General features: G+C 55.0%; 55 protein-coding genes (2 of these 55 running past the window's edge). 45 read left to right on the forward strand and 10 right to left on the reverse strand.

The annotated features are described in order from the left end of the window. Positions 1 to 532: the 3' end of a conjugal transfer mating pair stabilization protein TraN gene (traN, locus tag PCA10_RS28750; protein WP_047882719.1), read on the forward strand. The gene continues 2,090 nt to the left of window position 1, outside the view; 532 of the gene's 2,622 nt are visible here — the last part of the coding sequence; the start codon falls outside the window, past its left edge; its stop codon occupies positions 530 to 532. Between the two features lie 50 nt (positions 533 to 582). Here the strand turns inward: traN and PCA10_RS28755 are convergent, their stop codons facing one another. The 5 genes from PCA10_RS28755 to PCA10_RS28775 form a co-directional block, all read right to left on the reverse strand. After that, a complete protein-coding gene (locus PCA10_RS28755; protein WP_011077969.1) occupies positions 583 to 1,419 on the reverse strand; it encodes a hypothetical protein in 837 nt (278 codons plus the stop codon). 81 nt (positions 1,420 to 1,500) lie between these two features. After that, on the reverse strand, positions 1,501 to 1,674 hold the full coding sequence (gene csrA / locus PCA10_RS28760) for a carbon storage regulator CsrA (RefSeq protein WP_016502343.1): 174 nt from the start codon (positions 1,672 to 1,674) through the stop codon (positions 1,501 to 1,503). Positions 1,675 to 1,684: 10 nt separating this feature from the next. Next, entirely contained in the window at positions 1,685 to 2,593 is a 909-nt protein-coding gene (locus PCA10_RS28765) for a ParB/RepB/Spo0J family partition protein (RefSeq protein ID WP_011077970.1), read from the reverse strand. Positions 2,594 to 3,002: 409 nt separating this feature from the next. Next, complete coding sequence (locus tag PCA10_RS28770; protein ID WP_011077972.1) at positions 3,003 to 3,851, reverse strand: DsbA family protein; 849 nt, start codon at positions 3,849 to 3,851, stop codon at positions 3,003 to 3,005. 6 nt (positions 3,852 to 3,857) lie between these two features. Then, positions 3,858 to 4,415, reverse strand: a complete 558-nt coding sequence (locus tag PCA10_RS28775) for a hypothetical protein (RefSeq protein ID WP_011077973.1) — start codon at positions 4,413 to 4,415, stop codon at positions 3,858 to 3,860. A 422-nt stretch (positions 4,416 to 4,837) separates the two neighbouring features. On the opposite strand from PCA10_RS28775, the gene PCA10_RS30010 reads away from it, so the two are divergent. The 32 genes from PCA10_RS30010 (at position 4,838) to PCA10_RS28930 (ending at position 40,948) form a co-directional block, all read left to right on the forward strand. Then, positions 4,838 to 5,350 (forward strand): single-stranded DNA-binding protein, encoded by a 513-nt coding sequence (locus PCA10_RS30010; protein ID WP_011077974.1) that lies wholly within the window; start codon positions 4,838 to 4,840, stop codon positions 5,348 to 5,350. 67 nt (positions 5,351 to 5,417) lie between these two features. Next, positions 5,418 to 6,509, forward strand: a complete 1,092-nt coding sequence (locus PCA10_RS28785) for a RecT family recombinase (protein WP_016502344.1) — start codon at positions 5,418 to 5,420, stop codon at positions 6,507 to 6,509. Positions 6,510 to 6,591: 82 nt separating this feature from the next. After that, positions 6,592 to 7,572 carry an IS5-like element ISPre1 family transposase gene (locus tag PCA10_RS28790; protein ID WP_011077862.1) on the forward strand — a complete coding sequence of 327 codons (981 nt, stop codon included), beginning with the start codon at positions 6,592 to 6,594 and terminating at the stop codon, positions 7,570 to 7,572. A gap of 567 nt (positions 7,573 to 8,139) precedes the next feature. Further along, complete coding sequence (gene istA, locus PCA10_RS28795) at positions 8,140 to 9,654, forward strand: IS21-like element ISPre4 family transposase (protein ID WP_041771204.1); 1,515 nt, start codon at positions 8,140 to 8,142, stop codon at positions 9,652 to 9,654. 20 nt (positions 9,655 to 9,674) lie between these two features. Beyond that, positions 9,675 to 10,430: an IS21-like element ISPre4 family helper ATPase IstB gene (gene istB, locus PCA10_RS28800; protein ID WP_011077977.1), complete on the forward strand. Its 756-nt coding sequence runs from the start codon at positions 9,675 to 9,677 to the stop codon at positions 10,428 to 10,430. Between the two features lie 97 nt (positions 10,431 to 10,527). Beyond that, positions 10,528 to 10,731, forward strand: coding sequence for a hypothetical protein (locus PCA10_RS28805; protein WP_041771224.1), 204 nt, complete (start codon positions 10,528 to 10,530; stop codon positions 10,729 to 10,731). A 95-nt stretch (positions 10,732 to 10,826) separates the two neighbouring features. Then, the gene (locus PCA10_RS28810; RefSeq protein WP_016502346.1) at positions 10,827 to 11,006 is read left to right on the forward strand and encodes a hypothetical protein; all 180 of its coding nucleotides are present in this window, start codon (positions 10,827 to 10,829) and stop codon (positions 11,004 to 11,006) included. Next, positions 10,987 to 11,490, forward strand: coding sequence for a hypothetical protein (locus tag PCA10_RS28815; RefSeq protein ID WP_011077978.1), 504 nt, complete (start codon positions 10,987 to 10,989; stop codon positions 11,488 to 11,490). The genes PCA10_RS28810 and PCA10_RS28815 overlap by 20 nt, the downstream gene beginning before the upstream one ends. A gap of 184 nt (positions 11,491 to 11,674) precedes the next feature. Then, on the forward strand, positions 11,675 to 12,718 hold the full coding sequence (locus PCA10_RS28820; RefSeq protein ID WP_016502347.1) for a YqaJ viral recombinase family protein: 1,044 nt from the start codon (positions 11,675 to 11,677) through the stop codon (positions 12,716 to 12,718). A gap of 100 nt (positions 12,719 to 12,818) precedes the next feature. Next, a complete protein-coding gene (gene mobH, locus PCA10_RS28825; protein WP_016502348.1) occupies positions 12,819 to 15,371 on the forward strand; it encodes a MobH family relaxase in 2,553 nt (850 codons plus the stop codon). Further along, positions 15,368 to 17,197, forward strand: coding sequence for a conjugative transfer system coupling protein TraD (gene traD, locus PCA10_RS28830; protein ID WP_011077981.1), 1,830 nt, complete (start codon positions 15,368 to 15,370; stop codon positions 17,195 to 17,197). The genes mobH and traD overlap by 4 nt, the downstream gene beginning before the upstream one ends. Positions 17,198 to 17,211: 14 nt before the next feature. Next, complete coding sequence (locus PCA10_RS28835) at positions 17,212 to 17,568, forward strand: hypothetical protein (protein WP_011077982.1); 357 nt, start codon at positions 17,212 to 17,214, stop codon at positions 17,566 to 17,568. Continuing rightward, entirely contained in the window at positions 17,561 to 18,208 is a 648-nt protein-coding gene (locus PCA10_RS28840; protein WP_016502349.1) for a DUF4400 domain-containing protein, read from the forward strand. The genes PCA10_RS28835 and PCA10_RS28840 overlap by 8 nt, the downstream gene beginning before the upstream one ends. Positions 18,209 to 18,295: 87 nt before the next feature. Further along, a complete protein-coding gene (locus PCA10_RS28845) occupies positions 18,296 to 19,081 on the forward strand; it encodes a DsbA family protein (RefSeq protein ID WP_011077984.1) in 786 nt (261 codons plus the stop codon). Next, a complete protein-coding gene (gene traL / locus PCA10_RS28850; RefSeq protein ID WP_011077985.1) occupies positions 19,078 to 19,365 on the forward strand; it encodes a type IV conjugative transfer system protein TraL in 288 nt (95 codons plus the stop codon). The genes PCA10_RS28845 and traL overlap by 4 nt, the downstream gene beginning before the upstream one ends. After that, complete coding sequence (locus PCA10_RS28855; protein ID WP_011077986.1) at positions 19,365 to 20,003, forward strand: TraE/TraK family type IV conjugative transfer system protein; 639 nt, start codon at positions 19,365 to 19,367, stop codon at positions 20,001 to 20,003. Before traL ends, PCA10_RS28855 begins: the two co-directional genes overlap by 1 nt. A gap of 184 nt (positions 20,004 to 20,187) precedes the next feature. Then, positions 20,188 to 21,228 carry a type-F conjugative transfer system secretin TraK gene (locus tag PCA10_RS28860; protein WP_011077987.1) on the forward strand — a complete coding sequence of 347 codons (1,041 nt, stop codon included), beginning with the start codon at positions 20,188 to 20,190 and terminating at the stop codon, positions 21,226 to 21,228. 12 nt (positions 21,229 to 21,240) lie between these two features. Then, on the forward strand, positions 21,241 to 22,557 hold the full coding sequence (locus PCA10_RS28865) for a TraB/VirB10 family protein (RefSeq protein WP_011077988.1): 1,317 nt from the start codon (positions 21,241 to 21,243) through the stop codon (positions 22,555 to 22,557). A gap of 10 nt (positions 22,558 to 22,567) precedes the next feature. Continuing rightward, complete coding sequence (gene traV, locus PCA10_RS30025; protein ID WP_011077989.1) at positions 22,568 to 23,068, forward strand: type IV conjugative transfer system lipoprotein TraV; 501 nt, start codon at positions 22,568 to 22,570, stop codon at positions 23,066 to 23,068. A gap of 128 nt (positions 23,069 to 23,196) precedes the next feature. After that, positions 23,197 to 29,145, forward strand: coding sequence for a DUF4165 domain-containing protein (locus PCA10_RS28870; RefSeq protein WP_011077990.1), 5,949 nt, complete (start codon positions 23,197 to 23,199; stop codon positions 29,143 to 29,145). A gap of 132 nt (positions 29,146 to 29,277) precedes the next feature. After that, entirely contained in the window at positions 29,278 to 29,604 is a 327-nt protein-coding gene (gene tnpA / locus PCA10_RS28875; RefSeq protein WP_016502321.1) for an IS66-like element accessory protein TnpA, read from the forward strand. Then, positions 29,601 to 29,945 carry an IS66 family insertion sequence element accessory protein TnpB gene (gene tnpB / locus PCA10_RS28880; RefSeq protein WP_011077904.1) on the forward strand — a complete coding sequence of 115 codons (345 nt, stop codon included), beginning with the start codon at positions 29,601 to 29,603 and terminating at the stop codon, positions 29,943 to 29,945. The genes tnpA and tnpB overlap by 4 nt, the downstream gene beginning before the upstream one ends. 35 nt (positions 29,946 to 29,980) lie before the next feature. Then, entirely contained in the window at positions 29,981 to 31,489 is a 1,509-nt protein-coding gene (locus PCA10_RS28885; RefSeq protein ID WP_011077905.1) for an IS66-like element ISPre3 family transposase, read from the forward strand. A 3-nt stretch (positions 31,490 to 31,492) separates the two neighbouring features. Beyond that, on the forward strand, positions 31,493 to 32,086 hold the full coding sequence (locus PCA10_RS28890; RefSeq protein ID WP_011077906.1) for a plasmid pRiA4b ORF-3 family protein: 594 nt from the start codon (positions 31,493 to 31,495) through the stop codon (positions 32,084 to 32,086). A gap of 69 nt (positions 32,087 to 32,155) precedes the next feature. Continuing rightward, positions 32,156 to 33,556: a hypothetical protein gene (locus tag PCA10_RS28895; RefSeq protein WP_011077992.1), complete on the forward strand. Its 1,401-nt coding sequence runs from the start codon at positions 32,156 to 32,158 to the stop codon at positions 33,554 to 33,556. Positions 33,557 to 33,695: 139 nt separating this feature from the next. Beyond that, positions 33,696 to 34,040: a TraA family conjugative transfer protein gene (traA, locus tag PCA10_RS28900; RefSeq protein WP_011077993.1), complete on the forward strand. Its 345-nt coding sequence runs from the start codon at positions 33,696 to 33,698 to the stop codon at positions 34,038 to 34,040. A 118-nt stretch (positions 34,041 to 34,158) separates the two neighbouring features. Beyond that, positions 34,159 to 34,872 (forward strand): DsbC family protein, encoded by a 714-nt coding sequence (locus tag PCA10_RS28905; RefSeq protein ID WP_011077994.1) that lies wholly within the window; start codon positions 34,159 to 34,161, stop codon positions 34,870 to 34,872. An 11-nt stretch (positions 34,873 to 34,883) separates the two neighbouring features. Beyond that, positions 34,884 to 37,349: a type IV secretion system protein TraC gene (gene traC / locus PCA10_RS28910; protein WP_011077995.1), complete on the forward strand. Its 2,466-nt coding sequence runs from the start codon at positions 34,884 to 34,886 to the stop codon at positions 37,347 to 37,349. Next, the gene (locus PCA10_RS28915; protein ID WP_011077996.1) at positions 37,349 to 37,921 is read left to right on the forward strand and encodes a S26 family signal peptidase; all 573 of its coding nucleotides are present in this window, start codon (positions 37,349 to 37,351) and stop codon (positions 37,919 to 37,921) included. The genes traC and PCA10_RS28915 overlap by 1 nt, the downstream gene beginning before the upstream one ends. Then, positions 37,915 to 39,153: a TrbC family F-type conjugative pilus assembly protein gene (locus PCA10_RS28920; RefSeq protein ID WP_011077997.1), complete on the forward strand. Its 1,239-nt coding sequence runs from the start codon at positions 37,915 to 37,917 to the stop codon at positions 39,151 to 39,153. The genes PCA10_RS28915 and PCA10_RS28920 overlap by 7 nt, the downstream gene beginning before the upstream one ends. A gap of 22 nt (positions 39,154 to 39,175) precedes the next feature. Next, entirely contained in the window at positions 39,176 to 40,192 is a 1,017-nt protein-coding gene (locus PCA10_RS28925; protein ID WP_371264004.1) for a TraU family protein, read from the forward strand. 165 nt (positions 40,193 to 40,357) lie between these two features. Then, the gene (locus PCA10_RS28930) at positions 40,358 to 40,948 is read left to right on the forward strand and encodes a nuclease-related domain-containing protein (protein WP_231866720.1); all 591 of its coding nucleotides are present in this window, start codon (positions 40,358 to 40,360) and stop codon (positions 40,946 to 40,948) included. Positions 40,949 to 41,180: 232 nt separating this feature from the next. Here PCA10_RS28930 and PCA10_RS28935 read toward each other — a convergent pair whose 3' ends face one another. Beyond that, a complete protein-coding gene (locus tag PCA10_RS28935; RefSeq protein WP_011078000.1) occupies positions 41,181 to 41,867 on the reverse strand; it encodes a DUF1845 domain-containing protein in 687 nt (228 codons plus the stop codon). A gap of 409 nt (positions 41,868 to 42,276) precedes the next feature. On the opposite strand from PCA10_RS28935, the gene PCA10_RS28940 reads away from it, so the two are divergent. From PCA10_RS28940 to PCA10_RS28965, 6 genes are all read left to right on the forward strand, one after another. After that, positions 42,277 to 42,585, forward strand: coding sequence for a hypothetical protein (locus PCA10_RS28940; protein WP_011078001.1), 309 nt, complete (start codon positions 42,277 to 42,279; stop codon positions 42,583 to 42,585). Continuing rightward, positions 42,582 to 43,205, forward strand: coding sequence for a hypothetical protein (locus PCA10_RS28945; RefSeq protein WP_011078002.1), 624 nt, complete (start codon positions 42,582 to 42,584; stop codon positions 43,203 to 43,205). Before PCA10_RS28940 ends, PCA10_RS28945 begins: the two co-directional genes overlap by 4 nt. A 47-nt stretch (positions 43,206 to 43,252) precedes the next feature. After that, positions 43,253 to 44,368: a DUF7146 domain-containing protein gene (locus PCA10_RS30035; RefSeq protein ID WP_011078003.1), complete on the forward strand. Its 1,116-nt coding sequence runs from the start codon at positions 43,253 to 43,255 to the stop codon at positions 44,366 to 44,368. A gap of 118 nt (positions 44,369 to 44,486) precedes the next feature. After that, positions 44,487 to 45,512, forward strand: a complete 1,026-nt coding sequence (locus PCA10_RS28955) for a thioredoxin family protein (protein WP_011078004.1) — start codon at positions 44,487 to 44,489, stop codon at positions 45,510 to 45,512. After that, the gene (locus PCA10_RS28960; RefSeq protein ID WP_011078005.1) at positions 45,509 to 46,909 is read left to right on the forward strand and encodes a conjugal transfer protein TraH; all 1,401 of its coding nucleotides are present in this window, start codon (positions 45,509 to 45,511) and stop codon (positions 46,907 to 46,909) included. The genes PCA10_RS28955 and PCA10_RS28960 overlap by 4 nt, the downstream gene beginning before the upstream one ends. Positions 46,910 to 46,920: 11 nt before the next feature. Further along, positions 46,921 to 50,136 carry a conjugal transfer protein TraG N-terminal domain-containing protein gene (locus PCA10_RS28965; protein ID WP_011078006.1) on the forward strand — a complete coding sequence of 1,072 codons (3,216 nt, stop codon included), beginning with the start codon at positions 46,921 to 46,923 and terminating at the stop codon, positions 50,134 to 50,136. 64 nt (positions 50,137 to 50,200) lie between these two features. Here PCA10_RS28965 and PCA10_RS28970 read toward each other — a convergent pair whose 3' ends face one another. The 4 genes from PCA10_RS28970 to PCA10_RS30050 form a co-directional block, all read right to left on the reverse strand. Further along, entirely contained in the window at positions 50,201 to 50,563 is a 363-nt protein-coding gene (locus tag PCA10_RS28970; protein WP_011078007.1) for a hypothetical protein, read from the reverse strand. A gap of 115 nt (positions 50,564 to 50,678) precedes the next feature. Further along, a complete protein-coding gene (locus PCA10_RS28975; RefSeq protein WP_197539893.1) occupies positions 50,679 to 51,563 on the reverse strand; it encodes a hypothetical protein in 885 nt (294 codons plus the stop codon). 160 nt (positions 51,564 to 51,723) lie between these two features. Further along, positions 51,724 to 52,293: a transglycosylase SLT domain-containing protein gene (locus PCA10_RS30040; RefSeq protein ID WP_011078009.1), complete on the reverse strand. Its 570-nt coding sequence runs from the start codon at positions 52,291 to 52,293 to the stop codon at positions 51,724 to 51,726. A 301-nt stretch (positions 52,294 to 52,594) separates the two neighbouring features. After that, positions 52,595 to 53,575, reverse strand: coding sequence for a ParM/StbA family protein (locus PCA10_RS30050; RefSeq protein ID WP_016502353.1), 981 nt, complete (start codon positions 53,573 to 53,575; stop codon positions 52,595 to 52,597). A 260-nt stretch (positions 53,576 to 53,835) separates the two neighbouring features. Here PCA10_RS30050 and mobI point away from each other — a divergent pair, with 260 nt between their 5' ends. From mobI to PCA10_RS29005, 6 genes are all read left to right on the forward strand, one after another. Next, the gene (gene mobI / locus PCA10_RS28985) at positions 53,836 to 54,330 is read left to right on the forward strand and encodes a conjugative transfer protein MobI(A/C) (RefSeq protein ID WP_011078012.1); all 495 of its coding nucleotides are present in this window, start codon (positions 53,836 to 53,838) and stop codon (positions 54,328 to 54,330) included. A gap of 808 nt (positions 54,331 to 55,138) precedes the next feature. Beyond that, positions 55,139 to 55,318 (forward strand): hypothetical protein, encoded by a 180-nt coding sequence (locus tag PCA10_RS30060; protein ID WP_144277084.1) that lies wholly within the window; start codon positions 55,139 to 55,141, stop codon positions 55,316 to 55,318. Beyond that, complete coding sequence (locus PCA10_RS30065) at positions 55,296 to 55,664, forward strand: hypothetical protein (RefSeq protein ID WP_016502354.1); 369 nt, start codon at positions 55,296 to 55,298, stop codon at positions 55,662 to 55,664. Before PCA10_RS30060 ends, PCA10_RS30065 begins: the two co-directional genes overlap by 23 nt. Before the next feature lie 248 nt (positions 55,665 to 55,912). Then, a complete protein-coding gene (locus tag PCA10_RS28995; protein ID WP_011078015.1) occupies positions 55,913 to 56,389 on the forward strand; it encodes a hypothetical protein in 477 nt (158 codons plus the stop codon). A gap of 29 nt (positions 56,390 to 56,418) precedes the next feature. Continuing rightward, entirely contained in the window at positions 56,419 to 57,120 is a 702-nt protein-coding gene (locus tag PCA10_RS29000; RefSeq protein ID WP_011078016.1) for a DUF2786 domain-containing protein, read from the forward strand. A gap of 320 nt (positions 57,121 to 57,440) precedes the next feature. Next, positions 57,441 to 57,671 carry the 5' portion of a hypothetical protein gene (locus tag PCA10_RS29005; RefSeq protein ID WP_011078017.1) on the forward strand. 399 nt of this gene lie beyond the right edge of the window, so 231 of the gene's 630 nt are visible here — the first part of the coding sequence; the start codon lies at positions 57,441 to 57,443; its stop codon lies off the right edge, out of view.

Raw genomic sequence — 57,671 nt, forward strand, 5'->3', positions numbered from 1 at the left:
TATCGGCTGGGTGTATATGGTCTATGTGATCGTAGATCTGCTGATCAATATCATTTGGGAATGCGAGGAGAAAGAGTTCGAGCTAGGGGCGAAAAAGGAAACCCGACAATGCCATTTTGTTGGGAGCTACTGCGCTTCCGAAGTGCTTGGGTCTTGCGTTGAAAAGCGCGAGGCGTATTGCTGCTTTGGCTCAGTTGTTGCGAGGATCATTCAGGAGTCGGCTCGTGAACAGCTAGGGTTGGGATGGGGAGAGGTGAAAACCCCGACCTGCGAGGGGATCACACCCGATCAGTTGGGCAAAATGGATTGGTCGCGTGTGGATCTGTCCGAGTGGATTGGCATGTTGAATCTCGCAGGCAGACTGCCAACTGCTTCGACTGTTTCTCTTGAAGATGTAACGGGAAGCGGTAGTGGCTTGGGACAGTTTTCTGAGGGAACCAAACGCCTGAATACCCTGGATCGCAACCTGGAGCGATTGGAGGGTTTCGACGTCGACGCGGTGAAGAAACAGTATGAGCTTGATATGAAGTGATCAAGCAGTAAAAAAGCCCCGCGTGCCGGGGCTTTTTTATTGCTGCTGACTTATTTGCCGACGAAGTACTTGGCCTCGCCTCGATTGAAAATTGCTGCGGGAATTGAGTTCTTCCGCAGCTTCTGGCCAGGATGGTAGATGTAGACCCAATCCGGTAGATAGCGCGATGCGAGTAGCATGGCTTCAGATGGCGTCATGCCATTTTTTGAGGCATCAAGGACGAATTGATTGTCCCGAATGAAGATAGGCCCGTATGCAGCGGCTGACTTCACGAAGTCAGGTGCAGGGGCGGCGTTGTCGGTGAATGGGATAGGACGTTCAGCGTAGCTATCAGCCAACGATGCGTAAGCACGGGAATGGCCATCCGGGTATTTACCAACATGCATTGGTAGCTTCGACATCCCTTTTTCAAAGACCTTCTTGCGGGCTTCTTCTACCTTCTTGAGTGCAAGTGCAGATGCCTCTTCAGGGGAGGAGGCCTCATCAGCCGGCACCCAGGCCACAACCTGAGTTGCGTGCGCAGGGTCACTCGACCCGCCAAGCATCATAAGGCCGAGGCCTACGCTTGCAGCAGCTCCACCACTAAAGCCGCTTGGCGGTGCCGCGAGACTGACGCCGGCAATCGCAGCATCAGCGCCTGCTGTCCCGCTGGTGCGGCCTGGTGCTGAATTGGCGAAGGTCTCAGCCATTTCACGCGGCACGTCGCGCTGGCCAGAAATCTTCATGGCAGTCAAAACGTGCATCGCATCGGACCATTTTTCTTTCGGTACATTCTGCGGATCAGGTAGCTGCACGGAGGGAGCCTTCGGCGAGGAAGAGCACCCGACCAGGAGGGCAATAGCTGCGGCGAGAAGCCCGGTGCGGATCGTGATACTGCTGTTCTTCATGGTGAAACTCCTTTTTTCGATAGCCATAGGTTACCGTCTTCGGCGGTGATCCCAAGCGAAGTCGAACAACTGACTATGTGATCAGGGTGTTTTTTCGTTCTGGATGCGCTGGTAGATCTCTTCGCGGTAGATCTTCACCTCTTTCGGCGCTTCAAACGCCAATCTGACCGTACCGTTTGCAGCCTTTGTGACGATCACCTGTATGTCGGTGCCTAGCCGAATCGACTCCCCTACCTTGCGCTCAATGTGCAGCATTACCGCCTCCTCAGGCTTCAGCCGTGTTCTGGCTGGCCTCATACTTCTCCAGGATCTTCAGCAGCGACTCCGCCGCCTTCGAGTCAAGCCGCAACTCATGCTGCGCATCGCCACCGGACTTGAGTTGATCACGCAGGCTTCCTGTAAGGCCGCTCAGTGCGCTGAACGCACTCATGGCCTCCTTAGGTGTCACTTTGAACTTGCCCAGCGCTTTGTTGGCGTCTGAGCCCGTTGCGCGGGTACGGCCGGAGGCCTTAGCCCCCTCGATCATCCCCAGCAGCTTTGGATACGGGTCTTGCCCAGTTCCTCGCAGCTCCACCAGAACATCGATGACGGGAGACGCTTTAATTACCCCCTCGCGAACGAGCTGTTTGACGTTCTCCTCTGCGTTGGCGAGAAGCATCAGTCGCTCAACATGAGTGATGCTCCTGTTCATGCGATCGGCGATCTGGGCTGGACTCCAGTTTTGCCCGGCCAGGCGCTTGTAGCCTTCTCCTCGCTCCAGCGGCAGCAACTCTTTGCCTTCGCTGGTCTTGATCATCATCACAACAGCGTCGGACTGATTTCCTTTGAACTCGTTGACCATCAGTCCTGGAAGATTTGCACCGCGCCCATCTGCGATGCGCGCGCCAGTAAGGCGATGGTGACCTTCTCGGATCACGAGGCGAGGGTTGCCGTCGATGATCTTCAGTTCTGCGACGACTGGAGGCACATACAGGCCCTGCTCATAAGACTTGGCGAAGCCTTCCGCATGGTCAGGATCGATTGGCCTCAGATTGAAGCCTTCTTCAATAGCAAACCAGTCAAGCGGTGCAATGTAGATGTTGTTGCGAATCATCTGTTCGTCGCGTGGAACACCAGTTTTCTTCAGGTGTTCGTCCAACTGGCGAAACGATGCAATGCGTGGTAGATCGGTCATGGCGTATCTCCCTGATACGTTCGTTGAGGTCGTGCCCAGTACATCACCGCTCTGGAATATCCCAAGCACAAGAAAAACCCCGCCGGGGCGGGGTTGGAGTCATCGACTCATGGGTGGTAAATCCGGTAAACGACCAAGCCTCTCCTCAAATACGAGCCGACTATGACCACAATCCCAGAGAGAGAACATAAGTCCTGTACTCGTGTCCGCGGCGATAAAATCCTCTCCGTTTGGAATGAGGCTGTATCCGTTGGCTGAGATGAGATCGAAAACCTCATCCCAGGTACTGGCCCTGCGTAGCGCATGGAAAAGAACTGCCCGACCTTCAAGCTGCTGAGTCATAGCGACACGAGTGCTAGAAAGCGCATGACTGCCCCCGAAATCTAGCTGGTCGGCCCATTCACCCAGCCTATTGAGCACCGATCTCATTGGCCGCGCCCTCAGCAGGGGTATCCAGCTTGTCTTGGTTGGGAGCCTCGTCGCGCATTTTGACCAGCTGCTGCATGGTCTGGAGTAGCACCTGTGTGCTTTGCGCACCTTTCACCAGCAGTTTGTTGCCTGTGAGGTTGTCGACTACGACCGTTGCTGGCGTGCCGGTGACGCCCATGTTCGTGCCTTTCTTCACCTGGCCTTCGATCAAGGCTTGGTATTTGCCGCTTTCCATGCACTGACGATAGGCATCAAGGGGCGCGCCAACCTCCTGCGCAAGACGCTCTACGTCCTCGACACCTTGGCCATTGAGTTGAGTGCGAGCGAACCATTCGCCAGTAAATGCCCAGAAGGCTTTGTTGCCGGCGACCTCTCCCACGCACTCAGATGCGTGAGCTGCCACTTCGGCCACAGGGTTGTGGAAGGCCAGGGGGTAATGCTGCCATTCCCAGTTAATACGTCCTTCGGACTTGTCAGCCATCTGCTTGGGCGTGTCATGGAAGCGCTTGCAATACGGGCATTCCAGGTCACTGAACTCGACCAGGGTAAATTGCGCATCCATGCTGCCGTAGATGTGCCGACCTTCAATGCTGGTGTCAGCTGCGCCGCTCCAATTCGAGAGGATTTTCGCTTTCGCGGCGTTGATCTTCTCGATCTCGCGATCCTTGAGGGTTTTGTCGACGGCCCCTGGCAGCTGTTCAACGAGGGCTTTCTTCACCGCCATTTCGGTGTAGCTCTGTCCCATGTAGACAGAGACACCGACAGCAACGGCAGAGGTCACGATTGAAACGCCAATGGCTGTAGCGAGAGTGGGATTGAATTTAGGCATGACTGATCACTTATAGGAGGGCGGAAGAGATGGTTTCAGGTGAAGAGGGACATCCTTCGGGGTGCCTTCGACGAGAATGACCCACTCCTCGTAGCTCAACCGTTGAGCCCCTTTGCAGAGCTTGTTCCGGACGGCAATGTAGTCATCGACCGAACCGGCCGCGTTGGCCAAGGTGACGATGCGCTCGCTTGCGGCGGGTTGGCCAAGAGCAAAGGCCTGCGCCACATTTGCAGAGTCAGCACAGTTGGCCTGGAACATGGATGATGGGACTGCAACGCTATCGTTCGTTGTAAGGCGTGCTTGCAGCTCTGGGTGAAGCTTCCCGGCCGGGGTCTCGAGAACATCGAGGCTGCCAAGAACGGGTTGATAGGTGGGTTTTCGCAATGCTGCACCGCCTCGGCCCGTATGCCCCCAGCTGGTGTGGTATTCGCGCATATCGGGCTCGTAGCTTGCGACCTCGAATGGCGTGCCTGGGGCAGGGGGTTCTGGCTTGTTGGCACAACCCGCTGTGAGCGCCAAGCCAATGGCCAGGCCTAGCGGCAATAGAGATTTAAGGTGGTGCATGGTTGATCCTCTGAGGCTGGTAAGGATCATTTTCCTCCGTACAGAAAAGGGGATGGCCCGTTTTCAGGACGAAAAAGCGACTGAAAAAACGCGGACAAAAAACCCGCTTGCCATTGGATTCTGCTTGTTGCAGACTTCCTATCACGTCGAGTAGCTCGGCGTTATAAATCCGGATTGCATGCCTTGCAGTCCATCTACAGGCCCAGCGCCTCGTGGTTGAATCTCAACCATCATGAATTCCCAGATTAAGTCAGCCCACATGTGTGGACTGATTTAGTCATGCGCCTCGTCGCATGGTCGGCTTGTTGGCCGTCTCAAAAGTACAACCAAAAACCCATGAAAAACCAAACCCCAACGGGGCTGCTATTGCCCCCGTATTGGGGTAATGCCGCCCCGTAGTTCTATCTAAATGGAGAAATACTATGGCTCGCGGCGTAAATAAAGTGATCTTGGTTGGCACCTGTGGTCAAGATCCAGAAACTCGCTACTTACCTAACGGTAATGCAGTAACCAATCTCAGCCTTGCAACAAGTGAACAGTGGACTGACAAGCAAACGGGACAGAAAGTCGAAAGGACCGAATGGCACCGTGTTTCATTGTTTGGGAAAGTCGCTGAGATCGCTGGTGAGTATCTGCGGAAAGGATCGCAGGTATACATCGAAGGTAAGCTTCAAACACGAGAGTGGGAAAAAGACGGTATCAAACGGTACACCACCGAAATTATCGTCGACATGCAGGGCAGAATGCAGCTCCTGGGTGGAAGGCCAGAGCGCGACAACTCTCAAGGGCAATCCCGTGAGCAGCGTCCGCAACAGCAACAACGTCCTAGTCAGTCACCACGCGATCCTGCTCCACAGCATGATCAGCACTTTGACAGCTTCGACGACGACATACCTTTTGCCCCAATTAGCCGTTTGCTTCTAAACATCATCTAATCAGGCAGAAGTCAGTCAAGAATTAACGCACCTTCGGGTGCGTTTTCTTTTTAGAAAGGAAAATGAAATGAGCGATAACTTCCAAAACGCAGTTGCAATTATTGCGAAGCAAGAAGAAAAGTTCATCAAGCTAGTGGAGTCGTCGAAGACTGACGTGATGTTCAAAAATGAGCTGCTGTTTGCATCGCAGGCCATGATGAACAACGACTATCTGTGCAAGTGCGCTACGACTAACCCTCTAAGCCTTAGAAATGCCTTTAGCCAGGTTGCTGCTTACGGATTGACTCTTAATCAATCCCGACAGCTCGCCTACTTGGTGCCCCGAGACGGGCAGGTGGTTTTGGACGTGTCCTGGAGGGGCATGGTCAAGGTCGCTGTAAACGACGGTGCGATCCGTGATTGCATCGTTGAATTGGTCTACTCGAAAGACAAGTTCGAGTACAGAGGGAAGCGACAGAGCCCGACCCATACGTTCAACCCTTTCGACAAGAAGGCTGATCGTGGGGAGTTTGTAGGTTGCTACGTCGAAGCTCTTCTGCCTGATGGCCGCGTTCACGTTGAGGCGGTGACCGCGGATGAAATCAATGCTGCTCGAGATGCTTCGGAGCTGTGGAAACGTAAGAAGAAAGGCCCCTGGGTCGACTTCGAAGACTCCATGCGCAAGAAGTCGGCTATCAAGATTGCAAGGAAATACTGGCCTCAGACCGGCTCAAAGCTGGACGGAGTGATTCAGTACCTCAATACAGACGCTGGGGAAGGGTTCTCTTCCAACGATGTGCCAGTTGAAGTTGTTGAGCGATACATGGGCGCTGCTGATGTCGTGGAACCTGAACCGCTGCCTACCTCTAACCAGGTTGATCAGCAACCGGCATCTGATGCTCAGCCCGAACAGTCGGCTAATCCAAAAGTTGCAGATCCTGCCCCGGCAGATGACGTGATTGAAGGTGAAGTTGTCCGTGACGGAAGCCAAGTTCCGCCCCCTGCTGATCTGCCTAAGAAGACGATCAACAAGGTTGCGGAAGTCGTTCGGCGCGCCCGTGCTGCCAATTGTTGGGAACCTGCTTTCGAGTACGTTTCAACGTGGCCTGTAGTTGCTCGGGATTACGCTGTAACTCAGTTGAAATCTGCGCAGTACGTTGCTCAGTCGCAAGGCGAGTGACGCCAAAAAACGCTTTGGGAAACTCTGAAGAAGACTTCCAGATTTTGGCAAAATACCCGGATTCCACCCGCTGAGTTTCCCCATGAAGCAGATGACCTTCGCTGACGCCGAGTACGCCGGTAAGCGCAAACAAACCCGCAAAGAGTTGTTCCTGATCGAGATGGATCGGGTGGTGCCGTGGAAGGGTTTGATTGCCTTGATCGAACCGCATTATCCCAAGGGTGAAGGCGGTCGTCCGGCCTATCCGCTGATGGCGATGCTGCGCGTGCACCTGATGCAAAACTGGTTCGGTTACAGCGATCCAGCGATGGAAGAGGCGCTGTACGAGACCACCATCCTGCGCCAGTTCGCGGGGCTGAGCTTGGAGCGTATCCCCGATGAAACCACCATCCTCAACTTCCGTCGTTTGCTGGAGAAGCACGAACTAGCCGCCGGCATCTTGGCTGTCATCAATGGCTATCTGGGCGACCGAGGGCTGTCGCTGCGCCAAGGCACGATCGTCGATGCCACGCTGATCAATGCGCCGAGTTCGACCAAGAACAAGGACGGTAAGCGCGACCCGGAAATGCATCAGACCAAGAAGGGTAACCAGTACTACTTCGGCATGAAGGCGCACATCGGTGTCGATGATGAGTCGGGCTTGGTGCACAGCGTGGTGGGCACGGCGGCCAACGTGGCCGATGTCACCCAGGTCGATAAGCTGCTGCACGGCGATGAGAACATGGTCGGTGCCGACGCGGGTTACACCGGCGTCGAGAAACGCCCTGAACATGAAGGCCGGGAGGTCATCTGGCAGATCGCCGCCCGCCGTAGTACTTACAAGAAGCTTGATAAGCGCAGTGCTTTGTACAAAGCCGCGCGCAAGATTGAGAAGGCCAAGGCTCAGGTACGAGCCAAGGTCGAGCATCCGTTCCGGGTGATCAAGCGCCAGTTCGGTTATGTGAAGGTGCGCTTCCGTGGTCTGGCGAAGAACACGGCGCAACTGGTGACGCTGTTCGCGCTGTCGAACCTGTGGATGGCGCGCCGACATTTACTGGCGAATGCAGGAGAGGTGCGCCTGTAATGTGGGAAATGGCTGCCGCGAGGTGCTCGCGGCGGCTAAAAACACAGAAATAAGCGGGTGATCTGAGCGTTTTTGATCGATTTGCCGCTTTTAAAATCGGCAGGGGCTGAAGTCAGCCAGAAATACACAACTACTTCAGACCATCCTTTGGGGGGCCTTTTTGCATAGGGCGCTTCGAACTGACCACAACCCTACGGGGCTTCCCCGTAAGGGGGGCTCCGTCAGTTAAAAAGGAACCAATCAGATGGCTGACTTGATCGTCTTCATTCTGACCCTGCTGCTGCCGTAAGGCATCTGCAAACAAACTCCCTGACGGGGCATATCCCGCCAGGTGATTGCCCTTGTCGCTCTCTGAAAGGAAAACGATATGGCAACTCATACCCAAGATGCGGATTCCACGGCCATCCGGCCACCTATTCCATAAACATCCGGCCACTGATTCCACGATGATCCGGCCACCCATTCCACGCTCATCCGGCCACCCTTAAGGCAGGCAGCAACGCAGGATTATTCACTACCATCGACCTCTTTTATCGAAGCAGAGAGGTCGTCGTGGAGCGTTTATCCATGCGTAAAATTCGAGAAGTGCTACGTCTCAAATTCGAGGTCGGCCTATCTGCCCGCCAGGTCGCTGGCAGCTTGCAAGTAGGCCGAGCCAGCGTCGGTGAGTACCTCAATCGCTTTGCTGCCAGCGGCCTGACCTGGCCCTCTGCGCTGACTGACGCCGAGTTACAACGGCATCTTTTTCCGCCGCCGCCCACCGTTCCCAGCGATCAAAGGCCGGTGCCAGACTGGGCTCATGTACACGGGGAGTTACGCCGCCCCGGCGTAACTCTGGCCCTGCTTTGGCAGGAATACCGACTCGCCCACCCGCAAGGCTTCCAATACAGCTGGTTCTGCGAGCACTACCGCCTCTGGGCCGCCAAGGTCGACGTGGTCATGCGCCAGGAGCACCGTGCCGGCGAAAAGCTGTTCGTCGATTACGCCGGCCAGACCGTACCGGTCATTGATCGGCGAACCGGCGAGATCCGCCAAACGCAGATCTTCGTCGCCGTTCTCGGCGCGTCCAGCTACACCTTTGCCGAGGCCACCTGGTCGCAGAAGCTGCCTGACTGGCTGGGCTCGCACGCCCGCTGTTTTGCTTTTTTCGGTGGCACATCGCAGATCCTGGTGCCCGATAATCTGCGCAGCGGCGTCACCAAGGCGCATCGCTACGAGCCCGACATCAACCCCAGTTACCGCGATCTCGCCGAGCATTACGGCATCGCCGTATTACCTGCTCGCTCGCGCAAACCCAAGGACAAAGCCAAGGTCGAAGTCGGCGTGCAAGTCGTCGAGCGCTGGATCCTCGCCGCGCTGCGCAACCGCCAGTTCTTCTCGCTGGGCGAACTCAACACGGCAATCAGCCTGCTGCTCGAACGCCTCAATCAAAAGCCCTTCAAGAAGCTGCCCGGCTCACGCCGCTCGGCCTTTGAGACCATCGACCAACCCGCACTGCAACCGCTACCAGAACATCCGTACATCTACGCCGAATGGAAAAAGGTGCGGGTGCACATCGACTACCACGTCGAGGTCGAGGGCCATTACTACTCGGTGCCGTACCAGTTGGTGAAGCACCAACTCGAAGTGCGGCTAACCGCTAAGACCGTCGAGTGCTTCCACGCCAACCAGCGGGTGGCCAGTCACCTGCGCTCGCTGCACAAAGGCCGCCACACCACCCAAACCGAGCACATGCCCAAGAGCCACCGGGAGCACGCCGAATGGACACCGCAACGGCTGATCCGCTGGGCCGAGCAGACCGGGCCTAACACCGCTGGCGTTATCGCCTACATCCTTGAGCGCCGAATCCATCCTCAGCACGGCTTCCGCGCCTGCCTGGGCATCCTGCGCCTGAGCAAGCAGCACGGCGAAGAGCGGCTGGAAGCCGCTTGCCAGCGAGCGCTGGCACTGGGCGCGTGCAGCTACAAAAGCCTTGAATCGATCCTGCGCCAAGGGCTGGAAAAGCTACCGCTGTCCCAGCAAAACCTGCCGCTACTGCCCGACGAACACATCAACCTGCGCGGCCCTGGCTACTACCACTGACCTGAAAAAGGAGCACCAAAATGCTGCCCAATCCGACACTCGACAAGCTGCAAACCCTGCGCCTGCACGGCATGATCAAGGCGCTGAGCGAGCAACACGCCACGCCCGATATCAATGATCTGAGCTTCGACGAACGCCTCGGCCTGATGATCGACCGCGAGCTGACCGAACGTGAAAACACGCGTCTGAGCAGCCGGCTGAAACTGGCACGACTGCGCCACAACGCTTGCCTGGAAGACATCGATTACCGCAGCCCACGCGGCCTGGACAAGTCCCTGATCCTGCAACTGGGCAGCGGCCAATGGCTGCGCGATGGCTTGAACCTGATCATCGGCGGCCCGACCGGTGTAGGCAAAACCTGGCTCGCCTGCGCGCTGGCCCACAAGGCCTGCCGTGACGGCTACAGCGTGCGCTACTTGCGTCTGCCGCGCCTGATGGAGGAACTGGGCCTGGCCCACGGAGACGGTCGATTCGCGAAACTGATGGCGGGCTATGCCAAGACCGACTTGCTGATCCTGGACGACTGGGGCCTGGCGCCGTTTACCGCACCGCAACGGCGCGACATGCTTGAGCTATTGGACGACCGCTACGGCAACCGCTCGACGCTGGTCACCAGCCAGATGCCCGTGGACAAATGGCATGCACTGATCGGCGATCCGACCTTGGGCGACGCGATCCTCGACCGGCTGGTGCACAACGCTTATCGGATCGAACTGAAGGGCGAATCGATGCGCAGACGCGCAACGAAATTGACGACGACAGGGACTTCAGACTAACAATGCAAACCTGCGTCGCTGCGCTCCGACTGCCTGGCCGGATGAGCGTGGAACGGGTGGCCGGATGTTGGTGGACTGGGTGGCCGGATGGCGTGGAATGCGCACCCAAGATGCAGAAAGCCTAGATCCCCCTGTTGAACAACAGAGGGATCTACTGGCCTCCGCAATCGGAGACGCTTTGGTGAAGGCCGGAATGATCGGCCCAAACACGCCCCTCACAGGGCCTCAGCTTCTTTATTTCCTCGATCAGCTGGTTGATCACTACAACGAGCTGTGCCGCTCGGTCGACGTTGTTTACTGAGACTTAGCCGCAATACACATCACCCTGAGGGGGCATCGCCCCCACAGGGAAGGTGCCTCTTTTTCAGGGCTAAAAATCTGAGAAGGAGATACACCATGCGGACTTACATCCTATCGATGACCATCCTGCATACACAGCAGAAGGTTACCTTCCGTTGTGAAGCAACCACCTTCGGCGACGCGATCGACAAAGCAGAGAAGGCCCATCCGGGTTTTTTTGCCGTTCTGACCCACTCCCTTCCAGGAGAGCAGAACAATGCGACCGTCAACCGTTGAGGGGCTTAAGGACTCCCTTGCTAGCTGGGGGGAGATGAAAGAAGAGGGTGGGGCGTTCGCGGAATACGCTGACGAAATGATCGAGCAATTTCAGGTGAAGCTCATTCTCCTGGAGTACCTGCTTTGTCAGTTCACTATCCACGGACTTGGCTTGACGCTGAAGCATCGGAGCCGGGATGCCTGGGGTGTTCTTATCCCAGACGCATCTCAGCAAGGGCGCTTTCGGTGGCAGGCGTTTCAACGTGATGGCTTCACCGGCCATTGCACGCATGACACGCCGGAGCTGTGCATTGGCGACATGCTTGACGATGGATACGCACTTCTAGATATGGGGGCGCTTGATCGATTGTCGGGTACTGCTGAATGGCAGCGCGGCATGGAGATCGTCGCAGTGATTCAGGCTTGCAATGCAGGTCAGTTGAGCTTCGAGGATGCCATGCTCAAGCGAGAAGAAATCTACTCCCGCTACGCAAAGGTTGCGTAAGCGTGAGCATCACTGGAACACCAGAGAAAGAATATCCCCCAGGGGGCGAAAGCCCTCTGGGGTTACGCCTTTTCGGGGGTGCCACTTGGGTTTTCGAGCCAGGGTGGTGAACTTGAGAAAAGGAGAAATCAGATGAAGACCTTTGAATCCAGCTGCTTGCTGGAGTTCTATGAGGGTGTCAGCAATGAAGATCGTTGACATCGCACAGCGGACTCCCGAGTGGCATGCGTGGCGAAGGGAAGGCATGAGTGCAACCAGTTGCGCGGTCGTCATGGGTGAGAACCCTGATAAAACGCCACTGGAACTCTGGAAAGAACTGGTCGGAATTGTCGAGCCAGCTGACTTGTCGGTAATCCCGCAAGTTAGGAGGGGAGTCAAATTCGAACCGCTAGCGCTACAAGCCTTTGAGGATAAGTACGGCAAGATGGCTTTGCCGTTCTGTGCAGAGTCGACCGCATACCCTTTTATTCGGGCATCGTTCGATGGGGTTCTGGATGACAAGTCTCCGGTAGAGATCAAGAATCTCTCCGAAACCAACCATCTGGAGGTGCTGCAACTCAGGGAGCATAGCAAGGCATTTAAGCTGTACCGCTGGCAAGTGATGCATCAGATGATCGTCAGTGGAGCACGGCGCGGTTACCTGTGGTTTTGGTCGCCGAAGCATGAACCCTGCTGTTTGATCGTTGACTGGGATGACCTTCTGGTGAGACGAATCATTCAGGCAGAAGAAATCTTCTGGGGGCTGGTGATGCGCGGTGTGCCGCCTGAGGCCGATCCAAAGCGGGACGTTATTCCGCTGGATAGGCTGGACCTGGCTGCATGGCGTCCGCTAGCAAATGCCAGGAGGGCGAAGGAGAGCAAGATTGCTGAGCTGAAGGCCCAGTTGAAAGTGCTCACCAAGGAAGCAAAAGACCTTGAGGCCGAGATCCTGCCGTTGCTGGGGGAGTTCCGCCGGGCCGATGCTCTGGGTGTGAAAGTCACTAGCTATGAAGTGGCTGGCACTGTGGATTGGAAAGGTGTTGCGCAGGAGCTGGAGGCGGTTATTCCGCCCGATGTGATCGCGAGACACCAGACCGGTTCGTCAATGGCTACGCGGGTCTCTGTGGATGCCTCCTACGATGAAAGTAAGGCCAAACCTGAGCCGTTGCCCCGCATACGGCAAAAGGTGGACACAATAAATGAGACGGTCGAAGAGCCGTCACAGTTTTTCGGAACCTTCTGGTTCTAACCCCTCAGCCCGGCACTTGCCGGGCTTTTTTTCGACCATAAAACTGCCTGAAAACGAAACTCAAGGCGGTATCCCTCACGCATCATTCTCAGCACACAACATGGCCGAGAAGCGTATGCCTCCATTTTCATTCCTGAAACGCCTGTGGCCTCGAAGCGAGCGTGCCCTTACGGACAGCTTCGCGCATCCGGCCGAGCAGATGATTACTCCTGAGATCAAGCGGTACCTGGAGAACCATAACTGGCGAAATCTTCGGTACCCACCCTACCAAGAGGGTTATCCAGGGCTGGTTAGCGGGCAGTGGTTCATGCGCAATTATCAGCACGAACTGTTCGATCGGATTATTCATTCAGTCGGGATGCCTGCCAGTGACCTCAAGCTCTACGTTGAGCCGATCCTGGTGAATTTCGCCGAATTGGCGCACATGCTGCCGGCGTCGGAGAACCACCATCACTCCGGCCCAGGCGGATTGCTCCGACATAGCCTTGAGGTCGCCTCGCTCACCCTGGATGGGTGCCTTACTACAGCCTTTGATACAAACGAGACCCCGGCACGGCGAAGCATGCGCTTGCGTCGGTGGTACGTCGCGGGCATCGCGTCGGGGCTGCTACACGACGCAGGGAAGCCACTCACAGATATTCGTGCCACCGATTTTGAAGGCAACAACCAGTGGATCTACGCGCAGGAAACACTTCATGACTGGTCTGTGCGCAACAAGCTGACCCGCTATTTCCTGCATTGGAATTCCAATAGGCATGGGAATCACGTTCAGGTCTCTGTAGCGCAAGCAACACGGATCATTCCGCCAGCCGTACAGGCATGGCTGATTGAAGGTGGCCACGACATCTACGAAGCGCTCCTCGATGCAATTTCCGGGAGCGGAAGCTCGCCTCTGACCGAGTTGGTCAAGTGGGCCGACTCTGCATCCACCAAGCGTGACCTCAATCGAGGCTCGAATAATGGCGGCGGCAATGCAACAGGTGTTCCGGTACCGCGGTTGGTGTCGGATGCAATGCTGCGGTTGCTGAGTGACGGAACCTGGAAGATCAACACGCCTGGCGGCCGCGTATGGGTTGCAACTGATGGCATCTACATCGTTTGGAACCAGGGTGCCGAGGAGATTGTGAGCATGCTGGTCGGTGATGGGGTTGTGGCCATCCCGCGATCACCTGACACGCTAATTGGTTCCTTGGTAGAGCACGGGATAGCAGAGAGAGCCCCAAACGGCGACCTGTACTGGCTGGTTACGCCCCACCTTCTCCGCAAGAACGGCAAAGGCCCGGCGCTGCGCTGCATGAAGCTTGTGAATCCGGACATCCTTTTTCCAACCACACCGATTCCGCCGCCAGTTTCCATCGGCCTTGGGAAGGAGGGAAAGCAGAAGGATGTCATTGCTCCTAACGATACGGCTGGCGCAGCAGCGAACGCGCTGAGTGAGCATCAGGAAGACCTGTTTGGGGCCGATCTAACTGGAGACTCGAGCGGGGATACTGACGCTGATTCGGGTCCTACACCTCCTAAAGAATCCGCATCGTCGAAGCCAGCAAGAAAGAAAAAAGCGGCTCCAAGGCAAGCAGCTCCGGTACCAACAACCGCCTCTTCAGGGGTTAGCCTCAAACAAGCGCAGAACCCCGTCGAAGACGCCCCTGTTAATGTGGATTCAGAGTCGGCGGCTGACGAAACGGCGGTAATTGTTTCCTCCCAACCAGAGGAAGCTTTGGATGCTGAGGAGGAGGAAGAAGCACCTCAGGAGCCACCTGCCAGCCTTGAGGAAATGCTGCTTTTCTTGAGTCCTCACTCGCCGGCGGCTGATCCCCATCAAGAAGAAACACTCTCGGCCGCTGAGGCTGAAATTAGCTCCGATCTCTCTGATGCTGATCCGCAGGCTGGACCAGGGCAAGGTGCGCAGGAGCTTTTGCCTCGTCAGGAAAAAATTTCCCTCAACTCCATCATGGGGCAAGGCAAACGCACGCCTAAAACTACGCCTCCGGCGGAATCGAAGAAGCAGAAAGACGGAGAGGTCGGACGCGTCGCGGAGGAGGTGCCATGCGCTTCCAGCATCTTGCCAGCCGATGTCGTCTCGAAGCTTACAGCGCACGAATGCTACCTGTTGGAACAACAACCTGATCTTGCCCAAAAGCTCATCACCGCGACTCAAGACCCCGAGAACGCGGCATTAGCAAGAAACAAGGTATTCGTTCGACTGGGAAAATCTTCCTTCCTTGCTGAGGACATCCACCCGCTCGTCCATGCGGGCTGGTTGTGGCAGGACATTACGGTCGAAGGTCCGGCCCTGACCCGGACCCTACAGTCCCGTGAAGGCTTCATGCTCACTGCCGACTACAGCGTCATCTACTGCAAGTTAGCGGAGCTGGACTGGGCTATTCCTCACCTGTCGCGGCTTCGTGAAGCCGACATCCCAAGCCTCGAGCAGGCTGTGAAGTCGCTGATCGAGAAGGCCGTACTTGAGGAGATAGGCGGCTCACCTGTGCTCAGCCTCACAACCTACATGCTCACGAATGTCGCTGAGCAGTTCGGGATCACATCAACATCCCTAGAGAACGCGGTGTTCTGCTTCCGCGATGCCGTGAAGGTCGCCAAGCGCAGAAAGATTTTCGTTCGCCCCCTTTACGAGGAGCTTCCCAAAAAATGAGTGAATGGGATTACACGAGTTACTGGCGGAAAAACTACGAGGCGCGGGAAGCTGTTGCGTGGGGTTCTTCCATGCTTGCCGGTACCGCCGTTCAACTGATTACGGAGATGCCGGTAACCCCATACCTGATAACGCTTGGCGTGCAAGCTGGATTCGCCCTGGCGGCCATACCAAGGGCCCTCCGTGTCCACCGGGCAAAAGCCTGTCTCGTTGGAGCAGATCTATCCTTCATCACATTGGAGGAGGTGATCGAGCTGGTGAAGAGACACCCACACGAGTTCTATTTCGGCGAGGCGTTCCCTTGGCGACAGCGGCACGGGCAGTACGCATTCGAGCTCCAGGCGATGGATATTGAGGCCATTATCGGTAAGCGTGGCCGCCGCAACGCTGAGGTTAAGGGTACGAAATGGATACACGGGATCGGTATGGATGAGGAGGAACCATGTTTCCGTCCAGCAGATCAGCGTTCGATCCACCACCTCGTCCTGGGCACAACAGGGGCCGGTAAGACCCGCTGGTTCGACCTAGCTATATCTCAGTGTATTGCTCGTGGTGAACCCGTGATCGTAATCGATCCCAAAGGCGATAAAGGCCTAGCAGAAACGTGTGAGCGCACATGCAGGGCGATGGGGAAGGCCAGCCTGTTCAAATACTTCCACCCTGCACATCCGGACAAGTCGGTTCGTTTGTCGCTAACAAAGAACTACGGCCGGGCAACGGAAGTTGCCTCCCGTGTGGCAGTGTTGATGAAAAGCGAAGCCGGCGATCCATTCCAAGCCTTTGCTCAAATGTCCTTGAATAGCGTGATTCAGGCCATGTTGATCTGCAACATCCTGCCCACGCTTGTTGGTCTCAGGAGAACCCTTGAGGGAGATGTTCCAGGGTTAACCATCAAGGTGGTCATGGCCTTCGGTTCAAAGGTCTTCGGTGAAGATGAATTCGCGAGGATGGCCGATTCAGCAATTCTCTCGGCCAAGGTTCGGAACACCGAAGAGAAGGCGAAGGTATTACGGAAGGTCTATTACAACGATATCGCGAAGGTTGAGGCTAATACCGATCTGGAAGGTCTGCTCACCATGCTCGAGCACGAGCGATCGCACTTCAGCAAGATGATCGCTGGCCTTCTTCCAATTCTGGTGATGCTCACCTCCGGTGAAATGGGGCCGCTGCTTTCCCCGCACATCGACGACGAAGACCCGCGCCGAATCAGTGACCTCAACTCGGTCATCAATGCCGACCAGGTTCTTTACCTGGGCCTCGACTCGCTTGCCGACCCGATGGTGGGCTCAACCATCGGGTCGCTGGCCCTGGCCGATCTGGCGTCGACCGCGGGCGAGATCTACAACCACAGGTTGCCTAAGCCGGTGAACATCTTTGTCGACGAGGCCGCCGAGGTGATCAATGACCAGCTCATCCAGCTGCTGAACAAGGGCCGCGGCGCAGGGATAAACCTCTACATCGCAACCCAGACCATCGCCGACTTCAAGGCCCGCATGGGTGACGAAGCCAAGGCCATGCAGGTTTTGGGGAACGCGAATAACATCATCTGCCTCCGCATCCTTGATACCGATACGCAGGAGTTCGTGGCGAAAAAGATGACGCCAACTCGCTACAAATACGTGATGCGTACTCAGGGCAACTCGGCAGGTGAAGGCGGGGTGGTGCAGGGCGGGAATGTTGGTGAGCGCCTTATGCAAGAGGAGGGTGAGCGCTTCCCAACAGCGCTCCTCGGCGAGCTACCAGACCTCGAATATCTCGCGGTGTTTGCGGGCGGTGATATCCGCAAGGGGCGACTACCCATTCTTACCGGCCCGACTGCCAACTGATTCCGGAGCAAAAAATGACTGTCTCGATTCCACTAGAAATTCAGCGGCTCACTGGCCTGGATGAGGCCTCAACAACTCGGCTGCGCACGTTTGACCTGGAATGGCGTTGTGGCACGCAATTCATCTTCAAGATGCTTGAGGCGGGTCATAAACCCGAGGTGATTGGCGCAGCCCTGATCGACGTGCTGGTGGCTTACCAGCGTATGTGTCGCGAGGGTATCAGCGACTTCATCCGGCTTCGCGTAGTGCTTGGCCACATCCTCCAGATCCTCACGAGCTACGGCAACGCCCCTGCACCGGATGATGTTGTCCTGTGGTGCGAAACAACCAATGTCCCGCAACCTATCCGGGAGTACCTGATCAATGGCTGAGATGCTTGAAGAGAAGTGGCCAAAGGGCGTTATGGCCTCTATAGCGTTCTTCTTCGTCCTGATCCTGATGCTGGCAACCGTCGCGCCGAACAAGCTTGTGGATACGGTGATGCTGAAGGAGCGGAAGTGGGGCATTGAGTTGCTTGGCGATTCGGACATGGAGAAGGTGCTGGAGAAAACCAATCGCTACTACTCGGCACTTGTCATCGACTCCGGGGCAAAAAAGGTTGTCTCCGACATGTTGATGCCTCGAGGCGGCACCGTGGATGCCTTCGAAAAGAACGTGGATTGGTGGTTTCGGTACCTCGAGTCCCGAGGTGAGGCCGTCCAGAAAATCATCTACCAGATGGTTTACCGGATAGTTCTAACGCTTTACTGGTTACCACTGCTGATCGCGGTTCTGGTGCCGGCTATTTACGCCGGATGGATGCGCTGGAATGCCAAGCGGCATGGATTCGACTACTCATCACCGTTCCTGAATAACAACGCCGCGATCGTCCTGTCATGGGGCGGAATGCTCATCGTACTCAGCGTGTTGATGCCTCTGCCTTTACCGCCGCTCGTTATCTCAACCTTCATCGTCATCATGCTGCCTGTCGTGCTGTCCGTGCTGATCAGCAACCTGCCAAAGCGCATTTGAATTCTGACCATAAAACCGCCTGAAAACGGAACTTTCAGGCGGTGTTTGTCCGCAGAATGCCCCTAACACCACGACAGGCTGATCCTTATGGCACCGAAAACGACACCATCGAAAACGATCCCTTTTGCTATTGCTATCACAGCCCTTGCCACCGCTCTGGTAGTTGGCTCGTACTACCACTTCACCACGATGAGCCAGCTACAAGGCCAGGTCAAAAGCCTTGAGGGTGAGTTGTCTGTTGCGAAAGCACAGGCAGTTGACCCCGCCGCGATCCAAGAGATCGTCGATAACCTCAAACAGCTTCCAGAAGATGTTATCCCCGCAGCTCCGGACAACTGGATCTATGGCTCCTCATCTGCTCGGTACACGCTTATCGAGATGACGGACACGGAATGCCCTTATTGCCGCGATCACTTTCCCCTGTTGAAAGCACTCATCGAGTCGTCGGCGGGGCAAATCAATGCCGCGATTCTCCATGTCCCCGCGCTTGGTGAGGCCTCTCGGCGACAAGCCCTAGCTATCGAGTGTGCTGGTGAGCAAGGTGGCTCAGATGCTGCCTGGAAGTACACCCAGACGGTATTCGATAAAACAGGTGGCAACGGCAAGGGGGTTTCAGAATCGCTCGTGTCCCTTGCGACCGAGCTCGGCCTGGATGGGAAGCGTTTTGCAGCCTGCACGGATTCAAAGCAGGCCATCGAGCGAGTAACTGGCGACCTCGATCAAGCAATAAAGCTGGGCATCCAACAGACCCCTTCGACCCTGCTCCTGGACAATCAGACAGGTATGTCGATGGTTCTTCAAGGTGCCAACGCTAGTCATGAAGGCATCCTCAAAGCGATTGCCAGCATCAGCAAAGCAGGGGGTGCCAAGTGAGTGAGCCAATCAAAATCCCGGCATACATCGACCAGCCGCCTCACGTTATGTTTTGGCGTTTGGATGAGGTGATGCCGATCGGAATCGGTTTGGTTGCCGGCGTTCTTCTGGCACAGCTGATTCTCTGCACGGTGGTAGGTCTGTTGCTCGCTCGCTTCTATCGCCGCTTCTGCGACAACCGCCCTGACGGCTTTCTGCTTCACGCCATTTACTGGCACTGGGGAGCTATCGGCCGGAAGAGAGTGCGATCCATGCCCAATTCCTACGAGAGAGAGTTCGTCTGATGCTTTTAAAGTCGCTTAGCAATTCGTTTGATGGCATGCGCGGAGAAAATCAGTTTCTGCGCATTGCCGTTGCTGGCCTTGTCTTGAGCAATCTGCTGGTGTCCTGCTCTGCTCTCAACAAGGATGAAGTGGTCACCGTGATACCACCCACTCTGACTGAGACGGCCTGGGTCAGCAAAACGCAAAGTTCCGGTGAATACGCCGACGCATGGGCTCTGTACATCGCGATGATGCTGGGCAATGTCACCCCGCATAATGCCTCTGTAGTGAAGGATGCCCTAGGTCCTATCCTCGATAAGGCGATCTATCAAGACACGATGAAGGTTCTCGATACCCAGATTCATCAGATCCGCCAGGATCGTGTGACCCTGAGCTTCGAGCCGCAGAAGGTGCTCCGCGATAACCTCAACGAGAACAAGTTCTACGTTACCGGCCGCTCCGTTAGCGAAGGGCCGGCTGGCGATAAAAAGCGTAGCAACCGAACCTATGAGTTTGAGCTTGTGATCAAAGACTATAAGCCAGTACTGAGTTGGCTCAGCACGAACTCTGGCGATGCTCGAACTCAGGATGTGGTTGATCGCGAGAACAGCAAGGCCGAGAAACAAGCAGAGCGCGAGAAAAGAAAAAAAAATCAGTAGCGCCAAGTTGAGGCACAAGAAGCCCATGCCGATGTTCCTGGCATGGGCTTTTTTGTGGGTATCGCCGGTCAACGCATATACGGAATAGCCCTCTGTTTTCAGACGCAAAAGTTGCTTGAAAACGCAACTCAAGCGGCGGAATGCCCCCCAGAATTGACGACAACTCAGAGCAGAGGTCGTCTCGATGTCACTTCCAGTTTCCCTCCATTTTTTCAAGCCAGCTGCGCTGGTACTGGCTATGGCGGCTGCACTGCCAGCTATTGCCCAGGATCAGATTCAGATACCAGGCATGAACATGCCAGTTGCTGCCAGCGTGCAGCCTCATGTGGTTGCCAAGCCTGTCGCTACTCCAGAGAGCGTCCCGGAACGACAGGAGGAGCCTCAGACGGAAAAGAAGCAACGTCTGGTCGCCGTCACTCCGGGGTCTGCTGAAAACCCCAGCGTGCCGGCCAGCGTTATGAAGAAGCCTGTGCCAGCGCAGCCTATCGAGTCCCGCCAAGACGTGGTTGTTTCGAGCGGCACCAATACCCTGATTCCGATCAGCCGTGGCCAAATGAACCGTATCGTCACGCCGTTCGATGTACCTAAAGTCCAGACAGTGAGCACGGCCGACATTTCGGTAAGCGGTAACGTTCTTTACGTCACAACTTTCGAAGATAAGCCGGTGACTATGTACGTCACGCCGGACGACGATGAGACCGTAGCAATCTCCCTGACCTTATTGCCGCAGGGCGTTCCCCCCATCCAAGCAAACCTGATTCTGGCGAAAAATGTGCAAGGCCTTGCGAGCGGCTTGCCAGTCACTTCGTCTACGAACTACAGCGGCCAGGCCCGGAAGTGGGAACGCTCTCAGCCGTACATGGACACGCTTCGCTCCCTGATGCGCGAAATGGCGCTGGGCAAGCTACCACGTGGATACAGCTTCGGTGCTCTTACGAACGGCAACAAGATCCCTGCCTGCGCGCAACCAAGCCTCAGCTTCGATTTCAGCAAGTCGCAGCTGATCGAAGGTCATGACTTCAAAGTTTTCGTGGCCACGGCGGAGAACGTGTCGGCCAGGACTGTCGAGTTCGATCACGCCTCTTGCACTCACCCTCATCGAGCGGCTGTAAGCGCATGGCCAGATGAGGTGCTTGAGCCTGGCCAGAAAACAGAGGTGTTTGTAATCACTCGGGTTCCGACCGAAGTGCCGCAAAGCTCCACCCGCCCAAGCCTGTTGCAGTAAGGGGAACCTTCCGTGAAAGCCATTCAGCAATTCCTCGAAAAACTCACGCCGAGGGGCAAGCTCATGCTTGCCATCGGTGGGACGGTTCTGATCGTCGGTACTGTCGTTGGCGTGGCCATGAACGCAGCAACTCCCGAGCGTAAGTCACGCGCAGCGGCAAAGCCACAGGTCGAGGCCATCCTCACCGACGAAGATCCTCGTGCGCTGGGCATGGACTCCATTGCGAGCCAACTTCGACAGCTCCAGGCGCAGCAAAACCGCCTTGAGCGGACGATGGGGCAGAAAGAAAAAGACGTTCAACTCAAAAACACGCAAGAAAAAGTGAGCGGCTTGGAGCAAGAACTCCAGCTGGTTCAGAAAGAGTTGGCGAAGGTTGGACGCGAAAAGAAGGGCACCGGTGAGAGTGAGGATAACTCGTCCGACAGCTCCGCCTCCAACCAGGCACGATCCCCTATCCCACCTCGCGAATCGGTATTCGTCAACAAGGCAACGAGCTCGCCGGCAGAGCTGACAGACGTTTACTCGAACTTGCCTCCAGAGCAACCGGAAGACCCAAAGTCGCGATCCAGCGAGAAAACGGAAGCGCCGAAGATCCGGGTGATCAAGGCGAAGGAAGATGAGGGAAAGAGCGATAAGCCAGAGGAGCTTTCTGTGACGCTGCCCGCGGGTTCGATTTTGTCGAGTGTCTTGGTCACAGGCATGGATGCGCCGACAGGGAAGCAGGCACAGCGTGACCCCTTTCCAAGCCTCGTCCGTATCAAGAATGAAGCAATTCTCCCCAACCGCTTCAGAGCGGATTTCCGTGAGTGTTTCATGATCGCTAGTGGGTGGGGGGATCTCAGTTCTGAACGGGCCTATATGCGTGCCGAACGTTTGTCGTGCGTTCGCAATGACGGCTCGGTACTTGAAGCAAGCATTGAGGCGTATGCGACAGGTGAGGACGGTAAAGCAGGCTTGCGCGGCCGACTGGTAAGCAAACAAGGGCAAATCATCGCTCGAAGCTTGGGAGCGGGTTTTCTCCAAGGTATAGCTGGGGCTTTTAACGTCCAAAAGGTACCGACAATCAACGTAACTCGAGCTAGTGATGACGGCAAGACAGTAGCTCCAGTATACGAGCAGGCATTCGATAGCAACGCGCTTCAGTCAGCCGGATTCAGCGGTGCTGGCTCAGCCCTTGAGCGGATAGCTGACTTCTACTTGGAAATGGCGGAAAGCATTTTCCCAGTTATTGAAATCGACGCAATGCGTGAAGTCGACTTCATTGTTAATAAAGGCATGACCGTCAAGTTCAACGCAACCACTCTTAAAGTCAATGACGTTAATCAGTAAGGACATCGTAATGATCAAGCAACTTATCCTGGCGATTGCAGTAGCGGCACTGACTTCTGGTTGCACTAGTATCATGGGTTTGGGCTCAGACGAATATGCATGTAAAGGCATGCCTAATGGCGTTACCTGCATGTCTGCGAAAGATGTTTATTCGGCCACTGAAGGTGATGATTACAAGACCCAGCTTAAAAAAGAACAAGAAGGCGGGACAGCGAGCAGCGATAAACCATCAACTGGCAATGCTACCCGCGTGCTGATAGCTGAAGGATCAGATAACGCACCGGTGCCTATGAGAGCCAGGAATCCGCTTCCTATTCGTTCGCAAGCTGTTGTGATGCGTATTGCCATTGATCCATGGGAGGACGAGAAAGGCGACCTGTACGTTCCAGGTTTCATTTATACCGAAGTAGAAGCGCGACGCTGGGAGATCGGCGCTCGAAACCCCCAGCCAACACCAACCTTGCGCCCCCTTACAGTTGTTCAGCCGCCGCAGGCTAAACCTGCTAAGTAGAAAATAACGAAGTGCCGGTGGTGGAGCAGAAATGCGCCTTGCGAAAGCGGGCGCATTTGGTCGTTTCAAGACCTGACAAAACACACTCTAAGGTTTCGCTTGCCAACGCGAGTTAAAGGAGTTCCACGATGGGTAAGAATAAAACCCGAGGACCATCGTTCCTCAATAAGGTGAGTGGTGCGCTTTTAGGCGCACTCGCTTTGGCCATTGTGCCAATCAATGGTGCGTATGCCGACCTTGTTAAATACGGTTATACGAACAGTGCGGGGGATCAAATCAATACGGAGCCAGGCACAGGGTTTATCAGCCCATCCTCTGGCATCTCGTTCATGGTTAGCGGTGGTATTGACCGAAAGCTGCGCATAGCGGTGACTGCGAACGGTGCCAGCGCACCTGTTTTCACTAAGGAAAGCTCAAGGGTTCTTGGGGCGAGCGACGTTATCTCTTACAACGGCGACAACTACTACGCGGAAGAATTTGTTAGTCCGAAGCTACCCGATGGCCGCTATACCGTGAAAACAGAAATCCTTTCTAGTGCAGGCGCGATTGTTCAAACTGAGAATGTGCCTCTTGTCATTGATACTGCCGGCCCAGTAGCAGGGAAATTTGCCCCACGTCCATATACATGGGGTGATCCCGTTCTCTCTGGCGAAGTGTGGAAACTCGGACTTGCAGCAATTGATGCTTTGACGTACTCGAGCTTCGTCCTAGATGGCTTCTCTGACTCATCGGGCATAAGCAAGGTCACTGCTAAGGTTTACCGCGAGTCTGGCGCTCTTTATAAAGAACACAATGTGCTGTTTTCGGAAGAAACTAAGACGGCCTCGATTCAGTACCGGACAAATTTCTTCCCTGACTCCGATTTGGATGAAGTATTCGGGCTAGAGTTTGTTGTTACCGACAAAGCAGGAAACTCGACAGTAACCAAGCGTCAGAAGCTTATGTTCGACAATATTGCAAACGTTCCAGCTGAACCGTTTGGTGTGTATGACCCAAGTGTGACGACTACCCTCGCACCTGGCCTAAAAGGGTTTGTTCCCTATGTAGCAGGGTCTTATGTAAAGACTAACCCGATACGACTTGCATGGAGAATCCCTAAGAGCAACTGGCATACCTATCGGCAGGGAGGGTTACGCTTCATCAATAGCTTTGGTGAAAATCAAGTTGCTGGTGAGGATTCTGCATACGTTTATCTTGTCGGATCGCTTCCCTATCGCGCTGAGGATAATAACTACATCAGGTTTTACAACTTCGGCGAATGGGGCTCGCAAGGTACTATTTCTTACAATTTGGTATTGCACCCATCAGCTCCGAAAACGCCTGTTATAAGCCGTATAGAATACTACTTTAGTGATAAAGGCTGGCTCAATTATTCCGGTAGGGTGGTTTCGCCGCAAGAACTCCCGCTTACTGTAAGCAAAGTTCGCTATACCGTTGAGGCGCGGCCGTTTGATCAGGTTGCTACCCATATGGGTACTTGTACTATTCCCGCTGGGCAGACCCAGTGCGAAATTACGGTTAATGTCCAACTCAATAAAGGCACGGCTGGTTACCTACATGACCAAGGGGTTCTAAAGAGTGCGGACGGTTCGTTGATCGCAACCGGGCAATGGGCGAATGTTTACTGGAACGACCTGTACCTGCCAATCCTCAGTTACACATATGACTCGTCTAGTATGGTTCTGACTCTGAACGTCAGACAGCCGCAGCAGGGCGCATTTCAAAATGCTCTTAGCCATAGGGCATCATGGCTTGAAAATTCTAGCGGTACAGCGCTAAGCGTTACAAAAAAACTTACATCGTCGTCTGGTGAGTATTTTGAGTACGAATTTGATTTGAAAACCTTGCCGGAAGGCTCTCATGACCTTGTTGGTGTCGCTAGCGAAAACTTAGGTGCTATAACAAAGCTCCCGCTGTTCAAATTTCAAAGTGACCGGACAAAACCTGTTGTTACAGTAAGCAAAGGTGCGAGCGATACTATTGATACACTCGACAAAATCACTTTTACCGTAACAGACAACAAAGATCCTGCGCCCAAGATCACTTCTATTGCATTGACCGGGGGGCCTGCAAACGAGTCGATTGCTCTTTCGTTCCGCAAAATCAGTGCGACTACCTACGGCCTCGAGTATCCGATCCTTTTCCCGTCGCTAACAGCGGGAGAGAGTTATACCCTTCGAGTTAATGCGCAGGACGCACAGCAGAATATGGGCGTCGGCTCAACCACATTCCTCTATAGTCCTAAGATGGCTGGGATTGTGGGGCATGTAAACGGTCTCGTTAATATCCCTGCGGTACCAAAAGAGTTTAATCGTAACGATGGGTCTGTAGTGATTAATAGCGAGCAACTAAAGCTTGCTGATGGGACGCCAGTTTCTGGTGTTTATGATCTGCTTGCAACGCTCAGGTCTGACGCAGCAACACCTCTAATGATTGGCGGTGTGCTCGTCAATCCGGGAGCAACAGTTACCATTAGCCAACTCAACTTCACGAACACCAGCGGTAAAATATCACTCCCTGTTGTCCCGGTAACTCAAGGTGCTACAGGGAGGAATGGCGTGATCATTTCTACCTCCGCGCCGAACGCTCCTGTGGTCTATGCCGATATTAATACCTGGATGCCCAAGGTCACGCTGGGCATCAACGATAGAAATCCAGTTCAGGCAATGACTGACACCACGGTAAAACTGTCAGCTTCAGCTAGCAGCATTTGCCCTCTAACGACATCTCCCGCGGTGGCAAGGTCTGCCGATGCCATCAAGTCGCCCATCTGCTTGCTTGAGTGGACGAGCATTCCCCGAGGCCTTCAACAAGTAGAGGTTTCCGGTGCACCTCACCCGGTCACTCAGCTGACTGGGCGAGTCCTCGACGCAGGCCAGCAGAAGGTTGCTTATTCTCTCTATGTATTCAACAAGGGCACTGAAAAGGTACTGCTGAGCAGCGGTGAAGAAATACTGAGCGTCAAAGCCGCGACCGGCTCAACAACCTTCGTCCAATCGCTGCATGAGAAAAGTGTTACTCGTGCGATGGAGGCTGCATCCGTCACCATGACGCAGCGTTCGGGGCCAACGTGCTCGATCACTGGTGATGACGCAGCGGCAAAGAGCGCAGGCATGAGCGGCGGGGCCTTGAAGTGCTTGATTGAGTTCACGGTCATCCCGAAAGACCTGAACATCAAAGCGCTCGATCCTCTTGAGTTGACCGGCGTTTTCACCCGTTCCGGGCAGCACCCGATTCGCTGGACGGCTAGCGTCTACGACACCACCGGGAAAAAGATCACCCTCGAAGAGGGGCAATCGGTCATTCAGGTAATAGAACCGCCTGTAACGACGAAACTGACGGTCAGCGTCAACGAAAGCTCGTCGGTGGAAGCAACTCCCATCGAGGACTTCCCGGCAGCGTGGGAGAAGAAAACCTATTCAATTCTGTCGAGCGCGTCCCAGGGCTCTGTAGTGGCGACCCCTAGCGGGTTCACCTACACCCCGAACACTGGATACGTTGGCTCCGATGAGTTCAAGTACCGCGTGCAGGACGTGTCTGGGATGAAGGCTGAAGCGACCGCGGTTGTGAATGTCGCGAAGTTCAATTACGCCCCTACCTGGACGGGAGTAACCATTCAGGCTCGTGAAGGGCAAGTGAGTGACCAGGTTGCTCCTGAGGTCCATGACATCAATCTCTGGGACAGCCATACGTTCAAGATCCTCACGAACCCGACGCACGGGACTGTCCGTGTGTTCTATGGCCGTATGGAGTACACCCCTAATCCTGGTTTCTATGGGGAAGATTTGTTCACTTTCAGCGCCACGGATCAGGAAGGGCTCAGTGTAGAAGGAGAGGGGAAGGTCACTGTTGCTCAGTTCAATTTTGCACCAACGGGTATCACCCCTTCGACAGTGAAGATGTATGCAGGAATCGGTGGAACGGCCGATCTGAAAGTAATCGATCCGAACAATTGGGGCTCGCACACATTGCAAGTCGTCAAACAGCCAGCACATGGCCATGTGACGGTGGAGGGGATGAGCATCACCTATAAGACCGATGGCCAGGCTGAAACCTCAGTACAGATTCGTGCCATTGACCAGGATGGCCTCTATGTCGATCAAGATGTCGTCCTGAAGCTTTTGCCGGCCTGGGAAATGTTCAAAGATCGAGAGGTTCAGCCTACCTCGGTGGCCCCGAGCATCCCGGCCGTGAAGCAACAAATGACGACCCGTTTGGGTGCCTATGCGCTCCGAATTCCCGACCAGAAAGTGATTCAGGCTCTCGGCAGCGAGATCATCGCCATCGTCACGCCTGACTCGAAAGTTGGGGTGACACTGGAGCATCGTGAGCTTTCTCAAGGCACTGGTATGCGTCTGGTACCTACTAAAATGACTGCCGATCTGCTGGAGGCCCGTTTAGGTGGCCTGGATGTTGGGGTCGATGGCCAGGCGCAGGTCTATCTAAGTCGCGCCGATATGACTGGCCCTGTCTATTCCGTGCCGGTAACCGTATGGGCTCCGGAGGGCGTACTGACGGCTGATACATGGGAGATTCTACAAGCTTCCGGCCGTGCTCAAATCAGCTTCAGCCCGAGCAATGGGGCATGCAGCATCTTGACCAGCGAAGCTGTCGCGAAGACGAAAAATGCACTTCAGGATCGTGCTTGCTACGTCACTTGGACGAAAACTCCCGATGAATGGCGCAACGCTAGTACTTTGGCCAACCTGATGATGGATGCCGGCGGGAGTTCTTTGGGAAACCAGACTATCGAGGCTACCGCCTATGTGTTTGACCCTAGCGGCGTGAAATACAAGGTTGCGAGCTTCACTCGTGACCTGAAGATCCTTCCGGTCGCTGATCAGATCCACTTTGCCTTGAAGCCAGCACCAGAAGAGGCCTATCAGAAAGTCCAGGAGCTTTCCTTGTCGCTCCGTCACACGGATGGTCCTGTATGTGATGCAACAGCGAACGAAGGCGTTGCAAAAAAGACAGCACAGCAATGGTCGAGCCGCCCATCGTGCCTTATTCGTTGGATGCAGATGCCAGAAGGCATGGCCCAGCAGCGCAACACCGTCACGCCACTCGCGGAAGGAGCAATGAGTCTGCTCGGGGCAAACAACATTTCCTGGAAGGCATCCATGTTTACTCCGAGTGGTCAGGAAATCGATATTGGCTACGGAGAGCACAGCGTAAACGTGATCGAGCCGCCCGCAATCGAAATCGATATGCCGGCCAGCAATCTGGTGAAAGAGGGGCTGTATTCGGTGTCACAACTCGGCGGCTATGTTGGTAGCGCGTCGGTGACCGCAATCGCGGCTTCCCTGGACGTGGCGATTAACCGGGCGGATGCAGTGATTGAACGTTCTACGATTCCGAGCTACGGCCGTTCCCAGCGGTTTACGCGCTACATCGAAGGGGCCGAGGCCCCCCTGTGGAGCGTAACGCCATACTCAGTTGACGTTGGATACACCGCGCTCCCAAATATGAGGTCGACCAAGACCGCATCACTCCTGTCGGTCCCTCACGACAAAATTCTCCCTGTCATTCTCAACGACGAGAGAACCGTTCTGGATACGGTCAGCCTTCCAATCCGCGTGGCGATTAAAGACACCCGCTACATGGAGGATGCGTATCGGCTGAGCAGCATGGGCGACTGGGATATTCGCCTGCTTTCGACAACTGCCGGAGTCAACTACGAGCCGATGACAAACTGGGAGCCAATCGACGAGAACGGGGAGGTTGAGTTCGAGGTCGATTTGCAATCGCTAACGAACAAAGCGGTTCGCATCATTGCTGAAGCGCGTGTTCGCTCGCCTGTGCCGGAATACGAGCTGATTCGGGAGTCGGGCTCGCCAATGGTGCTTTCCGTGCTAAACGGCGAAGCTCTTGATGGTTCAATTCAGGCGCTGCGCGTTATCGGCCCTGCTCCTCTTCGCAGCAGCTTCTACGCCGTCACCAATGATCGCTACCAGTCAGGAGACATTGGTGAGGTTCGCTGGGAAATGAGCAAAGACGGCGGTGTGTCGTGGGAAGGCGTTGAGGCCAATGCGAAGCTGCCGCAACGGCTCAGCATGATCTTTCAGCGGGGTACATAGTAAGCGTCCGCCCTGCACCCACTGCCTGCCCTAGCCTTGAATAGCCACAATGGTGCCCACCATTTTTTAGTGGGCACCATTGTGGATACGCTCCCTTCTACTCCTCGTCGCAGTCGACGCCCCAACTTTTCGGTGGAGTTCAAGCGTCGTGTCGTCGAGGCCACGCTATTGCCCGGCGCATCAGTCGCGTTGATCGCCCGAGAGCATGAGATCAATGCCAATCTCGTCTTCAAATGGCGCCGTCACTATCGGGAGGGGCAACTGGGGTCAGTCGCCCAGCAGGCCACTTTGTTACCGGTCAATCTGAGCAAGGCGCCGACGTCTTCAGCGGAAGAGGCCGTGCGACTGCCGCTGAGTCCGGGCGGTCTGGTCGTGGAGTGCGGTCGGGTCACCTTGCGCATTGAGGGCGTGCCCGACCCGCAAACCTTGCAACTGGTCTTGCAGCAGGTGTTGCGATGATTGCTCCGCCCATCGGGACTCGCATTTGGATCGCTGCCGGGGTCACGGACATGCGGCGGGGGTTCGATGGCCTGGCGGCCCTGGTGCAAACTCAGCTTGAAGCGGATCCATTCTCTGGCCAGATCTTTGTGTTTCGAGGCCGACGGGGTGACCGGATTAAATTGCTGTGGTGGGATGGCGATGGCTTGTGTTTGTTCTGCAAGCGGCTCGAGCAGGGGCGCTTCGTCTGGCCGCAGGCCGCCAGCGGCAGCGTATCCTTGACGACGGCACAACTCGCGATGCTGTTGGAGGGCATCGATTGGCGCCGACCGATACGCACCGCACCGGTACGAACGGTCTGATTTTCAACGCAGGAGAACACCAGTAACATCGCGCCATGACCTGCGCGACTGACTGCCTCCCTGACGACATCCAGGCCTTGAAAGCCTTGGTAACCGCCCAGCGCGGGGAAATCGAGCACCTGAAACTGATGATCGCCAAGCTGCGGCGCACGCAGTTTGGTCGGCGTTCTGAGCAACTCGATGGCATGCTCGACCAACTGCAACTGACGCTCGAGGAGTTGCAGGTCAGCGAGGCCGCACTGGCCTCGCCACCACCAGCCGAATCGCATCCACGTCCCCCTGTACGACGCAAGCCATTGCCCGCGCACTTGCCGCGTGAAATCCACGTCCATCGACCCGATACGCAGTGTCCTGGCTGTGGCGGCGAACTTCGCCATTTGGGTGATGACGTGGCTGAAGTTCTGGAGTACGTGCCGGCACGGTTCAAGGTGGTTCGCCATGTGCGGCCCAAGTTGGCTTGCCGCTGCTGTGACGGGATTGTGCAGGTTCCTGCCCCTAGCCGCCCGATTGCCCGGGGGCTTGCCGGGCCAGGATTGTTGGCCCATGTGCTGGTGTCCAAATACGTGGATCATCTGCCGCTGTATCGGCAGTCCGAAATCTATGCGCGCGAGGGCGTGTCCCTGGAGCGCTCGACCATGGCCGACTGGGTCGGCGAAGCGAGCCGGCTCTTGCAGCCATTGGTCGGCCGGTTGCGGCAGCACGTCATGACCAGCAACAAAGTCCACGCCGACGATACGCCGATCGCCGTGCTCGCCCCCGGCCAGGGTAAAACCAAGACCGGACGCTTGTGGACGTATGTGCGTGACGAGCGCCCCACAGGTAGTAGCACACCTGCGGCGGTCTGGTTTGCCTACTCGCCGGATCGCAAAGGCGAGCACCCCCGAGCCCATCTCAAAGGCTTCGCCGGGACATTACAAGCCGATGGTTATGCCGGTTTCGCTCAACTCTATGCCGCGGGCACGATTCACGAGGCGGCTTGTTGGGCGCATGCCCGGCGCAAGTTTTTCGACCTGCACAAGGCATTGGCCTCACCGATCGCCGCTGAAGCCTTGCAGCGGATTGGTGCGCTATACGCCATTGAGGCGGAAATTCGTGGACAACCGCCCGATCAACGACGCGCAGTGCGGCAGCGGCGAGCCAGCCCGCTGCTAGCGCAATTTCACGCCTGGCTTAACCACACGCTGACGCAACTGCCGTCCAAATCGGCGCTGAGCGGTGCGATCTACTATGCCCTCGCACGTTGGCAGGCGCTGACGCGCTACTGCACGGATGGCCGCATTGAGATCGACAACAACGCCGCCGAACGCGCCCTGCGTACAGTCGCGCTGGGTCGCAAGAATTATCTGTTCGTCGGTTCCGACGCCGGCGGAGAAAGAGCGGCGGCGATCTATAGCCTGGTCGGTTCAGCCAAGCTCAACGCATTGAACCCACAGGCTTATTTGACGCACGTGCTGGAGCGCATCGCCGACTATCCAATCAATCAGCTCGACGATTTGCTGCCCTGGAATATTGCTCTGCCTACCTTAGAACATGAGGCCGCTTGACCCATGCCCAACGTCACCCGTTTGCGCCAGCCGGCCAGCGACCGTCTCCTGCAACTGCACATCGAGCTGACGTGGATAAAACCCGCCATCTGGCGCCGGGTCGCCGTGCCCGAGCGCATCACCCTGAGCAAGCTGCACCAGGTCATTCAGGTGGTGATGGGCTGGAGCGACACCCATCTTCACGAGTTTGAAATCGCTGGCGAAAGCTACGGTATTCCCGATCCCGACTGGGGCCCTTCGGTCGTTTCGGAACAGCGCAAGACACTGACAAAGGTGCTGTATGGGTCGAAGACGTTTCGTTACGTCTATGACTTTGGCGACAACTGGGAGCACCGGATCAAGACCGAGCGGCTGTTGCCGGCCATTGCGTGCCCGCAAGTGCCGTATTGCATCGACGGCGCCAATGCCAGTCCGCCGGAGGATGTTGGCGGCGCACCGGGCTACGCTGATTTTCTGGATGCGCTTGCCGACCCCGAGCATCCCGAATACTTGAACATGCTCGACTGGTACGGCGATACCTTCGATCCCACGGCTTTTGACCGCGACGCCATCAACCAGCGCCTGAAGCGGATTAAGACCCGAGGGTCAAGACGGTAGCGAGCGTACGCTTACGGTACATATCTGCTGAGGGCAGAGTTGACGAACCGCCATAGCGGCGCGAAATCCATGACGCCTACGGTCGAAGTTATTGCCTATGTCGTGCCTGTTGCCCGCCTCAAAGGCCCAGCAAACGTGTTTATTGGTGATAGCGGCACGTTCAAACTCACGGACCTCAAGGGTAATACGCTCGATACGACCGGAATGGTTGTGGAATGGTCGGAGGATCGCGGTAAGACTTGGGTCGCCGGGGAAGGCTCCTACCGACTGGGCCGTAATTCCGCTGATCGTGTATACCTCACGGCCAGGCTGAAGTACTCAGACTCCCCAGAGGATAAGCGCGTCTACAAAACCCTCCGCGCAGGTGTTGCGTTTAGACCTGTCCGACCGCCTCGTGTACAGATAATCGGGCCGCGTCGTCCTGAGGTAGGAAAGGAAGCTACTTGGGTCGCCAACTTGATGATGCCGTACCCAAAAATGGATATGACAATGGATGGTGAGTTCATCCTGCCGGACGGCACAGTCGTCGACTCCACCGAAGTGAAGTACACCCCCACTCGGGAGGACATGGAGAAAGAAGAGAGCCACATCAGCGTCCGATCTTGGATCAATGGGTATGAGGATCGAGGCGGTTTGGGTCTAACTCAGCACCGCCTGATTTTCTGGTCCTATGACTGGCCTGAGTGGAAGATCAACACGAAGTACTCAGCGAAGTATGCGCCGGCAGACTTGACCATGACGGCTCGATCTCTTGGCTTGTTCCGAGAATTCGAGGGCTTAACCATCGAGTGGGATATCCCACCCTACGCTGGCCTCCAAATGATCAAGGACACCAACCAGACCAGTCGTATCGTGCGGCTGACTGAGCCGGGGATCTACACATTCGGCGCTCACATCACCGACTCGCGGGGCAACTATAGCTATGCCGAAACAGAGATGGAGTTTTTGGAGCCGATTCCGTGGGATGTGAAATTGTCCTGGAGTGGGGATAACGACGCGAATCGTGCCCCGCTGGGCGTTCTGATCCGGCCGTCAATCACCGGCGGGCACCCTAAGGATCAGATACTCAGCAAAACGTTCAGTCTCAACGGGGAGACGCTATCTAGCTCGGGGGACTATGGCCGGGCGACCCTTGAAAAAGAGGGTGTGTATACGGTGAAACTGGATGTCGCCAGCGCAATGGGCCACACAGCAGCAGGCGAGGTTGACATCTCGGTCGCAAGGAATAAGCCCCCTGTCTGCAAACTGGAGGTTGTGGTCGGTCGAACCTCCTGGCTGGCAAAAGCCGTTTGTACTGATGAAGATGGCCGCATGGCCAAAAACCTTTGGTTCATCAATGGTGAGCAGCAGGCTCTCAGCTCAAACAGCATCTCCGTACCAATGTGGCGTTATCCAGATGGCGAACCGGTAATTACCCTGGTAGGCATCGATAACTCTGGTGCCGAATCACCTCCAGTCTCCAACAAGTAAAGGGAAGGGCCGCATAAAGCGGCCCTTTTTAATTTCCGTCGACAAATGCGCTTGAAAGCGAAACACAGGCTTACGGAAAGCACGAAAAATGTCTCCGGAGCGCAGCCCCTGCGCATGTCAACCTCTAGGAGCAAGACCAATGCACGTCAACAAAGCAACCCTCCAAACGATGGCCATCGCAGCGGCAATGGTGGCTGCCGGTACCGCGCTCGCAGGTACCGGCGGCGATACGTTCGATAGCGTGTGGATTACCTTGACCGAGTGGATGCAAGGTACCCTCGGCCGCATTCTGATCGGCCTGATGATCCTCACCGGCATCGGCGCTGGCGTTCTTCGCCAATCGCTTATGCCGTTCGTTACTGGCGTTGGCGGCGGTGTTGGCCTCTATGCTGCGCCGGATGTTATCGAGTCGGTAATGTCGGCAACTATCCCAGCAGCAGCTGTAGTCACCAGCGCTCTCCAAGCCCTGCCTGTAGGCTTCTGATCTAAGTCAGAACGCCTCTCTGAAAGGCCTCTTTTTCCGACGCTAAAACGTCCTGAAAAAGAGGCCTTTTCTTTTCCGGGCCAAATACTCTGGGTGAATCGACTCAGGAGGTAAGCCCATGTTCAAACCAACCCAAACCATTCTTGCTATGACGCTGCTTGCAGTGGCTGGCACCGCAGTAGCTGCGAGCCCTGCGGACAAGAACGCAGACAAGGTAGTGATGCTTCCTGCGTCTGCAATGCTGGCGATCGAGAAGAACGGCAAATTCGCCATCATTAGCGATACCGGCCGATTCATCATCCAGGGAACGGTTTATGACGTGTGGGCGAAGAAAGAGTTGAAAACCATCGAGGATGCTCGGATCGCCGCCAACTACATTCCAGTGGATAAGACCAACCTCGGTTTCAAGGATCTCGCCCCTCTCACTGTCGGCAACGGTGAGAAAGCGATCACCATGTTCTCCGACCCTGCTTGCGGGTTCTGCAAAGAGATCATTCAACAAGCCCGCACATCTCTGCCCGAAGGGTATCGACTCGACGTGCTGATGTTGCCGCTGCTCAGCCAAGAGAGCGCTGTGCGTACTAAAGAACTCCTCTGCGCGAAAGACAAGGTTGCTGCGTGGAAAGCCGGCGCGTCCGGCGACATGAAAACTCCTCTCGAACAGCTCCCGACCGCTCAGTGTGATCTGGATGTGATCTCGAAGCGCCGGATGACTGCTCAGTTTCTTGGCGCTCGAAATGTTCCTTTCCTCATTCGTGATGATGGCTTGACCCGAGAAGGCAAGCCTGAAGAAGGCTTGCGCGCCTGGATTGAATCGAATCGCACCCTCTAAGGAATTCAGAAATGCTCAAAGCGCTTATCCGCTCAACACCTCGGCTCTCGAAACTGATCAACGGCCTTGCCTACGAGCCGAATCTTTACTTGTTCCAGCTGGAAGGGAACCGCCTAGGATTCGCATTCCTGTGTTCCCCTCTCTCAGGCTCAAACGGGGATGAAGGCGACCGCCTGAAGGCTGGTTTAACGGTCGACTGGCCTGAGAAGACGACGATCCAGTTCAGCCTCATTTGCACTGAAAATATCAATGAGATGAAGACGGGATTCCTTCGTCTGCGCCGGGCCTTCCGTGAATCCGGCCGCACTGACCTTCCCGTAGAAACTCAAGCATTGTTGGAGAAGGTGACAAACGCGCGAGCCGATTATTTCAGCGACCGCACCATGCGCCCAGTTGATTCAATCTCGGGTGTACGAATTCGTGAGCAGAGTCTGGTCGTATCCGTAACTATTCCGATCGCCAATGCTTTGCCTACCCAGACAGAAGCGAACGCGGCGAAGGAGCTTTTCGACGGACTGCGAACCTCGCTGGACAGCTGCAACCTGGCAGCCGTGCCCCTCACCAACGATTCCTACCGAGAAATTTTCTCCTCCATCCTGAACCAGGGGCCAACAGCATCGTGGCGCGAAGATCCGGACATGAAAGCGGACACAGACAAGCCCTTGAATGAGCAGATCCTCGACTACAACCGCAGCCTCGACGTGAAGAAAGACCACCTTCAGATCGGAGAGGACTGCTTCGTAAAAACGCTCTCGGCCAAGCGCTTTCCTGATGTCATGTGGCAGGGCGATGCCTCTCAGTATCTCGCTGACATTTTGTCTCAGCGCGGCGGCATCCGGGGCAACTGCATTATCAATATGACCCTGTATTTCCCTCCCCAGCTGGAGACAAAGGACAAGCTGTCGAAACGCCGCCAATGGTCCATCAACCAGAGCTTCGGCCCGATGGTGCATTTCGTTCCCGTTTTACGGAAAACGAAGGAGGCCTATGACACGCTGTTTGAAGACCTAGACAAAGGGCTTCCCAACGTACAAGCGACAATGACCCTCGTGGTGTTCGGCCGGAACCGCGAAGACCTTATTCAGGCGGCATCGAATGCGAAGAGCCACTTTGCTACGCAGGGCTTCAGTCTCATGGAGGACAAGTTCTGTGTGCTGCCCGTGTTCGTGAACTCCTTGCCGATGTGCGCCGACCCGGATGCGATGAAGGAGCTGTTCCGGTTCAAAACACTGAGCCTCACCCAAGCACTGCCATTGCTGCCAATCTATGGCGACTGGAAGGGCACAGGAACTCATGTGGCCCCGTTCATTTCCCGAAACGGTCAGCCGGTCAGCTTCCACCTCTTTGACTCCGACACCAATTACAACGCAATGATTGCCGCTCAGTCGGGCTCCGGGAAGTCGTTTGCGACCAACTATCTCATCACGTCGTATCTGAGTATTGGGGCGAAGGTTTGGGTCATCGATGTGGGCCTCTCCTACCTCAAGCTGTCTGAAGCGTACAAGGGCGACTTTGCACGCTTTGACCAGGAGTCGAACCTCTGCCTCAACCCCTTCGAGCTAATTGAAGACTACAGCGAGGAGGAGGATGTCCTGGTTGGGTTGCTCTCTGCTATGGCTGCTCCGACCGTACCTCTGATCGACTTCCAAACCGCAGGGCTAAAAAGGCACCTTACACAATGCTGGGAAACGCTTGGCAAGACGATGATTGTCGACAGCATTGCTGACTCTCTCCTTGCCGACCCAGACCCGCGTATTCAAGATATTGGTCATCAGCTCTTCGCATTCACCTCGAAGGGACAGTACGGCCGCTTCTTCAATGGTAAGAACAATCTCAACTTCAAGAACCCCTTCACCGTACTCGAGCTTGAGGAACTGAAGGGGCGTCAACACCTTCAGCAAGTCGTACTCCTTCAGCTCATCTACCAGATCCAGCAGGACATGTACCTTGGTGAGCGTGACCGCCCGAAAATCGTGATCATTGACGAAGCCTGGTCGCTTCTCTCCCAGGGCAACGTTGGTGAGTTCATCGAGCACGGTTACCGGCGATTCCGGAAATATGGCGGTAGTGCCATCGTCATTACCCAGGGGGTCAACGACCTCTATCAGAATAAAGTCGGACAAGCCATCGCTGAAAACTCTGCGTTCACCCTACTGCTAGGACAGAAGGCCGAAGCTATTGATGCTATCCAGGAAAACAAGCGCCTGCCGCTGGGTGAGGGCGGGTATCGAATCCTGAAGACTGTTAAGTCGTACAAAGGGCATTACTCCGAGATATTCATGCTCACCCCCCGCGGTGCCGGCATCGTGCGACTCACGGTGGACCCATACTCGATCCTCCTCTACTCGACCGCACCCGAAGATGTGCAAGCGATCCGAAATTACACGCTCACCGGCGTTCCGCAGGATGAGGCAATTCTGCGCGTGCTCCGTGATCGAGGTGTCGAGTACAACCCTGATCCGGCGGAAGTCGCGTAATGGCCTTGTCGAACCCCTTCAGCATTCAGGCCAAGGTTCGAAGGGCAATGGCGAAGGTTGAGCGAGATCGAGCTCCAAAGCGACTCTCGGTGGCCTTTATCGGCAAAGGCCTACTCTTTTCGGCAGTGGTTGCCGGCAGCATTGTGCTGCTGGCATCCCGTTACTCGATCGCTATCGCTAGCCAGGACTCCCTATGCCTGCCCCCTTACAGGCTATGGATCATCGATAAAAAGCAGGATGACTTGGTGCGCGGTGAAATCTACGCCTTTCACTCCAAAGGTCTGAGTCCGATTTTTGCTGACGGCACAATCATCGTGAAGGTGCTTGAGGGGATGCCTGGCGATCACGCCAAAGTCACGCTTGATGAAACAACCATCAATGGAGTGTCCGTAGGCAAAGGGCTTCAGGTCGCCAGCCAGCACGGCATTGATCCCCAGCAATATGTTCGGGAAGGGAAAATAGGCGAGGGCCGTTACTGGTTCTTCGGCCGCACGCCAGACTCTTTCGACTCCCGCTACTGGGGCTCAGCTTCGACAGACCAAATCATCGGGAAGGCGTATCCAATATGGTGAAAAAGCAATTAGCCATGTGCATTGGGTTGGCTTTTGGCTGCACGATGGCCATCGCCGGCGATGACCTTGGCATTCGCAAGTACGACATCAAGGAATTCGATCCTGTGCTCCTGGAGCAGGTTCGGGAAATCAGCCGAAATGCGAATGCCGCGCGCGCAGAAAGCGGCCAAGATGACATGAGTTGGGTGAGTGAGATGGCTGAAAAGGCCATCATTCAAGCCGGTGATGAAAATGTTCAGCAGAGCGACTCAGGGCTAGCTAGCGCGGATGGCTCAGATCGCGAGAAAAAACATCCTCTGGGCGATGGAAATCGCACTCTGATTTTCGTGTCGTGGTCGATGGGCGCTACCGCCCTCAAAGACATACTGCTGTCTTTTGACGGACTGCCTGGTGTTGGCATCGTTTTTCGAGGCATACCTGATGGTATGTCGATGGGCGATGCTGTGACCAAAATGCACCTTCTCACGCAAGAGACGCAAAGCACTGTAAGCGTTCTGCTTGACCCTCTCGCATTCCAACGTCACAGCGTTTCAGCCGTCCCCACCGTGGCTCTCGAAGCACCGAATGATGCTCTGATCGCTAAAGCTGCTGGGTCGTCTTCTGTCAGCTATATCGAGGGAGCGGTTAAGGAGGGGAAGCGGGGGGATTTAGGCACTATTGGCTCCACACAGGAAATCATAGAGCCAGACCTCATGGAGGTTGCGAAACAGCGCATTGCAGAGCTGGACACCGACGCCATGAAAAAGCGAGCAATCGCCCGGTTTTGGGATAACCACAAAGGGCATCCATTGCCGCCGGTAACTGAGAGTGCCACCCGCCTCGTCGACCCATCGGTCATTGTCCCCGATGACATCCTCGATAGCCAAGGCAGGGTCGTTCAAAAGGCCGGAAGGATTAATCCACTCGACATGATGCCGTTTGACCAGAAACTGGTAGTAATCGATCCGACGCAGCCTTGGCAGGTTGCCCTGGCGAAGCGTGAATACGCAGACCACGGGGAAAATCTGACCGTCACGGTAATGGCTACTCAGATTCCCACTTCCTCTGGTTGGGATCTGTTCAACAGCGTACAGGACAGCCTGGATGCGCCCCTCTACCTATTGCCGCCTGACATGGCGGAGCGCTTCCAGATCCTTCGCGCACCTTCTGTCGTAACAGCCGACACAGAAAACTTCATCGTCCGCGAGGTTGCTCAATCAGCCTTCGAGGAGGCCAATCATGAGCATCAATAAGGTAATAGCCGCCGCACTTCTGATGATTGCAGGTATGTTTTCCCTGCCAGGGATAGCGGCTGATACGGCTTCGTCCGGTGAGGTGATGTGTGAGGACTCTGGCCTTTTTGGTCCGAAGTTGTTCACCGACATCTGCTGGGCGTGCCTTTTCCCAATCCGTGTATCTGGTGTGCAAATAACCCCCGGCACAGCACCCGCCAAGGCTACAAAAATGGTCTTCTGTATCTGCCAGGAAGGCTCGTCCTCGATCTACAAGCCAGGAATCATCACTGCTATGTGGGAGCCGGCCCGGATGGTTGAAACTGTCCGCAAGCCTGGTTGCTCGCCAACCCTAGGCGGTGTGACGCTCCCGCTTGGCAACAAGCGCAGCTATGGTCGGCTTCGGCAGGACAATAGTACCCAGACAGGACAGGCCGCCGGTTCGTTCTACCACGCTCACCTGTATGCCTTCCCGCTGCTTCAGATCCTCGATCTCTACACGCCTACCAAATGCAATCCGGACGGTTATCTCGACCTCGATATCATCTCGTTCACTGAGATCGACCCGACCTGGAACAACGGTACGTTGGCGTTCTTCCAGCACCCCGAGTCCGCGGCAGTGGCAAACCCAATCGCTATTGCGGCATGTGCTGCCGAATCCGCGTTGGTTACCGCACGAAAGGAACCTCTTGAGTCGCTTTGGTGGTGTACAGGTACATGGGGGAGTATCTATCCATTTGCCGGCGTAACCGTGGCGCAAGATGCAAACCGGACGACAGCATTGCTGGCTGCGCGAGTGATCGCTCAGCAACACCGCAGGGGCCTCGCTCGACGCACTATGGGTGATGAAAACGTGTGCAAGGCGGGTATCTACCCGACGATTCCGAAAAGCCAGTACAAAGTGACCCAGTTCTGGCCAAAGTCGCAGAACAGCAGAGCAATGTGGCTCGGAGAACCGCCGCAGACTTGGGAGGGTGGGCCTAGTCGGCATGTTCCAGGTACTGGGAACGATGCCATGTACATGTTCTGGCGATGGACAGATTGCTGCTCGAAGCTCTAATGGAGAATCCGCCCGTAAGGGCGGATTTGCGATGGTATGAATGACTTTCTAATGCTGTACCTACCCCCGGTTTTGATTCTGGGGGTTCTCGCGGGCATCGCCCACGTTCGTCTACTTGAATTCCCAGCCTACCGAGGGTGGTGGGGGGAGTACAAGGTGAACTTCATGCTCCGCGTATGCCTAAGTGGCGAATACAAGGTGTTCGCCAACGCGATCTATCGTGGCAAGACAAGGGGAGAGTCGACACAGGTTGACCACATCATCGTGTCGCGCTACGGGATCTTTGTCCTGGAAACGAAGTGTTTCAAGGGAAAGATCATCACCTACCCGGAAGCTCCCGAGAGCTGGTTGCAGATTGTCGGCCGAAGGAAATACCGCGTGCAAAACCCGCTTATGCAGAACTACGCACACGTGAAGGCAGTTCAGAAGGTCACCGGAGTCCACTCTCAGAAAATCCACAGCTACGCAGTGATGGCAGGGCAGGCCAGCTTCACCTATGGAATGCCTGAGCGGGTCTACAGCATTTGGGGCGTGATTCGTAAAATCCAGTCCTACAAAGCCCCGGTTTTTACTCGGGGCCATGTTGTGTCAATCTGCCGGGCGCTGAGCGAGCGCAGAATCAAGGGGGGGTATTGGGCTGCAAGACGGCATGTCGAGAAGCTGAAGCGCCGAGGCGAGGATGGATCTATAACGTGCCATGAAGATAGACCCCGAGAGGAACACCTATCGCCACCCCAACAAGAACGGCAGCAGTGACAGAGATGATCGCGACCGTATCCCAAAATACCGCCTCTGGCGGCGCTTCAAGTGATTCGTCGGTGGCCAGCTCTTCTACCCACAGTGGGATAGCTTCGCGTGGAGGAGGCTGATCCGTCGCTTTTCTGCGTCTTCTACTGGTTCTTGCCGGTGTTGACGTAAGATCATCAAGCATAATGACTCTCCTAAGCAAAACGCCCCGCAATGCGGGGCGTTTTCATAACTGGCGCGATCAAGCAACGGCTTCTTCAGGAAGCGAATCGAGAGGGTCGGCATTGCCATCAGGCTCAATGTGACCCGCCGCCTCGCGCTCCTCCTTGTCAGCGTTCACTTTGGCTTCAGCCTTCTCGATATCTTCCTGAAGCTCTGCGACCTTGCTCGCGTATGCCTTTGCACGCGCGCTCTGACCGAGGCCAACGAGCGAGCGGATCAGCCGGGCCATTTGGTTGCTCTTGTTTGCACGAAACTCCTCAGCTTCCGAGCTATCGATCTTCTCATGCAGCCAAGCTGTATCAACCTGGATAATCAGATGGTCAAATGCCTGAAGCAGGCTGCTCATCCTCTTGATTTCCGGGCTGGTGATTTCGAATTCGCGAGTCAGTGGTGAGCTGTACCCTGCAAGCTCTTTGATTCCCAGGCTCTTCAAAAGCGTGTCCATCCGCTCAGACTCGTCACGCACGGCTACTTCCATGCGCTCGATTTTCTTCGAGACCGCATCAACCACCGCTTTGTGATCAAAGGTCTTGAGGTTTTTGGCCAGCTTGCGGGACGTAACGTCGATGATAAAAAGAGCCGTCATGAGGCTATCGAAACGGTTGCCGGCGAAGAACTTCGCCTGCTCAGTGTTCAGTACCATCTTTCCTTTGAGGGATGGTTTGGAGTATTGGTATTTCTTCGGTTGTGGTTGAGTGGTCGCCATTAGCGGTTTCTCCGGATGTTGGTGGCCGGACTATTGCACCAGCTTGCGTAGTATCTGGATCGCGATTTCACGCACGATTAGCGTCGGAATTTGAAGTGATTTTTTCTGGTTGACGACAGACTGAAATGGCGGCGAGAATTACAGCACTCATCGGCCAAGGTCGATTAAGAATTCGCCTCCTGGAGGCCATTGACCCTAAGTGACAGCATGCTGCTGCCACTGGTACCCATGACGTGTATGCGTCTGGGAGCAAGCCAAGCTGAGCTTATCAGCTTAAAAACCAAGCCTGCGTTCGCGTAGCGCCGATCAAAAAAGGAAGCCATTGGCTTCCTTTTTTTGTGTCAAAAAAACCCTGACGGGGAACTCCCGTTAGGGCGTTCTCCGTTTTAAAAAAATGGAGAACTGAAAAATGGCATCTACAACCCTCAAAGTTAAAGTGCTGACCGCGTTTGGCTTCCTCGTTGCTACGTTGGGAGCTGTATACGCACCGCAGTTTGCAAAGCATGTTTTGCCTTTGACTCTCTGCGTGTTCCTCGCCGTGGTAATCCTGAATGCTGAGCAGATCCTGCGTGGTGTTCTGAGCTACCTACGCGGTTGTCTGAAGGCTTCGGCTCCTCAAGCGACCAAGACCTTACCTAACGCCCGTTGGTGTAGCAGCGTCGATTATGACAACTACTACATTCCCTCCTACCTGCGTCGCCAGGGAGAAGAGAAATGATCCGTATTGACTTCGATGTTCCAAGCTATCTCCGACTGCCGCAAGGCCTGTGCATTGTTTCAGAGCGCCTGGCTCATAAACTTCCCGGGCCAGAAAGCAATGAAACGCTGCACCAAGCGCTTGAACCGGTGGTGATCAACACACTGTACCGGCCGCAAGGCCGCAACCAGGTTGCATCGATCGAGAACCAAGAGCAGGGCGAGATCAAAGGGGAGTTCATCCCTCGCGAATCCCAGCCCGCGCATCAAGAAACAGCTCAAGAGATCCAAGTCGCCCAAGGCGATGAAGATCAAGATGAGCGCGCACCAGAACTCAATTTCCAAGGCGTTGCTGGCAGGTCTGTTACCGGCGAATACCGCGGTTCAGGTTTCGCCCATTATCGGTTTCTCAAGAAGAACGGAAAGTCGTTCTTCTTGCGTATCGGTGAACACCTGGTGTGGGGAATCGAGCTCAACGCTCAGCTACGTCAATCTGGAGCGCAACAAGGTGACAATATCTCCCTGACATTCCTCGGCAAAACCGCCGTGAGTGTGCTCAAAGAGGTCCTTGTCGACGGTAAGAAAGAACAGGAGTGGGTTGATACCTACCGCAACTCCTGGGAAATCAAAATCGTGAAATAGCCAGCAATGCGCCCTTCGGGGCGCATCTCAACCAAACGGAGGTACCCATGTCCAAAGACTCAGAAGGCAATTACGCCCCAGAGAAGCAAGATGTGCTGGTAGCCGCTGATGGCCGCTGGCATGACATTTACGCAAGCCTCGCATCTTCATTGGTGCCGGCACACAAGAAAGCAGGACGTGGGGTTCCATGTCCGGTGCATGGTGGGGAAGACGGTTTTAAGATTTTCCGCAAGACGGCTGGATCGTCGAGCGGTGGTATCTGCCGTACCTGCGGAGTCAAGGCTGATGGCATAGCCTTGCTGATGTGGGTCAACCGTTGGAGCTTTCATCATGCTTTACAGGAGGTTGGAGCATTGCTCCGGGTCAAAGACCCGTATGGACGCACCGCTGACGGATTTATCCCAAGCGTTGTAATCCGTAAGGAGCGAGCCCCAGCAAAACCAGAGGCTTCAGACGATTGGCTGCGTGAAGCTATGCGCAACCTGTGGAAGGGAACCGTTCCTCTCACAGACCCATCAGCGGAACCAGCAAGGCTCTATCTTCGCTCCCGAGGCATTCTTGCTTGGGATCGACCAGAGCTGAGCCGCTACGTTCGCTTTCACCCGGAATTGACCTACAAGGACAAAGCCGGCAAGCGTTCTAAGCATCCAGGGATAGTGTGTACGCTCATCGATCCTGAAGGCCAGGCTGTGACCATCAACCGTCACTACCTGACAATGAAAGGTGAGAAAGCCGATCTCGCTGAGCCAAAAAAAATGTTCCCAATCCCCAGCTACCGCAAGCTTCCCGGCTGCGCGGTTCCAACATCGCATCCAGGAGAAGTCTTGGATGTATGTGAAGGATTGGAAACAGCCCTGTCAGTGGAAACAGCTATGGGTATACCAGTATGGCCCTTGGTGAATTCCTACCTGTTGGAGAGCTTCGTACCACCAGCCTGCACTAAAGCAGTCCGAATCTGGGCTGATAAGGACCGCAAAGAAGGTGGCCAAAAAGCGGCATTCGCCTTAAAAAAACGTCTGTGGGAAATGGGGATCAAGGCGCAAATAATGCTGCCGGACATGCCCATCCCTGACGGCTCCAAAGGTGTCGATTGGAATGACGTTCTTCGTGAACGTGGTTCTCTCGGCTTCCTCGGCCACGAGGTCTATCGCGCACAGCGATAGGCCTCTGGCCTTCTCAACTTCCCCCTCTTTTTCCGACCGTAAAAGCGCCTGAAAACGCGCCCCCTCCTGTTGGCCAACGCTCACAATTCGAGCATCCTCATCTTGGCCAGACGGACTCATGACGCCCCTAAATTTTCCCATCTTGTTGCTTGCTGCCGCTATAAGCAGCACATCCCTTGCGGGAGAGACCAAGCCCACCGAGTCGAAAACGCCACAGGTTGGTGGTTCTTCGTTCTACCAGGACAAAGAGCGCGGTTGGTTCTGGTACGAAGATCCGCCTCCTGAACAGGAACCCGAAAAACTCGAGCCCGCGCCGGTTCCAGCGGCCCCACCTCAAGCCGAAAGGGAAGCCTCCGAACCAGCCGCGCCCGAGCTGCCCCCGACCGGCAGCGTGGCGTGGATTCGGGAGATGCTTCCGAAACTGCGTGACGCAGCAATGGATAACCCTACCAAAGAGAACGTGAGTGCATATTTTTGGGCCAACCGAATCATGATGGACAAGGCCGAGCGATTCTCACGCCGCTCAGCTGACGTAATCCGAAATGATCCACTGCTCGATGAGGACATGCGTTATCCGGCTTCCAACGCCGCCTCAGATGCTTTGGCAACTGCGGCCGGCAAGCAGAAAGAAACCCTGTTGAAGCTCATCGCTGGCAGCTCTGCGCTGATGTTCTTCTACAACGGTAACGACTGCATTCTGTGCGAACAGGCCCAGGCAGCGGTCTCTGCTCTCGAGTTTAGGTACGGGTTTACTGTCATGCCCGTCTCGATGGATGGGGCCCCCCTTCCTGGCGGCAAATACCCAAACACACAGTACGACACTGGGCTCGCAGAGCAGCTGGGCATCATCACCTCGCCTGCGCTGGCCCTAGTCATCCCTCCGAATGACGTGAAGATCGTCAGCTTCAGCACCGTCTCAATGGAGACGGCAACCACTCGGATTTTAATGGCAGCGAATGAAGCAGGGCTGATTTCCGATCAGGAATACAACGCTACATCCCGCCTTAACACCATGGGTTTGATCGACGCCACGAAACTGGCTGACGCACCGCCCGACGCAACAAAAAACCCTAACGAATTCGTGAATCGGATGCGCGATGAAGCTCGTCGCGCCTTTCAAAAAGACAACGGAGGTGCCCAGTGAAAATCAAACCGATCGCCCTTGCTGTAGCGCTGATGGTGCCCTTCGGGGCTCACGCGAACATTCAACAGCAGGTCAATGAAATGTTCAGCGGCATGATCAACGTCACCAGTCCAGGGGCATATAAAACAGCCACACGCGGCGTTATTACCGGCGGGTCCGTTGTCCTTCGGAATCGGATATCCACTGCCAACCTCATCAGCATTACCCCGCCAAGCGCAAAGGGTGGATGCGGGGGGATCAACCTTTACAGCGGCTCGTTCTCCTTTATCAACGGCGAAGAGTTTGTAGCGCTCATGAGGAATGTGGCGTCGAACGCGGCTGGCATTGTTTCGGGCTTTGCCTTTGAGTTGGCCCTCGATGCGATGGACGCTCAGACAGGTGGTGTGATCCGCAACCTGGCCAACAAGATCCAGGCGCTCAATCAAATGTTTTCCAACAGCTGCCAGCTGGCGAGTGGGTTGGTTACGAATGCCAAAAAGGCATACGAAGAAAGCACCGACTTCAAATCCGCGATGACGGCCTTCGGGTCGAACGTCTCATCTGACTTCTTTACCGCGAAATCCACCAAAGAAGACTCACCAGCCAACCGGATTGCTGCCTCTGGTAAGGCCGTTCAATGTGAGAACACAGGGAACGTTCTGTGGTGCGCCATGATGAAGTCTGGCCTCCAGTCGCAGATCCTATTCGGCAGCGACGAAAACGCGGAATTCATCATGTCGATGGTCGGCAGCTACAACGTGTCGCTCACCAACGACGCCAGCGGGGGGAAAAACTTCGCTGCGCATCCCATGCCGAAGCTGATCACCGGCGAAGGTCTGAAGATTCTGGTTGAGGGCTCAACCAATCTCGATGTCAAGGTCTACCAGTGCGACCAGGATGACCCTGACTGCTCAGAACCGAACATCCGCACTCTCACCAGCTTCAAGGGCCTCGAAACCCGAATCCTTGAGGATCTTCAAAACAATGGAATCCTTGAGCGTTTTGCCAACGGCACTGCAACCGCTGCTGACGGAAACCGGATTGCATACCTCGCATCAAGCCGCGTAGGGGTGAATCTGATGAAGATCACCCAGAAGGCAGGGGCGCAATCCGGTTATGACTACCTGAATCAGTTCGCCAAGAAAATTGCTGCTGATGCATCGATGAGCCTGATCTACCAGCTGCTTGGGCACACAGAGAAGGGCCTGACCAGCCTAAACATGGCGGACGCAGGGAAGGTGATCGAGGATCTGCGGGCTACAAAGGGTGAGCTCATGGACGAATACCGCTCGTACATCGAGGACGCAATGCAGGGCAAAGATGCCGATGGCCAAGCAGAAAAAATGCTCCAGATGGCCCCTGTGTTTGATAGCGGAACTCTGCCACAGGGAACCATCAACGATAACGCAGGCGCGTAACGGAGATATCTATGGACTTCACTATCTACACCACAGGCAGCGCCGAGTTCCTTGAGATCATGCTCAATGCCTGCGCAATGATCACAGGCAGCGGTGACGCAGAAGATCTTGCCCGTATTGGCGCGCTGATAGGTCTTTTTCTGTTGGCTTTCCAAGCAGTTTTTAATAACCAGGCCATTACCTTCGGAAAGGCGGGCCTTGTGCTCGTCCTTTACATGATGTTCTACGGGCCTACAGCCACCACTGTTATCGAGGATACGGTGTCGTCGCAGGTGCGGGTGGTGGACAACGTGCCTCTTGGCCCTGCCTTTGTCGGCTCAGTCATCTCAACGGTGGCCTACGGCATCACCAAAACCACGGAGCAAGCGTTCTCTACTCCGAGCATGACCGACTATGGGCTGTTCTCGAGTCTGAGTACGTTGTCGAAGGTGCGCGATGCTCTTCGGAACCCGATGGCACTGGACGGTTTTCAAAACTACCGAAAGTCTGATGGGTGGGATCTGCCCCGATCGGTAAACGAGTACATGACATTCTGTTCGCTAAACCCTGTCGCGCTGAGAACGGATAAGACCCTGACTGACTTGTACCGTTCTCCCGGCTGGGCTCAGGTGCTCTCAAATCAGACATCATCGATGTTCATCTATGTCTACGACGGTACCGCCGGCACCATGAAGAGCTGTGCAGAGGCCAGGTCGTTTCTCAACGCGCATTTGCAAAACGTCTACACAGACGTGCTGGAGGACATTCTTCAGAAAGGATTCAGCGAAGAAGTCAAAACCAATCGAATGACCACCGGTATACAGGTTCAAGCTGCTACAGACCAGGCAATTCAAAGTCTGGCACTCAGTAGCAAGTCGGCTCAGGACTACGTTTTGACTTCGCTAATAGCCCCGATTTTTAACGACTCTCGTGTCGACGCCATGAACCATTGGCAAGAACAAAGGGCTGCAATGGCTCTCCGTGAATCGCTCAACCAGCAAGAAATTCAATGGGCGGGGAAGGGCGACAGCTTCAAGCATTACATGAGGCCGATGATCGCCTTCTTCGAGGGCATGCTCTATGCGATGACGCCGTTCTTGGCCTTTGCTCTACTCCTGGGTGGGCCTGGCCTTTCTATCCTCGGCAAGTATCTCGTGTTGCCGTTGGCCGTTGGGTTGTGGATGCCGCTGTTAAGTATCGTCAATGCTTTTACCCTCTGGTATGCCGGTTCCCAGATGGAGGCCGTATTCAATGGATACGATCCGACTGGATCTGGTTTTGCAATGCTTCAACTCATGGACATTGATAAGGCGATCGGCAAGGCTCTCGGTATCGGCGGCTTGCTCGCCGCTTCTGTGCCGCCTTTGGCTCTTTTCATCGTTTCTGGCTCAGCCATGGTTGCGAATAGCATCATGAGCCAAATGACAGCTGGCGAAAAATTCAAGTCCGAAGACGTGAATCCTCGATCTCAGGAGAGCGCACCTGTTCTAAGTACCAATGCTTCGTTCACTTCTGACCAGGTAGGGGCCGGCGTTGCTAAAACAGGTAGCCCGCAACTGGCAGAAACCATCAGCAGCGAACAAGCAGCAAGCGCTGTTGTGCAGAGCGCGAGCATGGCATCTCAAACGGCAACCTCTCAGTACCAAGAAAGCCTCAAGGCAGCTGGTCAACAACTCAACTCATCGGCCACAGGGCGGCAAGCACTTGCGCAGATCGGCGAAAACCTTTCGGCAGGTTCGGTCCTCAGTTCGAATGCATCTTACAACGAGGCAAAAGAGTCCCTGCGGAGCCTCGGCCTATCCGAGTCTTCGCTGAATCAGGCCACGTCCAACGCCGCAATGGGTATTTCTACGCCGCTTGGCGGCATGAAGCGGTCGGATAACACCTCGGCCGACACCATGACTCAGGAAAGCAAAGCCAAGGCGGAGAAAGCACTTGCCCAACTTACGCAGTCTGTCCAGGCAACCGATTCGAGCACATTGACCTTCGCGACGGGCGATGCCTTCTCAAGTAGCGCGTTGGCACAGCAGAGCGCATCGAACACAGACGAGATCGGGAAAACCCGTTCGAGCGCCCTTCAGGCGCAACAGACCTATAGCCAGGCATCTGCGCAACAAGATTCGATCAAGGCCGGTCAATCACTTAACCTTAGAGACGCCGGCGTCAAAGCGCTCACTCGCGGTCTCGGCCGCAATGAAACCGCGCTGGCGCTCGAGAAAATGGCAGGACAAACAGAGTCAGGTAAAGATCTGTACAAACAAGCCTTCGGTAGCCAGAGCATCCAGGATATGTCGAAAGACACGAGCGAGCGTCGAGCGATGGCAGCGATTCGTGCGATCAATCAGGACGGACGCCTTGGTGATCTGTTGATGAGTCAATACAACCCGTTCGATTTTAACGTCAACCAAGGAGATGCAAACTCGAACGCTGGTCTCACAAGCAGTGCCGCCAAGGCCACTGCCGGCACCGACGCCATCGCTGGCAAGCTTGATGCAAAATGGAATTCAAATGCTGGGGCCTATGCAAACTCAAATGACATGAATGCCAGTGGCTATCAAGCTACGAAGGAGGATGGCGCTACGGTTATTGGGCAGCGAAATTCTGAGAACATGCAGCCAGTGATTGATGCTAATTCGCAGAATCAGGATCACGTGGATAACCGTTCCTCCCAAGCTGCATATGACACCCTGGCAGCAAGGGGGCAAGCTGCAAGCCAAGGTACGAATCTGGGCAACATTGTAGCTAATGGCGCGAATGCGGCCTTTACAGGGATCAATACGATTGCTGGAGCCTTCCGCAGCGGCTCCGATAGTGAAAAGCTCGAAAACTATTACGACATCGGTATCAAACAAGGGTTGAAGCCCGAGGAAGCACAATACTTTGCCGCCAAGGCTACTGGTGAGTTTGGATCGGCCGAGGGTGATGCCTATCGAGAGCTGAATGGTTACTATCGTAGCCAAGGCATCCGGGATGATAACTACATCGCAGGGGCTATTACTGCGATCGATGATGCTGCCAAGGCCCCTGAAAGCGGTTCCTATCCCACCCTGACGGCGCTGGCGGATTCAAGGGATGCCGTGCAGTACCAGGCGTACCAGGGCCCTTCGAATGAGGATGTTCCTCAAGTTCCAACACCGGCTACAGCCCCACAACCAGCCAGATCCGCTCCGCCACCTGCACCGTCGCCATCCTCGGCGGGAGCCACAAACCACAAACCTCAGCGACCGACAGGGATCAACGCTGACTAGATGAGGTTAAGCTGAAACGACAAGGCCGGGATTCCCCGGCCTTTTTCTTACCCACCTGCATAGTTTACCCCTTGAAGATTTCAGTCAGCCGATCCTTCACCGCCTTTGCGATTTGCGCCCGGAACAGGAACAACAAAACAGACAGGCCAACGCTTACACCGACCGCCTCTGCACCCAAGCGGGTGAACACAACGATGTTGATCATCAGCAACACGATGATGCCGTAAAATTCAGCATTCGCCTTTGCACCGGTAAGAACCTGTTCTTCAGTCAGCATCCACTTGGGAGATAGGCAAAACGGGCAAACCGAGGCCTCCGGGTCACGGCCACCAACAGGGACGCCGCTGATGTAGAAAGGGGCGCTGGTGATAACCTTCGGTACCATCATTTTCTTGCAGCACTGGCACTCAACTTTGTCGTTTCGCATGTCGCTCACCATTCAATTCATCTCACCAATATAATCTCACTACCACGCAGAATCCCAAACGGAAAGCTCCAGCCAGGGGGAACAGGGCCTGCGAATAGCTTCACGTGGATGGGATTCAGTGGTTGCACCAGATGCATCGGCCGGGCTTGAGTGCGTAACGAGCGTTGATTTCCTTGCACTTGCTGCATGGAGTGAGAGTGATGTCTCCGGTCTTCATCGCGTTGCTGAGCTGGTAACCGTTGGAAGGGGAGATCATATCGCTGGCCTCAATGCCGACAGCTCTGCACAGCTCTACATACTCGCGATGAGCCGCAACCACCGCCCGAGCATTCGTCCGCCGAAGAGGATTGTCGGCGAGCAGCCTGTATATAGTCAGATAGAGCAAACTGTGAAGAGGGCTTTCGGCCAGTGTCTTATTCGGTGCCTGTATTCGTCCACTCTGGGACTGAACAAGGGGGATATCCCGTAGCAAGGACCGCTTCATCCTGACTACTTCGTCCGCATTCAATCCAGTCCATTGCGCGACCAACTTTGGCTGTAGCTTCTGCTGAAGCAACTCGGTCGCTACCACATCGAGGGGCATCGTCGAGGGATAGTCCTTGATCCGACCTATGCCACTCACGCCAGGCTTCAGAAAGTACCGAAGGTCACCAAGCAATACTGTAGTCACGTCCCTGAGTTGATCGTCTGACGAAGATAGGTTCATCCTCAGCTTCCTGAGGTTGCACCTGGTGCCAACCGAGAACCCGCCGCGGCTAACCAGCATCATCCGAGAGTCGAAAGAGCCTGCCTCGAACACCCGATACCCAACATCGTCTAGGCCTACAGCCAGAATTGGGCTTGTCTGGTTGACGCGGGAGAAGTGGCAAAACTCCATGAACATAACCATTTTGTTACCTATCTCCCTAAACTCTTCATCGTCTAGGTAGCCCCTGCCGACCTTTAGGGTGTTGTAGTGGACCCGGTAGAGGGAGACCGGGAGAGCGTCGACAGCGTTCAACTGACGTTGGTTGGTGCTCAACGAAGAAAGCCAAACCATATCGCTCTGAGTCAAGCGCTGCTCAGCGAGAATGACATTGAAATCTCGCAAGCCAGATGTCAGCCAGCGCAGACCCATTTGTATCATCGATGCGTTGATCTTAACTCGCATGTCCCTGCCCTTACTTTAAACGCTGTAGTGAACGCCAAATTCTGAGCACATTACTCGCATACTCACGTGCGTCAAGTTCACGTTTTGGGTTTCGTGTATGGTAGCCACCGATGGCTAGTTGCATATCGACAGGGTATTGCGCAATCGACTCGCAAAGTATCTGGGCACCGATCCGAATGTTTACTTCAGGGTCAAGAAGAAGCTCTGGGCTTGCTACTCGATTGCCATTCCAGCGATAATTTATTTGCATAATCCCTATATCGGTAAGAATGTCTTCGGCAATATATTTGCCGAGTACAACCTTGGCAGCCATATAGGTTTTAGGGTACAGGGCACCACTAGGCGCGTTCCGAAGCGCAAATGGGTGTGGTGCAACCATCCCTTGTCCGGCAGAAGTTTTAGATTCATTCAGGGCCAGTGAATATAGAAGCAATGGGTCCGGTTTGCATGCGGTGGCCATTGAGGCTCGCTCCCACATTGTCCCTTTTAATGAAAATCCATTAGCGTTTGCGCTTGCTGAATTAAATATTGCAATGCATGCATAGACAGCAACAAAGGAGCTGGCACGGATATTAAACATTAGCCCCCCTTATCCAGCTAGCAACTGGGCGAGACGTAGGCTCATTACTAATTGGTTCTTTTTCGCCCTCAGAGAGATTATTATGCTGCTGAGTATCAGTCTGCTTGTTTTTAATCTCTTCGGTCGCGCTAATCATGCTTAGATACAGTGCAGCCATTGCAACAAGCCTTTTACCCCGATAATCGGGGTCAATAGTTTCGAGATGCGCGTGCAATTCTTGTGTCGCTGGCGTGACTCGACATTGTAGTCTCATCGTTTTATCCACATTCCCTCCTCAGCGCTTCCCTGCGCAGCCGTTTAATTAAGAGCGTGCTATATGCCAGAAACCTTCGGCATTGCTTTTTACGCTATTCACGGGCTTGACTACCAAAGCATCGGGAAATTCTTTTCGAGCAAATGGCTCATACAATGAGGCTCCCCCACCGCCGAGAATTACACAGTCGATAGCACGCCCCTTCAGGAATCGAAGTCCTTGTTTGATCTCGGTGAAGACGGATGGGATAACACGCTCGGCAGCGCGCTCGAGATATTCAGCAAGCTCAACTTTGCGGCCATAGATCAGGATGTAAGATTTACCCGACTGGAGCGCATGTTCGATCTTTTCTACACCAGGAATACCGCCATGATCCTTCGCAATTTCTTCGTTGCACGCTTCAAGTACAACAGACATAGCTTTGAGGCTGCTGCTGCTGGAGTTGACTACCAGTTCGCGATGGTCAAATACCACCCAATCAACACTGAAAAAACCCGGATCAATAATGATTGAAACTGACTCCTCAATAACCTCCGAAGCATCTGAGTTGCAGTAAATCTCCGTCAGAGTCCCGATAGGCTGAGCAACAACCTCTACTCGCTTAACCGTAACCTCTCGCTTGGGCGTAATCCGATGCGTCCCGGTCATACGCTTTATCAGGGCTTCAACATAGGGCTTATCGCGAGCCTGCGAGACAGGAAGGCCAGTTACTAAGCAGTCAATCACGTCTTTATCACCGGCCGCATGCAGCAGAGCACCTTTAAATAGGGCCTCATAGGCGTGCGAGGAAGTGTAATCCTCGTGCAGCTCTCGTCCATCCTGAACTCGGCCGGGCGCGGCAAATGCCACCCAGGGCGCGCCATCAACTTCAACGATTACTTCACCAGGGCGTAACCCAGAATCCCCAGGCAGAACGCTCAAGGGAGCGGCCTGCGAGGGACGAATAATCGACTCCGGTTGCCCATCGCCACTGCCAAAAACGCCAATGACGTTGCTGTAACCAATATCCAGACCTAAGGCGTTACCCATTCGTATGCCGCTCCCAGCAAAAAAAGACAAAAGAAGTGCGCCAAATGACGACGCAGATGACCCCGCAACACATGAAACCCCACACCTACAGAATCCCAAGCGCTGCAACTGCATCACCCGGTCAACAGATGACGACGAGCCGTCATAATCTGCCTTCGCGAGAGCACTGTGCTTCGTTTTCAGGACGTTTTAGCGTCTGAAATCGATCCACACCCTCGGTGTTGAGCCGCAAAATGCTCCCATCCACAAAGGAGCGACATATGAACCCACCTTCTGAAGCCCCCAAGCATCCAGCAGTAGCGGAGCTCGATCGCGTCTATTCCAGCCTTGTCGGCCGAGCCGAGGAGCTGCGCGACTCTTTCTTCCAGACAGCCCTTTCTCAGCACGCAGGCAAGCCTGGGCATATACCGATCGTGATCCGTATACGGCAATCCAGCCCGAATGCAGTCACCATCGAATGGGCGAAAGTGATTTTGCCAAGGCTCAAGGAAGGCGAAGCCAAGAAACCGCGGGTCATCCGCACGATCAACAAGGGTCAAGGAAGCAAGTACCCGGTCTCGTCGTTCTCGTTCGTGAAGGAGCCCTTGAAGAACATCGTTCGGGCCTACGAAATCCAGCTCGCCGAGATCCGGGAAACATGCTCAGTCATTCAGCGAGTCCGCCGTCAGCTTGTCCCTGCGGTGAAGAAAGCTGGCGTAGTTGATGGCTCTATTGCTGCGTTCATCACTCAGGATTACCCCGCAGCGTCCGACTGATCGCTTCGCCCTGGTACGGTGCAGAAAATGGTGGAGCCCAACAAAATCAAGGGCTCCGACCACGACACCTCTTCACGACACCTCTTCACGACACCCCTTCAACCATGACGACACCCCTTCACCGAACCGTTTGCTGCGAATTGATTCGGCTGAATAGGCGCGGGGCCCCTAGTTGCGGGCGTTACAGGGCAGCAACACCCTTTCACGACACCCCTTCACGACACCCCTTCGACGACGACAGCACCCCTTCAAGGCAGCCATTTCAAGCCGATATCGCTACACACCACGTAGTTCCTGCCTTTCAGAGCAGCGCGCATGAAAACAATTACGGCGCGACTTTCTCTCTATGTGAGGTGAACCCTCAGACTCCCATAAGCAAGCGAGGTGGTGTGAGGGCGGTTTTCTTGAACCTGTGTCGCGAAGCGGGTGAATGCGGTGCATCGACAGAGTGTCGGTTGAGAGGCCAACTATTGGGATCAGAGCGCGCAAAATCCTTGGGATTGGATGCGATGGTGGGAGGATTGACGCAGCGCAAATTTGCGGGCTGGGGTAAGCAGCCAGGATTGAGTAGGAGTAAATCTGATGCTCGGAAGCGGACTACTGGAGCAACTGCTTGGGTCGATCGGCGCATTGAGTGCCGGGTTAGCAACAGCCTGGATGACTTACTGCGGGTCGAGGTATGTGCTCAGCGATTTGAAAACCGACTACGCGAAACTGCGGGTGGCGATCAAGTTCCTAGCGGGCAACTCGGCGAGCGCAAGTGGAGGGCATAGCGAATGATCTTCGCGAATCTGCCATACCTCGGAGCATGGACATCAGCAATCCACGGGATGATCTTCACTGGCATGTGCATTACCGGGATCGCTTGCTGCGTCAGCCTGTCGATCAAGTCAGCGTTGGTTGTCACCAAGGTGATATCGAAAATAAAGAGCCGGCGAAACACGGCAATGAACAGGCGGTGACATTTGGAGTTCAGAAAAAGAGATGACGGCAGGTTATTCCCGCCGGTGCTACCAAACGGCGATTTCATAGGCGTGGCCCATGGAAGCCACCTCAGGCAGGTTCTCTTTTCAGTGCGGGACGAAGGCCTGTACGGGGAAGGTGTGTTCCTCCTATGGCACGAGATAACCGGCGTATCCCTTACCGACGCGAAAGGATTCCAAATTCGGAGCGGAAAATATGCCAGCGGCGGGTTTGGATTTTACGCAGGAGCATCTGCGCTGCTCGATTTGACAGGGGAAATCGTAACCAGAATAGATGGATACACAGTTGACTACTGCCTGATGAACCGCATCAGCTACGAGTCAAAACGACAAGTGCAGCCAATCTATTAGCAGTGATTTAACCTGTCGGGCTTTTGGCAAGCCAGCGGAGGACCATTGGTAGATGCTTCATATGGTGCAGAAGTTATTAGCAGTGAAACGAGAGTCCTGCTATTCGATCAGGCTAGAAATGCTATTAGCAGTGAAGTGCCTCACTTTCATAAAATAAACATTGGTAGGTGTGGGATGTGCCCCCGTTTCGCGAAGCGGATGAATTCAGGCCGTTACGGTGACCTACAAATTTACGGAGAAGATGTTTTATGTACGGAGTTAATGAGTTGATCGGGGCCAGCGGTAGTTTTTCTCTTGATGGATATAACCTACCTGGGGACAAGGAGTGGTCTGAGGAAATGTTAGAGGTTCTGCATGCGGACATTCCAGGCAGTCATGATCTCCTAATCGCAATCGTGCTGACTCAAGAGTGTGCGGAGTTACGTGAGCGAAGTTCTATGGCAATGGCTGTAGTGCTTAGTGAATACGAGTCAACGCTCGGGCAGCCAGATGCGTTGCGAGCAAGAACGTTTTTTGTCGCAGCAATCACAGAGCTGAAGATGGTTCTTGATGAACTTAAAGACCAGCCGCAAGCAGAGCAGGAAAAAGTGTTGTCGCGTTTGGGTGATTATTTCGGAGAAGCCGTCAAAAAGTTTGACACCTCGTTTGAAGGGATGGAGCAAGTATATTTGCTGAGCAACCCGAATACAGGGCGATATTGGATGTCGCTGAAGCGTCATGCTTAATAACGTGTCGCGAAGCGGAGGATTGGCTGGTGAGTGAGTGCGCAATTGCAGACATGGATAAGCGCGCTCGCGCACTAGGCAGAATCAAGAAATGTTTTGCGCTCGCAAAATCCAGCAACCCGCATGAGGCCGAAGCAGCAATGCGGCAAGCCCGCAAACTTATGGACAAGTTCAAGCTGGAAGTAGGCGATGTGCGTGCTACCCAGGCGGAGGAATTCTCCCTGCGGATCGGTAAAGCCAAAAGCGTTCCGCCACAATGGATTCGCATGTTGTCGATGACTGTCTCAAAGGCGTTCGGCTGTGTGAGTTTCTACAGCTATGGCCCTAACGGGCAGTCGCTGATTTTTATTGGAGAAATCGGTAGCGCTGAAATGTCGGCCTATGCGTATGAGGTGCTTATCCGGCAACTGAAAGACTCCAAGAGAAAATACCTCTCAGGGGTCAGCGTTCAGGGCGCAGTGCAAAGGCGCAGAGCGGGAGTGATGTATGCAGAAGCGTGGATCATCGGCGTACACAAACGAGTAGAGGAATTTGCCGGCGTTACGGAAGAAGGGGAGCGGGCAATCCACGCTTATACCCAGAGACATTATCCTGGTGTTCCGATCACAAAGATGAAACGCCGGAAACTCGATATGGGTGCGTACCGAGCGTACATTCAGGGCAAAAGGGATGGTGAAAGCGTCTCTCTGCACAAACCTATGGGCCGTGAAGAGCACATGCTGTTGGAATGAGGTAGTGCCCAAGAATAAGTCCCGCTCGAGCGGGATTTTTTTCGTCCGATGTTTGTCCCCTGAAAGTGGGGGTAAGCCTGTGGATAAAGTCCTGGCGTGGCGGTCTGGGAAGCCCCCCCGGCGATGCTCAAATTTTAACCAGCAGGGCGAAATTCGACATTACTCTTGACGTTCGCAATCGAGACAGAGATATTCTCCTCGGCACGCGGGTAGGTGCCTGCCGTCCACATTGGCAAAGCGAAAGCACTACCGACAAACCAACGGAACCCTTATGGGTGCTCCGGAGTGGACACAGAGCATCAGCCTTTGGAGGCTGCCGTATGCAAAACCCAATCACGCTCCGCGATATCGAAAACCTCAAAAAACTCGCCAAGCAGGCAAAGGCCCTTCACCCAGGACTGAGCCATGCGCAGCGCCTCAACCTGATGGCGCAGCATCATCTTCAGGCACGCAGCTATCACGAAGTTCGCAAGTGGATCGCTCGCTCGTTGGAGCAGCACTACGAGCGGAAGGACAGTGGCGTGGTCTACTGCAAGCTCTGCCGTTTTTCT

The sequence above is a fragment of the Pseudomonas resinovorans NBRC 106553 genome (assembly GCF_000412695.1).
GTDB classification, from domain to species: domain Bacteria; phylum Pseudomonadota; class Gammaproteobacteria; order Pseudomonadales; family Pseudomonadaceae; genus Metapseudomonas; species Metapseudomonas resinovorans_A.

Bases quoted from the DNA above. Each gene is read 5' to 3' on its own strand.
- PCA10_RS28915 (WP_011077996.1), top strand. From the start codon at position 37,349: ATGGCCTTGTCGAACCCCTTCAGCATTCAGGCCAAGGTTCGAAGGGCA.
- PCA10_RS30010 (WP_011077974.1), top strand. From the start codon at position 4,838: ATGGCTCGCGGCGTAAATAAAGTGATCTTGGTTGGCACCTGTGGTCAA.
- PCA10_RS30060 (WP_144277084.1), top strand. From the start codon at position 55,139: ATGGACATCAGCAATCCACGGGATGATCTTCACTGGCATGTGCATTAC.
- PCA10_RS28755 (WP_011077969.1), bottom strand. From the start codon at position 1,419: ATGAAGAACAGCAGTATCACGATCCGCACCGGGCTTCTCGCCGCAGCT.
- PCA10_RS28860 (WP_011077987.1), top strand. From the start codon at position 20,188: ATGTCACTTCCAGTTTCCCTCCATTTTTTCAAGCCAGCTGCGCTGGTA.
- PCA10_RS28810 (WP_016502346.1), top strand. From the start codon at position 10,827: ATGCGGACTTACATCCTATCGATGACCATCCTGCATACACAGCAGAAG.
- PCA10_RS28920 (WP_011077997.1), top strand. From the start codon at position 37,915: ATGGTGAAAAAGCAATTAGCCATGTGCATTGGGTTGGCTTTTGGCTGC.
- PCA10_RS28895 (WP_011077992.1), top strand. From the start codon at position 32,156: ATGACGCCTACGGTCGAAGTTATTGCCTATGTCGTGCCTGTTGCCCGC.
- PCA10_RS30050 (WP_016502353.1), bottom strand. From the start codon at position 53,575: ATGGGTAACGCCTTAGGTCTGGATATTGGTTACAGCAACGTCATTGGC.
- istB (WP_011077977.1), top strand. From the start codon at position 9,675: ATGCTGCCCAATCCGACACTCGACAAGCTGCAAACCCTGCGCCTGCAC.
- PCA10_RS28890 (WP_011077906.1), top strand. From the start codon at position 31,493: ATGCCCAACGTCACCCGTTTGCGCCAGCCGGCCAGCGACCGTCTCCTG.
- traC (WP_011077995.1), top strand. From the start codon at position 34,884: ATGCTCAAAGCGCTTATCCGCTCAACACCTCGGCTCTCGAAACTGATC.
- PCA10_RS30040 (WP_011078009.1), bottom strand. From the start codon at position 52,293: ATGTTTAATATCCGTGCCAGCTCCTTTGTTGCTGTCTATGCATGCATT.
- PCA10_RS28955 (WP_011078004.1), top strand. From the start codon at position 44,487: ATGACGCCCCTAAATTTTCCCATCTTGTTGCTTGCTGCCGCTATAAGC.
- PCA10_RS28945 (WP_011078002.1), top strand. From the start codon at position 42,582: ATGATCCGTATTGACTTCGATGTTCCAAGCTATCTCCGACTGCCGCAA.
- PCA10_RS28765 (WP_011077970.1), bottom strand. From the start codon at position 2,593: ATGACCGATCTACCACGCATTGCATCGTTTCGCCAGTTGGACGAACAC.
- PCA10_RS30035 (WP_011078003.1), top strand. From the start codon at position 43,253: ATGTCCAAAGACTCAGAAGGCAATTACGCCCCAGAGAAGCAAGATGTG.
- PCA10_RS28820 (WP_016502347.1), top strand. From the start codon at position 11,675: ATGAAGATCGTTGACATCGCACAGCGGACTCCCGAGTGGCATGCGTGG.
- PCA10_RS28935 (WP_011078000.1), bottom strand. From the start codon at position 41,867: ATGGCGACCACTCAACCACAACCGAAGAAATACCAATACTCCAAACCA.
- mobH (WP_016502348.1), top strand. From the start codon at position 12,819: ATGGCCGAGAAGCGTATGCCTCCATTTTCATTCCTGAAACGCCTGTGG.
- istA (WP_041771204.1), top strand. From the start codon at position 8,140: ATGCGTAAAATTCGAGAAGTGCTACGTCTCAAATTCGAGGTCGGCCTA.
- PCA10_RS28940 (WP_011078001.1), top strand. From the start codon at position 42,277: ATGGCATCTACAACCCTCAAAGTTAAAGTGCTGACCGCGTTTGGCTTC.
- PCA10_RS28835 (WP_011077982.1), top strand. From the start codon at position 17,212: ATGACTGTCTCGATTCCACTAGAAATTCAGCGGCTCACTGGCCTGGAT.
- PCA10_RS28995 (WP_011078015.1), top strand. From the start codon at position 55,913: ATGTACGGAGTTAATGAGTTGATCGGGGCCAGCGGTAGTTTTTCTCTT.
- PCA10_RS28845 (WP_011077984.1), top strand. From the start codon at position 18,296: ATGGCACCGAAAACGACACCATCGAAAACGATCCCTTTTGCTATTGCT.
- tnpB (WP_011077904.1), top strand. From the start codon at position 29,601: ATGATTGCTCCGCCCATCGGGACTCGCATTTGGATCGCTGCCGGGGTC.
- PCA10_RS28870 (WP_011077990.1), top strand. From the start codon at position 23,197: ATGGGTAAGAATAAAACCCGAGGACCATCGTTCCTCAATAAGGTGAGT.
- csrA (WP_016502343.1), bottom strand. From the start codon at position 1,674: ATGCTGCACATTGAGCGCAAGGTAGGGGAGTCGATTCGGCTAGGCACC.
- PCA10_RS28930 (WP_231866720.1), top strand. From the start codon at position 40,358: ATGCTCCGCGTATGCCTAAGTGGCGAATACAAGGTGTTCGCCAACGCG.
- PCA10_RS28790 (WP_011077862.1), top strand. From the start codon at position 6,592: ATGAAGCAGATGACCTTCGCTGACGCCGAGTACGCCGGTAAGCGCAAA.
- traD (WP_011077981.1), top strand. From the start codon at position 15,368: ATGAGTGAATGGGATTACACGAGTTACTGGCGGAAAAACTACGAGGCG.
- PCA10_RS28965 (WP_011078006.1), top strand. From the start codon at position 46,921: ATGGACTTCACTATCTACACCACAGGCAGCGCCGAGTTCCTTGAGATC.
- traA (WP_011077993.1), top strand. From the start codon at position 33,696: ATGCACGTCAACAAAGCAACCCTCCAAACGATGGCCATCGCAGCGGCA.
- traV (WP_011077989.1), top strand. From the start codon at position 22,568: ATGATCAAGCAACTTATCCTGGCGATTGCAGTAGCGGCACTGACTTCT.
- PCA10_RS28905 (WP_011077994.1), top strand. From the start codon at position 34,159: ATGTTCAAACCAACCCAAACCATTCTTGCTATGACGCTGCTTGCAGTG.
- PCA10_RS28805 (WP_041771224.1), top strand. From the start codon at position 10,528: ATGCGCACCCAAGATGCAGAAAGCCTAGATCCCCCTGTTGAACAACAG.
- mobI (WP_011078012.1), top strand. From the start codon at position 53,836: ATGAACCCACCTTCTGAAGCCCCCAAGCATCCAGCAGTAGCGGAGCTC.
- PCA10_RS28770 (WP_011077972.1), bottom strand. From the start codon at position 3,851: ATGCCTAAATTCAATCCCACTCTCGCTACAGCCATTGGCGTTTCAATC.
- PCA10_RS28925 (WP_371264004.1), top strand. From the start codon at position 39,176: ATGATTGCAGGTATGTTTTCCCTGCCAGGGATAGCGGCTGATACGGCT.
- PCA10_RS28855 (WP_011077986.1), top strand. From the start codon at position 19,365: ATGCTTTTAAAGTCGCTTAGCAATTCGTTTGATGGCATGCGCGGAGAA.
- PCA10_RS28970 (WP_011078007.1), bottom strand. From the start codon at position 50,563: ATGCGAAACGACAAAGTTGAGTGCCAGTGCTGCAAGAAAATGATGGTA.
- PCA10_RS28885 (WP_011077905.1), top strand. From the start codon at position 29,981: ATGACCTGCGCGACTGACTGCCTCCCTGACGACATCCAGGCCTTGAAA.
- PCA10_RS28815 (WP_011077978.1), top strand. From the start codon at position 10,987: ATGCGACCGTCAACCGTTGAGGGGCTTAAGGACTCCCTTGCTAGCTGG.
- PCA10_RS28785 (WP_016502344.1), top strand. From the start codon at position 5,418: ATGAGCGATAACTTCCAAAACGCAGTTGCAATTATTGCGAAGCAAGAA.
- PCA10_RS28840 (WP_016502349.1), top strand. From the start codon at position 17,561: ATGGCTGAGATGCTTGAAGAGAAGTGGCCAAAGGGCGTTATGGCCTCT.
- PCA10_RS28775 (WP_011077973.1), bottom strand. From the start codon at position 4,415: ATGCACCACCTTAAATCTCTATTGCCGCTAGGCCTGGCCATTGGCTTG.